This is a genomic window from Tamlana flava (assembly GCF_041287255.1).
Lineage (GTDB): Bacteria > Bacteroidota > Bacteroidia > Flavobacteriales > Flavobacteriaceae > Tamlana > Tamlana flava.
Map to the genome: position 1 here is coordinate 461,372 of NZ_JBGGTX010000003.1, position 57,671 is coordinate 519,042.

Below are 57,671 nucleotides of genomic sequence, written 5' to 3' on the forward strand. Positions count from 1 at the left end.
AAGAAATGTATTTTAGCGGCAAAGAAGTCATTTGAGTTTAATTTACAACATAGGTATTCATTTTTTAACTTTTGCCTTAAAAGTTGCAGCACTTTTTAATGATAAAATTAAAAGTGGCGTTTCAGGAAGGAAGAATAGCTATGAAACATTATCCTCTAATATTAAAGATTCCGATAAAACGCTTTGGTTCCATTGTTCCTCTTTGGGTGAATATGAACAAGGGCTTCCGGTTTTTCAAGCACTACGAAAACATTACAATTCGCATAAAATCGTTCTCACTTTTTTTTCTCCTTCGGGTTATGAAATCCGTAAAAACAGTCCTATAGCGGATGTTGTGGTTTACCTTCCTCTTGATACCAAAATGAACGCAAACCAATTTTTAAATATAGTAAACCCTGAACTCACGGTCTTCGTTAAATATGATATTTGGCCGAACTATTTAAAACAAATTAAGAAGCAAAAATTAAAGGCTATTCTAATTTCGGCGGCATTTAAAAAAGATCATGTTTACTTTAAGCCTTATGGCAAACCCCTAAGAGATGCACTTTTTGCATTTGACCATATTTTTACACAAAATGAAGCTTCAAAAGACTTGCTTAGGTCCATTAATTACGACCATGTAACCATAAGCGGCGATACCCGTTTTGATCGTGTTTACAGTCAGTTGGCTCAAGATAATTCTTTGCCATTTATTGAAACTTTTAAAGACAATAAACTCTGTGTTGTAATTGGAAGCTCATGGCCAGAAGACGAAGCTTTGTTGTTGGAATATATCAACAACGAGGCGCCCAAACACGTGAAATTCATTATTGCACCCCACAATATAAAGCCTGCACAAATAAATGGAATTACCCAAAAGCTGGAAGCGCCTTATGTTCTATTCTCCCAAAAAGACGGTGCCCTATTAAAAGAAGCAACCGTTTTTGTAATAGACACTATTGGCATACTCACCAAAATTTACAGTTATGCCGACATCGCATACGTAGGAGGTGCCATGGGCAACACAGGGCTGCATAATACCTTAGAGCCTGCCGTTTTTGGTGTGCCCATAATTATTGGTAAAAACCATAAGGATTTCGCTGAAGCGCAAGCTTTAATGGATAACGGCGGCTTGTTTTCTATTTCCAATCAAAGTGAACTGAAAACTGTTTTAAATGAACTCATTCAAAATACTGAAAAAAGGTTAAAAATGGGCTCGGCAAACTCAAACTTTGTAAACAGAAACAAAGGCGCTGTAATCCAAATACTTAATTACCTACGTATATAATTGTAAAGTTGAAAAGGATTTTTCGGAAATTCTATTTAGTTTGACGTCTAAATTCTTAAAATCTATGACCAACTTCATTAATTAACACTAAAAACAAAAACCGATGAAAAAATTATCCTTAAGTGCCGTTTTAGTTGCACTAACATTAAGTTTCACATCTTGTAGAGACACCAAAAAAGCTGAATCTGTAGAGGACGCCATTGAAAATGCCGGTGACGCTATGGAAGAAGCGGCTGACGATGCAGCCGAAGCAACAGAAGGTGCCTTGGAGGAAGCTGGCAAAGCCATGGATGAAGCTGTTGATGCTACGGACGAAGCCATTAAGGAAACTGGCGATGCAATGAAAGAGGCAGGTGATGCCATTAAAAATAAAGCCGAAGAACTAGAAAACTAGTACTCGTTGATAGCAAAAAATGAAAGCCGCCTAATAGGCGGTTTTTTTATTTCTACTCTTTAAAATCATTGCTCGATTTTATAAAATGTTTACCTTGATTTTTTTCCAAACCCGAGTTAACAATACTCCAGAAACAATTGCAATAATGGATATAATAAAAGCATTTTTGTAGTTCCCATAAATAAAATGCCCAGTTGCAAACATACAGCTATAAATTAATATGCAGCCCAATAAAATAGCGACAATACCTGCTGGTACACTCCATGGTTCATCAACTTTTTGCAATATAACGTCATCCGCCTTTGCTTCATCAATAACCTTTTTCCAACCTGGTCCACCTGGCTGGGTTTTCAGGTAAAAACTTCTTAATATATCTTTACTTTCCGGTTGCGTGATAAAAGTTGCACCGAGCCATATACTGGTGGTTACAAGAACAACAAAAGGATATTCCAAATAACTGTCAAACACACCTGTATCTTTCCCAAACAAATATTTGCCCAATGGCGTTAACTTTAATAGTATTGAAATAATTCCTGATGCAAACATGGCGGCTATCTCACTCCAAGCATTAATGCGCCACCAAAACCAACGTAAAATAAAGATGAGTCCTGTTCCAGCTCCAAATACCAACAACAATTCAAAAAGTTGAAGTGCATTTTGAAGCAATAAAGCCAAAATTGCACTAAAAACCATTAAAATGACGGTTGACAACCTTCCAACAGCCACTAATCTTTTTTCTGAAGCTTCAGGGTTAATCTGTTGTTTGTAAAAATCATATACGATATAAGACGAGCCCCAATTCAACTGGGTAGATATGGTACTCATGTAAGCCGCTATTAATGACGCTAACACCAAACCAAGTAAGCCCGTTGGCAGTTTGGTAAGCATGGCTGAATATGCCAAATCATGACCCAGCTTGTCGTCAGCAACTACAGGAAAAGCTTCTTGAATACTTGCTAAATCAGGAAACACCACCAACGAGGCCAAAGCTACCAAAATCCATGGCCACGGACGCAATGCATAGTGCATGATATTAAAGAAAAAGGTTGCTCCAATGGCATGATTTTCATCTTTGGCAGCCAACATTCTTTGGGCTATATAGCCTCCTCCTCCAGGTTCCGCTCCAGGATACCACGAACTCCACCACTGCACCGCCAAGGGAATGACCAACAAAGTAATTATGGCATTTTTATCATTGAAATCAGGCAAAATAGATAGTTTATCCATTACATTTTCGTTGGCTAAAATGGCTTCTATGCCACCTACTTCGGGTAAGTTCACCAAATAATAAGCCGCACCAATAGCACCAACCATCGCAACAAAAAACAGAATAAAATCTGTATACACAACGCCTTTAAACCCTCCCAAAGCACTAAACACAACCGTTATAAGTCCAGCGCTAATAACCGTTTGCCAAGGCTCCAGCCCTAACATAATGCCCCCAATTTTAATAGCGGCCAATGTAACTGCCGACATGGTAATCACATTAAAAATAACCCCAAGATAAACCGCCCTAAACTTTCTTAAAAACGCCGCAGGTTTTCCGCCATAGCGCAATTCATAAAATTCTAAATCTGTCTTCACTTCCGATTTACGCCACAGCTTGGCATAGACGAACACCGTGAGCAATCCAGTTATTAAAAAGGCCCACCAAACCCAATTACCCGAAACACCATTTGTTCTAACAATATCGGTTACCAGATTGGGAGTGTCTGTTGAAAAGGTAGTTGCTACCATGGAAACCCCCAAAAGCCACCAGGGCATGGTTCTTCCAGATAAAAAATACTCCGATGCATCCTTTCCCGACTTTTTTGAAACAAAAATCCCTATAGATAAAGTGATTGCAAAAAATAGTATAATCAATATGTAATCTAGTGTGTCTAAGGATATCATTTTGTTTTATTTGGTTGTCTTTTTTGCTAGTAATTTAAATATTCAATAAAGAAACACAATTTATTGATAAGCTTCAACTAAAATCTTGGCAACCTATTTTATTTAGACAAAGTTTTTTAAAGGCAAATGGATTGATTAGAAAGCATAAAAAAACCTCCAATGTCATTAAACAAAGGAGGTTTGAGTACTGAAGGCGGGACTTGAACCCGCACGGCCATAATGGCCATTGGATTTTAAGTCCAACGTGTCTACCAATTCCACCACTTCAGCAACTTAATTGGTATTTTCGAAATTTTCTGAGCGAAAGACGGGATTTGAACCCGCGACCCTCACCTTGGCAAGGTGATGCTCTACCCCTGAGCTACTTTCGCAATTTGTATAAGAACCTACAATCTGCCGATTGCGGATGCAAATTTAAAATATTTCTAGGAAATGCAAAGCCTTTTACTAAAATAAATAAAATTTATTTCAAGCCTGTTTTTTCTTGACCAACATACGCTTAATCTCATTCAATTTCATAAGTGCTTCGACTGGAGTCAGCGTGTCAATATCGGTGTGCAGTATCTCGTCCTTTATATTTTCCAGTAGAGGATCATCCAAATTAAAAAAGCTTAATTGCAAATCATGGTTTATGGATTTCACCTTATCGGTGAGCTCCTCACTTGAATGCGACTTCTCTAATTTTTTCAGAATTTTATTGGCACGATGTAAAACCTGTTGCGGCATACCCGCCATTTTTGCCACGTGAATACCAAAACTATGTTGACTGCCCCCTTCAACTAATTTTCTCAAGAAAAGCACATTGTCCTTTAACTCTTTTACCGAAACATTAAAGTTTTTAATGCGCTCGAACGTTTCGGTCATTTCATTAAGTTCATGGTAATGCGTTGCAAAAAGCGTTTTTGGTTTTGAAGGATGTTCGTGCAAATATTCACTGATTGCCCAAGCAATGGAAATACCATCATATGTGCTAGTTCCGCGACCAATTTCATCCAACAACACCAAACTTCTATTTGAAATATTATTTAGAATGGATGCCGTTTCATTCATTTCAACCATAAAGGTAGATTCACCCATCGAGATATTATCGCTGGCACCTACTCGAGTGAAAATCTTATCTACCAAACCAATTCGTGCGGATTCGGCTGGCACAAAACTTCCTATTTGAGCCAACAATACGATTAGAGCAGTTTGACGTAAAATAGCCGATTTACCAGACATGTTAGGCCCTGTAATCATAATGATTTGCTGAGCAGTTCTATCTAAAAACAAATCATTGGCAATGTAGGCTTCACCTAAGGGTAATTGCTTTTCAATAACAGGATGGCGTCCATCCTTAATATCCAAATCGTAGGATTCATCAATGGTTGGGTAAACATAATGGTTGTCTTTTGCCAATTGCGCAAATCCACACAAACAATCCAATTGCCCAATTAAATATGCATTTTGCTGAACTGCTTTGATGTACTGGTTCATCCAAGAAACTAAATCGGCAAATAATTGTTGTTCAATAGCTAAAATACGTTCTTCGGCTCCTAAAATTTTAGCTTCGTATTCTTTGAGTTCTTCGGTAATATATCGCTCGGCACTTACCAAAGTTTGCTTACGAATCCAATCTGCAGGAACTTTATCTTTATGCGTATTTCTAACTTCAATATAATACCCAAAAACGTTGTTTGATGCTATTTTTAAGGATGTGATTCCGGTACGTTCCGTTTCACGCTCCAACATATTATCCAGATAATTCTTTCCTGATTTCGAAAGATTTCTGAGTTCATCCAACTCGGAAGAAAAACCAGTAGCAATCGTGTTTCCTTTTAAAACATTCACTGGAGCATCTTCATTTAAGGTCTGTTTTATTTTTTCACGAAGTACTTCACAACTTTGCAGCGTATCACCAACAATTTTTAACGATTCGTTATCGCAATTGGATGCTAATGATTTTATGGGAGCAATGGCCTCCAACGAATTTTTAAGCTGAATAACCTCCCGCGGATTGACCTTACCTGTTGCAGTTTTTGAAATCAACCGCTCTAAATCGCCAATATGCTTAATGTGGTTCTGAATTTTTTGAAGCACCGTATTTTCCTTGGTCAAAAAACTCACGACCTCATGGCGCTGTTTAATTTTATCGATACTTTTTAAAGGCAATGCCAACCAACGTTTCAACAACCTTCCACCCATAGGTGAAATGGTTTTATCTATAATATTTAAAAGTGTTACCGCATTATTGTTAGTGGAGTTGTAAAGCTCTAAATTTCTAATAGTGAACTTGTCCATCCACACATAATCGTCTTCTGCAATTCTTGAAATGGATGTGATGTGTTGCAGTTTATGATGCTGCGTTTCACCCAAATAATGCAAAATAGAACCTGAAGCAATAATGCCTTCATACAAATCTTCAATACCAAAGCCTTTTAACGTTTTTGTGTTGAAATGCTTTGTTAAGGTTTCGTAAGCATAATCGGTTTGATACACCCAATCTTCCAAATAAAAAGTATGGAAATCGTCGCCAAAAGTATCTTTAAATTGGCTTCGCCTTTGTTTGGAAACCAGCACCTCACTCGGGTTAAAATTTTGAAGCAGCTTATCTATGTACTCCGCATTGCCTTGCGAGGTTAAAAACTCGCCCGTCGAAATATCCAAAAATGAAATGCCAATATATTTTTTGTCAAAATACACCGAACATAAAAAGTTATTTGATTTCGAAACCAAAACCTCATCATTTAATGCCACCCCAGGCGTCACCAATTCAGTGACCCCACGTTTTACAATGGTTTTGGTTTGCTTTGGGTCTTCCAGTTGGTCGCAAATGGCAACACGCTCGCCCGCTTTCACCAACTTGGGCAAATAGGTGTTTAACGAATGGTGTGGAAATCCAGCCAACTCGGTTTCACTCTCACTTCCTGCACCACGCTTAGTTAAAATAATCCCTAAAATACCGGCAGCCCGTACGGCATCTTCACCAAAGGTTTCATAAAAATCGCCCACCCGAAACAACAACAAAGCATCAGGATACTTAGCCTTTATAGCGTTGTATTGTTTCATCAACGGCGTTTCTTTTTTTGCTTTTTTAGCCAATGGTAAAGTGGTTTTTAAATGTTATTTTTGACAAAATTGTAGCATGCAATGTACTATTAATTTCATGTTTTTTGAAGTTGGCCAACCACAAGTTATCTACAATTAAAACAAGATTTCAACAATAAAACCATGCGAAAATTAAAAAACAGCGAACTGGACCGATTGAGTGTTGATGATTTTAAAGAAGCCGAAAAAAAGCCGATAATTATCATACTTGATAACATTAGAAGTTTAAACAATATCGGTTCTGTGTTTAGGACGAGTGATGCGTTTTTAATTGAAAAAATTTATCTCTGCGGTATAACGGCAACTCCCCCACATAAAGACATCCATAAAACAGCTTTGGGAAGCACCGATACCGTTGACTGGGAATATGTTGAAAACACGCTAGAACTTGTTGAGAAATTAAAAACTACAGGAGTAAAAGTATGTTCTATCGAGCAGGCAGAAAATGCAGTAATGCTTAACGATTTTAACGTTGAACCTGAAACCAAATATGCCTTGGTATTTGGCAACGAGGTAAAAGGCGTGGCGCAAAATGTGGTTTCTGCGAGTGACTTCGTGATTGAAATACCACAATTTGGCACCAAGCACTCTTTAAATATTTCGGTAAGTTGCGGTGTTGTGGTTTGGGATGTTTTTAGTAAGTTGAAAAAGCCCATTTAAATCTTCCCGAAGGGAGGACTTCCCCATTATTCCTCAAAATTAATCTATATTAATAAAAATCTTTCTTTATAAAATGCCCAAAAAAGTAAAAATACCCTGGCCTACTAAAGCAGTCATGGAACAGATTTATGAGAAGCATCTTTGGGGTGGTTATAACTTAGGTTTTTATTCTGGGACAGGGTCACATGACCCAAAAATTGCACAACCTTATTTAGACGCGGTAACCGAATTTTTAAAATCGTTCATTACACCGTTAACGGTTTGCGATTTAGGTTGTGGCGATTTTAATATCGGCAAGCGCTTAACCCAATACACCACAAAATATATTGCCGCAGACATTGTTGAAAAGCTCATCAATCGAAACAAAACTTTATTTAAAGAACACAACTTAGAGTTTCTTTGTTTGGATATTGCGAAAGACCAGCTTCCAAAAGCCGATTGCGTTATTCTGCGCCAGGTGTTGCAGCATTTATCCAACACAGAAATACAAAACATAACCCAAAAACTTTCAGATTACAAATACCTCATCCTTACGGAACACATACCAATAGGCGATTTTATCCCCAATAAAGACATTATTTCTGGTCAAGGCAATAGAACAAAAATAAATAGCGGTGTTGATATGTTACAGGCACCGTTCAATTTAAAAATCAAAGAAGAAAAACATTTATGCGAATACATTTTGGATAACAACAAAGGGCAAATCGTTACCACATTATATCGTCTTCTATAATTATTTTTTACTGAGTTAACTTACAGCTTTATAAAATAAAACACCGAACAAAACTTAGACCTTCCTCAACATAAAACGCCTATTTTTACCTACTATGCTAAACCATATGAAAATATTCACCACCCTTATTTTAGCCTTATGTTTATACGGCTGCAGGCAAAACATACAAATCGGCCCCGATTTTAGCCAATTGGAAACCATTCCAACAAAAGAACAAGTGGGTCATTTGGTATTGCCCGATACCATTGCTAAAGTTTCTACGCCTTTTAACATGCCGGTTTTTGAAAAGCCTAAATTCCCAGAAAGACAAATCAATATTTCGGATGAAATAGAGACTCCCTCTGAAATGGTTACCGAAGTCATTCAAAACTCTATTGACCAACTTTCATCTGTTGGCGGTGGCACGGTAATTATCCCAAAAGGTGACTGGAAAATAGGGCGCATCATTTTAAAAAGCAACATAGACTTACATATTGAAGAGGGTGCCGTTGTGCATTTCAGTACCGATGTAAAAGATTATCAACCTGCTGTTTTTAATCGTGTGGAAAGTATTGAAATGATGTCGTTGGGCGCATGTATTTATGCCAACAATCAAGAAAATATTGCCATAACTGGGAAAGGAAAACTCATCGGCCCGTTTGGTGGCGAAATTAAAGAACGGGCGTACATGCAGCCCATTGAAAGTTTGGTTGATTTGTCCAAACCTGCTGAGGAACGGATTCACGATGGCTCACAAGAAGATTGGATTTTTCCACCAAAATTCATTTCACCCATCAATTGTAAAAATGTGTACATAGAAGGTGTTTCATTGGAAAATACGGCCTTTTGGAACATCGTACCAACCTACTGCGACAATGTAATTATCCGTGGGGTTTATGTGAACTCTTATGGCATTCCGCGTGGTGATGGCATAGACGTTGAATCCTCAAAAAACGTGTTGATTGAATATTGCACCCTTAACACAGGTGACGATTGTTTTACCATGAAATCTGGCCGCGGCGAAGACGGGTTAAAAGTAAACAAACCTACCGAAAATGTTGTGGTGCGCTACTGTTTGGCACAAAAAGGACATGGTGGCATTACCTGCGGAAGTGAAACTGCTGGCGTAATCCGAAATCTATATGTTCACGATTGCGTCTTTGAAGGTACCGTGGTAGGTATTCGATTTAAAACACGCAGACCAAGAGGTGGCGGCGGAGAGCATTTATATTACGACAGAATACGCATGAACCTTGAAGCTACCTGCATAAAATGGGATATGTTAGGCACACCAGCCTATGTTGGCGAATTGGCCGAACGTTTACCCGCCAGAGAGGTTAATGCACTCACACCTTTTTACCGTAATATCTCCATGAGCAATCTCATTATTGAAAACGGCACACACTTTTTAAAGGTTTATGGCATCCCCGAATCGCCATTGACCAATTTAACTATTGATAATGTAAATGCTACATGCGCTAACTTATTAATAATACATGATGCCGAAAACGTTAACATTAAAAACGCCAATATAAAAACACCTGATTCAATTATCGAACTTCTAGGCGCTAAAAACATTTCTTTCAATAAGGTGGTTTTTTATTTAAACAAGGCAGCCTTACAAAAACCCGATGACGTTTTATTTGAGGATTGCAGCTTCAAATAAAAACGGATTGTCCATTAACAAAGCATGTTGAAAGTCACCAATGTTACTTTCAAATTAACTGTTTTACAAGATATTTGTGGTTTAATCTATTTGACCATGAAAAAGCTTCTATGTATTGTTCTAGCCATCTTGTTTGTTAGCTGCAATAACAAAGAAAAATCGGGAAGTAAAACTACGGCTCAAGACAACAGTCAGCTTCAAACGAAACACCCCGGAAAAAAACTTATGGAAACCTATTGCAATGTTTGCCATAACGCCCAAGCACCAGAAGGCAACGGAAGAATTGCGCCTCCAATGATTGCGATAAAAGCACGTTATTTAGATTATTATGACAATAAAGAAAATTTTGTTAATGCCGTAACAAGTTTCACAAACAATCCTTCCAAAGAAAACGCAAAACTTTTTGGAGCCGTAAGAAGGTTTGGCGTCATGCCAAAACAGATGTTTCCGGAAGGCACTGTTGAAAAAATTGCCGAATACTTGTACGATTACCAAATTGAAGAACCTACGTGGTTTAAAGACCACATTAAAGGGAAAGGGTTTAAAAATTACAACCAAGGCAAAGTGAGTTTGACGCAAACTGAAACCGAAAAAACTTTGGAAGACATCGGTTTGGAATACGCCCTGTCAACCCAAAAAGTCTTGGGCAAAAACTTAATGGGTACCATACAAAATAAAGGAATACTTGAAGCCTTGGAGTTTTGCAATGTTAAAGCTACGTCCTTGACCGATAGCATGTCTAAATTACATCATGCCACGATTGAACGGGTGTCTGAAAAAAACAGAAACCCATACAACAAAGCCAATAATGAAGAACTGAAATACATTAAGCAATTTAAACTTGAAGTGGCCCAAAATGTTGATGTAAAACCCGTTGTAGTTAAAACCGATGGAAAAGTAAATTTCTATTACCCTATTCTTACCAAGGTCATGTGCTTACAATGCCATGGAACTGTAAATGACATTCAACCAGAAGTTGCTGAAAAAATTCTAAAACTTTACCCTAAAGATTTGGCAAAAGGCTATACCGAAAAACAAGTTCGAGGGATTTGGAGCATTGAATTTAATGACCCGAATTCTGTTAATTAACATAAGCTCTAATGAATTAATCCACTTCATTTTAAATCCACAAACCATCTTCCGTTTGTATTTCAAATTTTAAAAATGTACATTTAATCACCTCGAAATCCTGCCGTGCTATCTTGACCCATAAAACGATTAGCATGAAAAAAATTTTAAAGATTTTAGGTATTGGCATTGCCGTTATAGTAGGATTCATTGGCATTTTTCTCCTTTACATTGGTTTAACAGATATTCCTTCATACGAAGTCAAACAAGTTAATTTTCATGCGGAAAGCACACCCGAATCTATTGAACGGGGAAAGAAATTAGCCATGATGCTCTGTGCCAATTGCCATATGAATACCGAAACCAGAAAACTAACGGGCAAAAGAATGCTTGATGCCCCACCAGAGTTTGGCGAAATATATTCACAAAACATAACACAAGACAAACAATATGGTATTGGTGAATGGACAGATGGTGAATTGGTTTACCTGTTGCGAACAGGCATTAAAAAAAACGGACAGTACAGTCCGCCATACATGGCTAAATTGCCGACAATGGCCGATGAGGATATTAATGCCATCATTTCGTTTTTAAAGTCGGACGATCCTATGGTTGCCGCTACCGCCGTTCCAGATACCCCAACACAACCCTCACTTTTAACAAAACTACTTTGCCGTGTAGCGTTTAAACCTTTCCCGATGCCAGACAAAGCAATTGAAATGCCAGACGCTAATAATGCTGTTGAATTGGGAAAATATTTGGCACACAATCTCGATTGCTTTTCTTGTCATTCCTCAGATTTTAAAACCAACAATTATATGGACCCCACTTTAAGCGAAGGTTATTTTGGTGGAGGTAACAAGCCTTTGGATGAGCAAGGTCGAGTGATGCTGACCCAAAACCTGACGTCCGATAAAGAAACCGGTATTGGAAATTGGGCAAAGGAGGACTTTATAAATGCCGTAAAATATGGATTAAAAAAAGGTGAAAACGTGCTACGTTACCCTATGGCTCCCTATACGCAACTAACAGATGAAGAGGCAGGTGCCATCTATGAATATCTTCAAACCATACCTCCAATTAAAAATGACGTAGAGCGGTCTGTTTACAATTAAAATATTTGATTATGAAAAGTTTTATTTTAAATCTGATTTTAGCTTTCACGTTATGTTCCACACTTTCGGCTCAAGAAAAAACAACAGCTGAAAACCCTGAAAAAAAGTATACCATTGAAAATTGTGTTTCAGAATTTTCCATGGACAAAACCATTGAAACCGAAGTGGGCTACCAATTTTGGTTTGCCGACAAGGAATTTCTTGATGGACGTACACTAAAAATGAGTGTTGTGGCACCGCATAAAGCTACCCACCCACCGCATAAGCATGTTGAGGATGAATTCTTTTTTGTTTTGGAAGGCACTGCCGAATTTTATTTGGATGGCAAAACGAAGACAGCCGGACCCTACAGCAGTTTTTATTGCCCCTCTTGGTCGGAACATGGTATACGCAATGTGGGTGACACCGAATTGAAATATTTGGTAATCAAAAAATATCAGTTGAAATAACCCATTTTTACGGCTGCCCCTTCTAAGCTGACCAATATCATTGGATTGTTCTTCATTCCTCAATATCTTTTTGGATTCTTTTAAAAGATTGTTCCAATGGCTTCTGGTGTTACCACAAACAAAACGGGCCCAAAAGATGGCAGGAAGGTTTTTCGGAAATTAGGCACATGCTCCCGAACCCTGTTCTTTATGTTGAATAGAGAATTCGGCCATCTTAAGGATCTTGAAGAACGTGCCTCTGATGCTTTAGCAGGTGGCATTATGCAAAAAGGCCATCAGTGCGGTATGCTTTGGGGAGCTTCGTTGGCTGTTGGCGCCGAAGCTCATCGAAAATGCAAAAATGAAAATGAAGCCATTTATGTTGCCGTTAAGGCAACGCAAAAAATAATGGCGTCTTTTTCAAAAAGAGAGCACACGATAAACTGTAGGGATATTACCCATTGCGACTTTTCCAGCAAATTAAGTATGGCCAAGTACTTTTTTTCTGGCCGGTTTTTACACTGTTTTAACTTAGCGCAACAATGGGCTCCAGAAGCTGTCCAATCTGCCGTTGAAGGACTTTCAAATGACAACCACCCACCAAAAGCATGTATAAGTTGTGCCACCGAAGTGGCCAAAAAAATGGGTGTGAGCCACGAAGAAACCATCATGGTAGCAGGGTTTGCTGGTGGTTTGGGCTTAAGTGGTGCTGCCTGTGGGGCATTGGGTGCTGCCATTTGGTTAAAGTCGTTAAAGTGGTGTAGAGAAGTTCCCAAAAAAACTTCAATGAGCAACCCGTATTCAAAAAAAACACTGGATGCCTTTTACAAAGCATTTGAAACTAAAGTTTTATGCTCTAAACTTACTGGCACAACGTTTAAAACCATGCAAGACCACACCAATTATATACAAAATGGTGGCTGCAATGCACTCATTGAGATTCTTGCAGAAACACAACCCATAAAACCATTGCAATGAAAAACCTAATATTCCTGATTTCAATATGTTTTCTAATAAGCTGTAACAATTGCCCTTCGGTCTATTCGTATCAAGCACCTGAATTTGAAAACCACGGGTTAAACGTTGGCACCTTAAATCAGGCTGGGATAGATTCTCTTAAAATAGCAAACTTGGTTGATTGCATTTATGCTGAAAAGTACGGCCAAATTCATTCCGTTTTAATATACAAAGACAGTCTATTGGTACTTGAAAAATATTTTGAAGGACATAAGTTTAAATGGGACGGCCCCAATTATTATGGCGAATGGGTTAAATGGAACAAAACCACGCCACACCAAATCATGTCGTGCACCAAAAGTTTTGTTTCTGCCTGCATAGGCATTGCCATAGACAAAGGGTACATTAAGAGTGTTCATCAATCCATTTTTGATTTTCTTCCGGAGCATCAGCAATACCGCTCCAATGGCAGAGAAAACATTACCATTGAACATTTACTTACCATGACATCTGGTTTACAATGGGATGAATGGCATGCGTCACATGCTACATCAGCTAATGATATTGACCGGCTTTATATTGAATGTTGGGAGAACCCGTTAAACTGTGTTTTTGAACGTCCGTTAGTTGCAAAACCTGGCGAGGAATTCACTTATAATGGTGGCGGTCTGATTGCTTTAGGTGAAATATTAAAAAATGCCACAGGAATGAATTTAATCGAATTTGGCAAAGCACATCTATTCGAACCTATCGGTATAAACAATATGCAATGGGATACTTTTCCAAAAGGCGAAGTTGAAGCTGGTGGAGGGCTGCACTTAACGCCACGCGATATGTTAAAGTTTGGCGTGCTGTACCTGAATAACGGGGTGTGGAATGGAGAACAAATAATAAACGAAAATTGGGTCGAAAAAAGTGCAACAGTATATCTCAACAATTCAGGAATTAAAATACCCATAGAAGACTCTGGCAAAAATGGCTATGGCTATACTTGGTGGATTAGCGAAGTGGATGACGGAAACCAAAAAACCCAAATGTATCGGGCAAATGGTTGGGGCGGACAGGTCATCATGGTGCTTCCTGAAAAAAAAGCTGTTGTGATTTTTACAAGCGGCAATTACAGTTCCAAATCGCGATTATTTAAAATGCTAGAACGGTATATTTTACCGGCGATGCATTGAAGAAAAGTGTATAACAATAATTCCAGATGAACGATGAAAAATTATATCGCTAAAAACCTTCTAAGATTTGTCTTGTCCCTTATGGGGTTTATCATCCTTAATTCCTGTGGACAAAAAACAATTGATGAACATATTTTAGGAACATGGCACTCTAAAAAGCACAGAATTACGGTGCGCATAAAACCCGATAAATTTAAATTTTATTCCGACTCCACATTTACAACTTTAACAATCAATGAAGATAAAACTGTTAGCGGACATATTGGTTTGTCTGAAATTAAAAGCGGGAAAATTGGCGCAAATTGGTTGCTGTCTCCTGAGACGACAGGCGTTGCGTACACCATAAAATGTAAACTCCATGGAAAAATTTTCGAAAACGACCCTTTAGAAACCAAGGATGTTCAATTTTGGATAGGCCCAGACTTCTCTGAAAGCGACTGGGAACTGAGATATACCACAAATGGCGCACAATTCCCCATGGCCTTTATCTTTTTCGACAAAAAGGAATCTGATACAGATTAAACAGGCCATGACATCATAATTACTTGCTGTTTGTCTTGTCTCTAAATGTTTAAAAATCTAACTTAGCTAATCGACTGATATAAGTCAACTGTTGTGTTCATAGCTATAGGAATTGTTTCAATATTCAAATGACGTATATTGCCATGGTATTCTTCATTATAACCATAAAATAAACCATGATAAAATTCTTTAGAAAAATTCGTCAAAATCTCGTTTCGGAAGGAAAAACCATAAAATACCTGAAATATGCTATTGGTGAAATTATTCTAGTTGTTGTCGGAATACTAATTGCTATTCAGTTAAATACCTGGAAAGAGAACAAAAAGCTCAACGAAATAAGACATCAGTATTATGTACAACTTCTGGATGAACTTAATGATAATAAAAACTATATAAATGAAATCATAGAGAAATATAGCCAAAACATCTCTATGTATGATAGTCTTATTCAAAGTCAGAATTCACCCAATTTAACAACAGAGCAAATCCTTAAAACTTATTACTTAGTAAATTATCGTTATTATAATATTCTTTTTCAAACGGGCACCATTGAATCCCTTCAAAATACAGGTGAAATTAAATTGATCCCTCTTTCAATTCGTTACAAATTATTAAATTTAAAGCGTACCATGGACAGACGTGTTGTTGTAAATCAAGAGCTTAATCAGGAATTTAAGGATAGATCTAGAGCAGCAAATCTAATGGGCGCTTCTGGCCTTAGCCAACTTAACGACAATAAGATTTATTCAAACAAAACAATTTCTGAATATATGAAGGAATCTGAAGTGGAAATGATTTTATCATTAAATACTGCCCTATTAATTAAAAGAGAGAATGAAGAAATTACTGTTGTTGCTTGTAATGACTTATTAAAAGAAATTGGAAACATTGAAAATCTAATTCATTCCGAACTAAATAAATGAAATCAATTAAATCTGATACAGATTAAACCAATTAAAAAACAAAGTAATTACTTACAGTTTAGTTTGATTCTTAACTCATTTAAATCTAATTAAAATCTAACTTCGCTTACTTGTGCTGAACTTGTTTCAGTATCGACTGCTATAAGTCATTAAAACGACGCATATCATAACGTTGGCAATAATTTGTTCTATTATTTTTCCTAAATTGAAATTCCTAATCACAATTCATTTTCTAATGAAAAAACTCATGCTGCTTTTGCTAATATTCCCTTTTCTATTAAATAGCCAAACAGACCAAGTATTGGATACTATAAGCTTTGATGAAGTTGAATGGACAGAAAATTATACGGCACACAAAAAGGGGTTCGAAGAAGCCTTCACAGGAGTAGTAACATTTGCAGGGGAATTAGATTATCGTAGAGGGATTAGTTGGAGATTGCTGGATAACGGTTACTTTTCTACTGCAAATTTTGTCAATGGAAAATTTAATGGTCCCTACACTATATGGTATAAAAAGGGTGGTCAGAAAAAATCAGAAATCTCACTTTTAAATGAGCAGCGAGCAGAGATTACATTAGATGGGCCTAGAACTGAATGGTATGAAAATGGGCAGCTAAAGAGTAAGGGGGCAAATTATTATGGAGATATCCATGGTCTAAACTTCTCTTGGTATGAAGATGGACAGATGCAGAGTAAAAGAACTTTTGAGCGTGGTAACCCCATTGGTATTCATACATTTTGGCATCAAAATGGACATAAGGGATATGAAGTAACATACATAGATAAAGGTGAAATAAAAAAAATTGAATGGGATACTAATGGAATTATAATAAATGAATGGCCTAATCCAGACCAAGACAGTTATAGATTAAAAGGGTTTTTAGATGAGTTTGTTACCATTTTAAAATCTAGAGATTTTAATAGCCTTGAAAATTTATTTATATCTAAAGAAAAGTTCTTGATTTATATGGAAACAATGGCCGAATTTTATGAGGATTATGACTATAAAAATGATAAACAACTCAAACAGTTTAAAGAGATTAATAATGAGCAATGGAAGGAGGAGCTTGTGAATAATTATTTCAAAAGATTGGGTGTAAAAGAATTACTTGACAACGATGTTTTATTTGATGAGTATATTGAAAATGCAGCTATAAGGGGAATGAAATATGATTATTCCTTAATGTCGGACAACAAGAAAACCATAAAAATTAAATGGCCAGAAACAATTAATTATGATATATCAAACAACGTCGTTATTTATGCGGATGTAAATATTTTAATTGTATCTAATGAAAAACAATACGAAATGAAATTTTCACCGAGCTACTTTAATGGTAAATGGTATTTTACACCTCTAGGAAATTGAGAAACATGAAAAAACTACAACCAACATTCTATAACCGCAATTACGTCGAATTCGACTAAGTCCGAATCCACTCGGAATTGCTAACGCCAGTGCCAAACCGAAAAGCTTGCATACTTTAACCCGTAACTGACGGTTATACGAGACCGATAAGCGTGACTTCTAAACTAAACCCCACAAACCTCACCCAAAACCCATAAATAATCCTCGCGGTTTTCTACAAAATCGCGCTCGGAAACATCAATAACCTTTACGTTAAAATCTGTTTGGGTTTTTAAAAACTCCAAATAACCAGCGTTTATTTTTTCCAAGTATTCATCGGCTATGTTTTGTTCAAAATGCCGTCCGCGCTTTTTAATGTTTTGTTGCAAGCGCTCGGTATTTTGGTATAAGTAAACATACAAATCGGGTTTTTTTAAATCTTTGTACATCAGGTTAAAAAGCTTTCGGTACAATTGAAACTCGTCTTCAGGCAAAGTAATTTTTGAGAATATTAGCGATTTAAACACATCGTAATCACTTACAATAAAATCCTTAAACAAATCGAGTTGTGCCAAATCATCGCTTATTTGTTGGTAACGGTCTGCCAGAAAAGACATTTCCAAAGTAAAGGCATAGCGGTTGGCATCTTCGTAAAACTTGGGCAAAAACGGGTTGTCTGCAAAACGCTCCAAAATAAGCTTCGCATTAAAGTCGTGCGCTATTTGGGTGGCCAAACTGGTTTTACCTGCACCAATATTTCCTTCAATGGCCATATAATTGTATTGATAAAAACCGTAGGCCTTGCTCGGGTTTTTTAGCCAAATGTTAACCGGTTCCAGAACGGACTTATCAGTGGAATCATCCAACAAAGTGGCAACCGTTTTATCCAATTTCGGGTGCTTTATTTTTGAGGCAATATCATTAAGTGGTTGCAAAACAAACTTACGGTTTTGCATTTCAGGGTGCGGCACTTGCAAGGTTTTGGTGTTGATGATTTGGTCTTCGGCAAATACAATATCCAAATCTATGGTTCGGGCTTCGTAGGTGTTTTTCTTGGTTCGTTTTCGGCCTAAATTGGTTTCAATATTCAACAGGGCTTTAATTACCTTTTTGGGTTCCAAATGGCTTTCTAAAACCAGACAACAATTTAAAAAATCGTCACCCTTAAAACCAATAGCAGGCGTTTTGTACACTTTTGAAATCAACCTAATATGCCCGATCCGCTTATACATGGCATCAACGGCATTTTGCAAATTTTTAAACTTATCGCCCTTATTACTCCCCAGTGCGATATAAAAAATTGTAGGTTTCATCATAAAGCAAATTAATAAAAAGTAAATGGTTTCCTTTATATTTACAGGGCGTAATTTATTCACAACATACAACCATTTTACTATGCCAATAATAAAACCAGTAAACGGAAAATCACCACAAATACCAACCGATTGCTTTATAGCCGAAAACGCTACCATTGTTGGCGATGTTACTATGGGCAACCAGTGCAGTATTTGGTTTAGTGCCGTGGTACGCGGCGATGTTAACTACATAAAAATGGGCAATAAGGTAAACGTACAAGATGGTGCCGTAATACATTGTACCTACCAAAAACACGCTACCAACATTGGCAATAATGTATCTATTGGGCACAATGCCTTGGTACACGGCTGCACCATAAAAGACAATGTTTTGGTGGGTATGGGTAGTATTATTATGGATGGCTGTGTGGTAGAAAGCAACAGCATAATTGCCGCCGGTGCGGTGGTTACCCAAAATACCCAAGTGGAAGCAGGAAGTATTTATGCTGGTGTACCCGCCAAAAAAGTGAAAGATATTAGCCAAGAATTGATCTCTGGTGAAATAGACCGCATTGCCAACAATTACATTAAATATTCCAGTTGGTTTAAAGAATAGTGGGAAATCTTTGAAGTTTATCACTTGGGCGTTACCCGATTGGGTCTGGCTTTTCTTTACAATCTTTTTGTTCGTGCTTCACAAAAAGGATTTTCAATACAATCCCTAACGCAATCCTTTCAACAGAAATCAAAAGTTTAAAGCATCAAATTGTTCGTTTTTTACTCGAAAACCTTAAAAAATAGTTAATTTTTGAGATTTTTCGGCTATTTTTTGAAGAAAATCACCCATTTATTAGGATTTTAAATATAATCGTTTATGTTGTAGGAAACGTTTAATTTAAAATTTCAGACAAATAATATATGAGGCAATTAAAAATTACGAAACAAGTTACCAACCGCGAATCAAAATCTCTAGACAAGTACTTACAAGACATTAGTAAAATACCCTTAATAACCGCCGAAGAGGAGGTTGAATTGGCACAACGCATAAAAAAAGGCGACCAACAAGCTCTAGATAAACTCACAACTGCTAACTTACGTTTTGTTGTTTCAGTCTCAAAACAATATCAAAATCAAGGTTTAAAATTGCCCGATTTAATAAACGAGGGTAATGCGGGCTTGGTTAAAGCTGCAAAACGCTTTGACGAAACCCGAGGGTTTAAGTTCATTTCCTATGCTGTTTGGTGGATTCGTCAAGCTATTCTTCAAGCTTTAGCCGAACAATCTCGAATAGTTAGGTTACCTTTGAACAAAATTGGGGCCATCAATAAAATCAACAAGGCCTATTCACATTTGGAGCAAACACATGAGAGACCACCAAGTGCACACGAAATAGCCAACAGCTTGGAACTTACCGAAAGCAATGTGAAGCAATCCATGAAAATTGCTGGCAGGCATGTATCGATGGATGCTCCCTTAAAAGAAGGCGAGGACTTTAGTTTATACGATGTTGTTAAAACAGATGAAACACCAAGACCTGATGCTGATTTAATAAAAGACTCATTGAATACAGAAGTTAACCGTGCTTTGGACTCGCTATCCGAAAAGGAAGCAGAAGTCATCAGGCATTATTACGGCATTAACAAAAAACACCCCATGAGCCTTCAAGAAATTGGCGACGCTTTTGGGTTAACCAGAGAACGCGTAAGACAAATAAGAGAAAAAGGTATCCGCAGATTGCGACATACTTCAAAAAGTAAAGTATTAAGAACGTATTTGGGATAGTCCTAAATCATAAATCAATTTAAAATACATCTATGTTAAAAATTATTGTAAAAGATGGCGAAAATATAGAGCGCGCCCTAAAACGCTACAAACGCAAACACCGAAACATTAAGGTGATGCAAAACCTAAGAGATAATCAGTTTTTCACAAAACCTTCTGTTAAAAGACGCCGTGAAATACAAAAAGCATCTTATATACAGAGTCTAAGAGACCTAGAAGATATATAAAATAAAAATGGTCCCGTCTTTATTTCAATAAATCGGACGGGGCTGTTATTCCTTTTTGTAATTAATGGGTCTGTCTTTATAGAAATTTTCGAAGGTTTTATCTGGGGTGTATTTATCTTTTAAAACCTTGTACACCATAACCAAAACAAACAACTGCCCAATGCACATGGTATAAAATATAATACTAAAACTAGTATTCATACCAACCATTATGGGCAACATCACAAGCAAAAATGTGGTAAGCCCCACATAAAATAATACTGGAATTTTCATTCGTTATTCTTTATTGATTTACTAAAAAGATAATAAAAATCAGTGATTTAAAAACACTTCATCCAGTTAAAATTTCCTAAAATTACAGGATTGCAATTTGAAGAACCAAACCCTCATTGGCACGGACATTAAAAACAGTGTCGTCTTCAAAAATGAGGTACTGCCCTTTTATACCGACCAACTTCCCTATATACTGTTCTTTTTTTAAAATGTTCAAACTTTTGGGTTTTTCAGGGTAATGGTTTACAGGAAATTCCAAATTGGTTTCATTATTGCTTGCAATAAAATAATCCTTGGCTTCATCTGGTATAAATGGCTTCAATTTTTCGCGCCATTCTACCAAATCTTCATCTTTAATGTCATTTTTAAGCATGGTACGCCAATTGGTTTTGTCGCTTACATGGTCTTTTAAAGCCACTTCGGTAACACCAGCCAAATACCTGTTGGGCACCTCAACAATTTCAATAGCCTCGTGGGCACCTTGGTCAATCCAACGCGTAGGCACTTGGCTTTTTCTTGTTACACCAACTTTCACATTACTGGAATTAGCCAAATAAACAATATGCGGTTGTAACTGTACTTTTTTTTCATATTCCAAATCACGGTCTTCCTTACCTAAATGTGCAGTGCTCAACTCAGGGCGCATAACCCAATCTGCAGCTTGTGGCACATCATAAAAACAGCTTTTACAAAACCCCTGCCTGTAAATGGGTTTATCCAATCCGCAATTTAAACATTGGTACTTAATGAATTGCAAACTAATTTTTTTATCCAATAATTGGTTCATGTTTATAAAATCATGTTCAAACACCAAGTAGTATTGAATTGGGCTTGAAAATTCCGTTTCCATTTTTGTTAAAACACCTTGGTAGGTCATAAAAAAAAACATTATTTTTAAAAACTTAAAGATAGCTGAAAAATGCCAATACCCATAGTAAATTCAATTGCTTCTTGGTTTTTGAAAAAACGGTTCCATCAAATTGAACTGTTTTTAAAATACCCGAACGAAGTACAGAACGAATTGCTTTTGCATCTTATTGACACTGCAAAAAATACCGAGTTTGGCAAAAAATACGACTTTGCTTCAATAAAGAATTACAAAACCTTTGCTGAGCGTATTCCCATCAATAACTATGATGCGTGGCAGGATGACATTGAACGAAGCCGAAAGGGAGAAAACAATGTTTTTTGGCCTACTCCTATAAAATGGTTTGCAAAATCTAGTGGCACAACACGTTCCCGAAGCAAATTTATACCGGTAAGCGAAGAATCTTTAGAGGATTGCCATTATGCAGCAAGTAAAGATTTGCTTTGCATGTACTTAAATAACAACGAAAACTCCCAACTGTTTACTGGCAAGAGCCTGCGTTTGGGAGGCAGCAAAGAATTGTACAAAGAAAACGGAACGATATTCGGCGACCTTTCAGCCATTTTAATTGATAATATGCCGTTTTGGGCTGAGTTTAGCAGTACACCTAGCAATAAAGTTTCGTTAATGAGCGATTGGGAACATAAAATGCAGGCCATTGTTAACGAAACCATTAACGAAAAGGTTACCAGTCTTGCCGGCGTTCCTTCCTGGATGTTAGTTTTGCTTAATAATGTTTTAGAAACTACCGGAAAAGAACATTTACTTGAGGTTTGGCCCAATCTGGAAGTCTATTTTCACGGCGGGGTAAGTTTTACACCTTATGTAAACCAATACAAAAAAATACTTCCAAAAAAAGATTTTAAATATTACGAAACATATAATGCTTCGGAAGGTTTCTTTGCGATACAGGATCAAAACGATTCAAACGAACTGCTGCTTATGTTGGACTATGGCATTTTTTATGAATTCATTCCCATGAATGTTTATGATACTAATGATGAAAGAGCAATTCCGTTGAGCCAAGTGAAACTTGGGCAAAACTATGCTATGATTATAACCACCAATGCAGGTTTATGGCGTTATAAAATTGGAGACACCATAAGGTTTACTTCATTAAACCCATACCGAATTAAAATTTCTGGACGAACAAAACACCATATTAATGTTTTTGGGGAAGAGTTGATTATTGAAAACGCCGAAAACGCACTTAAAAAAGTATGCAAGCGTACAAAATCCGAAATAGTTGATTTTACTGCTGCACCAATTTTCATGCAGGGTAAAGAAAAAGGAGCTCACGAATGGCTCATAGAGTTTAAAACCCCACCAAAAGATATTGACTATTTTAATGAACTGTTTGATAATGCTTTAAAAGCCCTAAACTCAGATTATGAAGCCAAACGTTACAACAACATAACCCTAAATAAACCAAAAATAAATATAGCCAGAAAAAATTTGTTCTACGACTGGCTGAAGGAAAACAATAAACTAGGCGGACAACATAAAATACCCAGACTGTCTAACTCTAGAAATTACATGGAGGAGCTTTTACGTTTAAATTCCCTATAATAGTCTTTCCGAAAACCCCGATAAAATAAGTACTTAACGAATTATAATATGCTTAGTCTAAGATTTTTTTGCTCTGAGATACTGGATTATATTTATTGTCTCATTAATCCTAATCCCTTGTAAAAATGGAATAATAAAAATAGATTACAGTCGCAAGGATTTGGAGAATCCAAGCCTTTGGTTGATTGCAAAACAATTGCTCTGATGATGACTAACAGGCCAACAGACATGTAGAGTTTTTAATTTTAGATTAACAAAAATCGATTAAGTGTAAACCCTATAGTTTTTTAACGAGTATTTCGTCTAATAATCTAAAAGAAATTTAAAAGCTTTGCGAGTTCTACAAATAGGAATACTTTTAACAAAAATAAAACACAGACATAAAGAATTATAGTGCGAATATCCATTATTAATTAATATCCATAAATAAAAAACCACGCTTTTCGGCGTGGTTTTTTATTCACTATAATATATTTTATTCCAAAGCTATGATACGGCTTTGAGTTTCTTTAAAGTTGTTTTTGTTAACTTATCTTCAGCATAAGCTTTTGTAACGTTCAAGTTTTTTTCATCACTACTAGGCATCTCGAACATAGCATCAGTTAGGATTTCTTCACATAACGAACGCAAACCTCTTGCCCCTAATTTATACTCGATAGCTTTATCCACTATAAATCCAAGAGCTCCATCTGTAATAGAAAAATCAATTTCATCCATTTCAAACAACTTTTTATATTGTTTTATGATGGCATTTTTAGGCTCTGTGAGTATAGCCCTTAAGGTTTCAGCATCCAATGGATCCATATATGTCAACACAGGCAAACGACCAATAATTTCAGGAATTAAACCAAAATCCTTTAAATCCTTCGGAATAATATACTGTAACAAATTATCCTGATCAACGATATCATCAGACATGGAAGCGCTATAGCCAACAGCTTGCATATTTAGTCTTTTTGAAATAACGCGCTCTATGCCATCAAATGCGCCACCAGCAATAAATAATATGTTTTCGGTATTTACCTCAATGAATTTTTGATCAGGATGTTTACGGCCACCTTTGGGCGGAACGTTTACCACGGTACCTTCCAATAGCTTCAATAAAGCTTGTTGAACGCCTTCACCCGAAACATCTCGAGTAATAGAGGGATTATCACTTTTACGAGCAATCTTATCAATTTCATCAATAAAAACAATGCCCTTTTCTGCTTTTTCCAAGTTGTAATCTGCCGCTTGCAACAAACGTGTTAGAATGCTCTCAACATCTTCACCAACGTATCCAGCCTCTGTTAGCACAGTAGCATCAACAATAGCCAATGGCACATTTAACATTTTTGCAATGGTTTTGGCCATCAAGGTTTTACCGGTACCTGTTTGACCAACCATGATGATATTACTTTTTTGAATATCTATATCGTCTTTTGAAGCTGGTTGAAGCAATCTTTTGTAATGATTATAAACGGCAACGGACATAACTTTTTTTGTCATGCTCTGCCCTATAATATACTCGTCAAGAAATGCTTTAATTTGTTGTGGTTTGCGAAGTTTTAGCTCTGCAGATAGGTCGCTGCTATCGTTCTGTTTTGATTCCTCAATAACAATACCATGAGCTTGCTCAATACACCTATCGCATATGTGGGCATCCAATCCTGCTATTAATAAGTTTGTTTCTGGCTTTTTACGACCACAAAACGAACATTCCAATTCTTCTTTTGCCATTAATCTAATTTATTTTTGGGAATGAATTGTAATAATCCCCTCTGAAACAAGTTAATAAAATTACGTATTTTTATTTAATTACGAAACAGTATCTCATCAATCATGCCATATTCCTTGGCTTTATCGGCTTTCATCCAGTAATCTCTATCACTGTCTTCATATACTTTATCATAAGTTTGACCGGAATGCTTACTGATAATTTTATACAGTTCCTCCTTTAAAATTAAAATCTCCCTGGCCGTAATTTCAATGTCACTAGCCTGTCCTTGTGCACCGCCAAGAGGCTGATGTATCATAACTCGGGAATGCGTCAATCCACTGCGTTTACCTTTAGCACCCGCACATAATAATACGGCTCCCATAGATGCAGCCATACCTGTACAAATAGTAGCTACATCAGGTTTTATAAACTGCATAGTATCGTAAATACCTAAACCAGCATAAACACTTCCGCCCGGTGAATTGATATAAATTTGAATATCCTTCGAAGCATCGGTACTTTCTAAAAACAACAGTTGAGCCTGAACAATGTTGGCCACCTGATCGTTAATTCCAGTTCCCAAGAAAATAATCCTATCCATCATTAAACGAGAGAACACATCGAAAACAGCGATGTTCATTTGACGTTCCTCAATAATATTTGGCGTTAGATTGGTGGGATACATACTACTGATGATTTTATTGTAATATGTGCTGCTAATGCCTTGATCTTTTATCGCGAATTTTTCAAATTCCTTTGCGTAATCCATAATTTATTTTGTAATTAATCTTTTAAACTCCTGACTTACATCAAGATGGAATAAAAAGCATTTTGAATTAATGATTTATTTTGAATAAAAAGGCGCTTAAATCTGTTGATTTAAGCGCCTAAAGATAAGCATTTATTATTACCTATTTGTCACCGTAAACTTCTTTTACAAAGTTTTCGTAGCTCAACTCTTTAACTTTTAAGTTTACTTTTTCTTTGTAGACAGATAGTAATTTTTGACTGATTAACTGTTCTGAAATTCTGCGTGCCTCATCTTGGTTTGAAAGTACACGCGCTGCAATATCATCCAATTCTTTATCAGAAGGATTCATTTGTCCGAACTGGGCCATTTGGGCCTTAATCATTTGTCTGGCATGATTTCTAATATCATCCATAGTTATTTGGATGTTATTATCTTCAATCAATTTACCTTCAATTAATTGGTAACGCAAACTTTTTTCAGACTTCTCATATTCTTCTCTGGCTTGATCTGCATCCATTTCTTTTTCGCCAGCAGTTTGCATCCATTTTGTTAGGAACTCAGCTGGCAAATCGAATTCGGTATTTTCAACCAAGTACTCTGTAACGTCATTCAAAAGTTTTTGATCGGCTTGCTGCACAAATTGTTTTTCAGCATCTTCTTTAATCTTCGCTTTTAATTCGGTTACAGAAGTAACTGTTCCTTTTGGAAAAAGTTTATCGAACAATTCCTGATCCAAATCTGCCAATTCACGTTTGTTGATTTCCTTAATTTCAAAAGTAACTTCAATATCCAAGCCGTGTACATCATCATGACCTAATTTTAAAGCATGCATCAATTCGTGCTCATCATCATAAAGTCCTTTGGTTTTTAAAGTAACCATATCGCCAACTTTAGCACCGATAAATTGTTTTTCAGTAGATTTTCCCTTGAATTTATCCAAAGTCAAAGTTACCTTATTTTCAATCTCTCTTTCTTCGTTTTTGAATGTTCCTGTTATTTCGCTTTCCTTTTCAACAACCTCTTGAGAAACCAATTTTCCGTATTGCTTTTGAATACGTTCAACCTGCTCGTCAATCATTTTATTGTCGGCCACAATATTGTATTGCGTGATAGCCTTTTTACTTTTAAGCTCTACTTGAAATTCTGGAGCCAAGCCCAATTCAAATTCAAAAGAAAATTTATCGGCATCCCAATCAATGTTATCTTGAGTCTTTGGTAATGGCTGTCCCAAAACATCCAACTTTTCTTCAGTTAAATATTTATTTAAGGCATCTTGCAGTAGCTTATTAACCTCATCAACCAAAACGGCTTTTCCGTATTGTTTCTTAACCATGCCCATAGGCACATGTCCTTTTCTAAATCCTGGAATGTTTGCTGTTTTGCGGTAATCTGATAAGATTTTTTCCACTTTATCGCTATAATCTTCTTTCGCGATATCTACTTTAACTACAGCATTTAATGCATCAACGTTTTCTCTTGTAATATTCATTTTAAAAATCGATTCTTTGTATAACCAAAATTGGGTTGCAAAAATAGTATATTTTTACATCCCACCAAAGTTTTTAAATGCCTGATTCTAAGTTCTTTTTTTATCCTCTTTTAAAAGCGAATGCAGAATAGATTGAAGCACCGAAAGCAGTATACTGAACAACAGAGCAATCCAAATGCTACTTACTGAAAAACCTTCAATTAATTTGTCGGCCAACAAGATAATAAGTGCATTAATAATGAGTAAAAATAGCCCTAGTGTTACTATAGTGATTGGCAAGGTTAAAATGACCAAAATAGGCTTTACAAAAAGATTTAAAACAGATAATACAATAGCCACAATTATGGCAGTTACATATGAATCTAACATAACCCCGTTGTTTCTAAGCAAATAGGAAATGATAAATACCGCTAAGGCGTTTAATAGAAGTTTTATTATGAGTTTCATGATTATTTATCTTTGAAGGAAAGATACAAAATTAATCAAGAAACAAACTGCAACACGACTTCAAAAAAGTCCTCAGGGCTTTCTGCATGCAGCCAATGCCCAGAATTTGAGATGGTAACAATTTTGGCTTTTGGAAAATGGCTTTTTATAATACGCTCATCGCCGACGCCAATATATTCAGAGCGGTCGCCACGAAGAAACAACGTGTCCTTATCAAAAGTAGCGTGCGATGGCAAAGGCTCTCCTATTTCCGATACTTCATTTTTTAACACTTCCAAATTAATACGCAGGCCCAATTTACCTTTTTCAACCCAATACAAATTTTTGAGCAAAAACTGACGTATGCCAACTTCAGAAATATATTCGCTCAATACTTTATCTGCTTCACCGCGGCTTTTTACTTGGTCATAATCAATGGCACTCAATCCGTTTAAAATAACATCATGGTGAACGGGATAAAAACGAGGGGAAATATCGGCCACTATCAATTTGGAGACCAGTTCAGGATATTGCGTTGCGAATAACATTGCTGTTTTACCTCCCATGGAATGCCCCAAAAGAATAATATCTTTTAGGTTGTATGCCTCACAATAACTTTTTAAATCTTCTGCTAGAATTTCGTAACTAAAATCATCATCATGAAAACTTCTCCCATGATTTCGCTGGTCAACCAAATGGACTTGAAACCCTTGCTCACTAAACTGTCCGCCCAAGGTTTTCCAGTTATCTCCCATGCCCAAAAACCCATGCAGAATAACAAACGGTTTTCCTTCTCCAATTATGTTTGAATATAAAAGCATTTTTTATTTACGAATTACAATTTTAGATTTTGATTACCATCAAATGACTAACAACCAACAACTATTATTTAAGCCTATGAAGGTACATTTGAATAACATTTTCAACACCCAAATACAGACTTTCGGCAATCAAAGCATGCCCAATGGACACCTCTAATAAACCAGGTATATTTTCTTTAAAAAACTTAATATTATTTAAAGACAAATCATGACCGGCATTAATGCCAAGCTCTAGTTGATTAGCTAATTTGGCACTTTCTGTATATGGCTTTATGCCTTCTTTATTCCCTAAACTATATTGGTATGCAAAACCTTCGGTGTATAATTCAATTCTGTCCGTCCCAGTTTCCTTGGCACCTTCAATTTGCTTTAAAACCGGATCTACAAAAATTGATGTTCTTATACCATTATTTTGAAATTCCTTAATCACATCAACTAAAAAATATTTGTGCTTTATGGCGTCCCATCCAGCATTACTTGTTATGGCATCTTCAGCATCTGGAACAAGCGTAACCTGAGTGGGTTTTACCTCTAAAACCAAATCCATAAACGACTTAATTGGGTTGCCTTCAATATTATATTCTGTATAAACAACTGGCTTTAAATCACGCGCATCTTGGTATCGAATATGGCGCTCATCCGGCCTAGGGTGTATCGTGACCCCTTCAGCCCCAAAACGCTGTATATCTTTGGCAAATTGAACAACATTTGGCACATCACCACCCCTAGAATTTCTCAATGTTGCAATCTTATTAATATTAACGCTTAACTTGGTCATAAATCTGTTTTATTCAGCAAAAATACAAAGTAGAACAAGCATACATAGCATTTTTTTGATTAATTTGCAGTCCTATTCATAATGACAAGATGCGACTTTCAGAATACATAATTAATGACGTAAAACCGTTAAGCATTAGTAGCAAGGTCAGTGATATGCAACTACTATTTAACCAGTTAACGTTTTCACACATTCCTGTAAAAGATGCCCATGGTAATTTTTTAGGATGCTTTTCTGAGGCGGATGCCCATTGCTTTGACAGTGCCCAACCACTTAGTGAATTCCTGTATGCTTTGGAAGATTTTTATGTTAGGGATAACACGCCTTGGCTTGATATTCTTGAAGAATTTGCAGTAAACTCTGCTAATGTCATGCCCGTTTTAAATAGTATAAATGAGTATTTGGGCTATTATGAACTTAAAGATGTGATTAGCCTGTTTGGGCATTCACCATTTTTTACGGAAGCTGGAGGCATTTTGGTTGTGGAAAAAGGTATAAATGATTACTCGTTTAGTGAAATAAGCCAAATTGTAGAATCAAATGGAGGAAAGATTTTAGGGGCTTTTATTTCAAAAATGAATTCAGACTTGGTGCAGGTAACACTTAAAATAGGTAATACAGGACTTAACGAAATTATTCAAACGTTTAGAAGATACAGCTACAATATTATTTCTGGGCACGAAGAAGACGGCTATTTGGAAAGCCTAAAAGAACGTTCTGACTATTTAAAGAGATATTTAAATATATAGCGCATGAAGGTTGCCATTTTTGGACGATTTTATAACAAAACCACCTCGGCTTCGGTAATAACACTTTTTAATTATCTGGTAAAAAAGGATGCCGATGCTTATATAGAAACCGAATTTTATAATCTCATAAAAAGCAAGTCGTCCATTATCAAAGATTTTGAATCTTTTAAAACTTTTGACACGCTGGACCCTTCTTTTGACCTGTTGGTAAGTGTTGGTGGCGATGGCACCATTTTAAGGGCCATAACCTTTGTAAAAGATATCGATATTCCCATAATTGGAGTTAACACTGGAAGGCTGGGTTTTTTGGCCACCATTCAAGTTGATGATATTGAAAGGGCTATTCAAAATATTATTGACGGTAAATACAAAATTTCCGAACGCAGCCTTTTATCCGTTGAAACTTCACCCGAAAATAGCGATATCAAATCGCTCAATTTTGCATTGAATGAAATTGCGGTTAGTAGAAAGAATACCACATCCATGATTACGGTTGAAACGCATTTAGATGGCGAATATTTGACTTCTTATTGGAGTGACGGCTTAATTGTATCCACGCCCACTGGTTCAACGGGATACTCTTTAAGCTGTGGTGGTCCTGTTATAACACCCAGCACCAACAGCTTTGTTTTAACGCCTATTGCGCCTCACAACCTTAGCGCACGACCGTTAATCATACCAGACTCAACTGAAATACAGCTAAAAGTTGACGGACGTGAAGAGCAACATCTCGTTTCTTTGGATTCCAGAATTGCTACCTTAAATAACGGCACAACCATCAAAATAAAAAAGGCCGATTTTAAAATTAAAATGATTGACCTTTTAGACGAAAGCTTTTTGGATACTTTGCGCAAAAAACTTCTTTGGGGTGAAGATAAGCGGAATTAAACTCGCTTTCCCCCTACGTTAGAAACAATAATTCAAAAGAAAATCTGTTTTACACTAATACTATTGGGCTCAAATTATTCTAGGCTCATCTTATTTATTATATTTGCAAACTTTTGAATATTTATGAGGCATTTAACCATATTAATATTTAGTGTTTTAAGCATAAATTTTAGTCACTCTCAAATCAACGAAATAGGTGTGTTTGTCGGCGGAAGTAATTTTATAGGCGATGTGGGCGCTACAGATTACATTTCTCCAAATCAACTGGCCATAGGCGGAATTTACAAATGGAACCGCAGCAAAAGGCATTCATACCGAGCCTCAGTTATTTTTACAGAGTTGGAAGGCATTGATAACAACTCTGACGACCTGCGCCGCATTCAAAGAGGATATGAATTTAATACCAAAATAACTGAAATCTCAGCTGGAATGGAATTCACCTTTATGGATTTCAATCTGCATTCTGGCGAAAAACTTTGGACACCTTATCTTTATTCAGGGATTAGTTTGGCTCACCACGACAATTATTATTTTTTAAATGGCTTGCAAACCCCAGAGAATTCATCCAGTTGGGCATATGGCGTACCAATAACCTTGGGCTTTAAAACCAATTTTTTAGGCAATATTATTTTAGGTATAGAAGTCAGTGCTCGATACACTTTTTCAGATGAAATAGACGGAAGTATACCAGACGACCAATGGAGGCAACAGTACCGTTTTGGAAACATAAACAATAACGATTGGTACGTTTTTTCAGGGATTACCTTAACATATACCTTTGGCGAGAACCCTTGCTTCTGCGTAGAATAAAATGGATTTAAAAAACAGCATACATACTGACAGATTGCCCGAACACATTGCCATAATTATGGATGGCAACGGCAGATGGGCAAAACAAAAAGGTATGGTGCGCGCTTTTGGCCACGAAAATGGAACAAAAGCCGTTAGAGAAACCGTTGAAGCTGCTGCAGAACTAGGTATAAAAAACCTAACACTTTATGCGTTTTCCACAGAAAACTGGAACAGGCCAAAATTGGAAGTGCAAACACTAATGAAACTGTTGGTGTCTTCTTTAAAAAAGGAAATTAGAACACTACAGGAAAACAACATCAAACTTAATGCTATAGGAGCACTGAACACGCTGCCCAAAACGGTTCATAACGAACTTTTTGAGGTAATGGAAAGCACCAGCAAGAACACAAGAATGACTTTAACATTGGCTTTAAGCTATGGTTCACGAGAAGAATTGCTAAACACTGTTAAAGAAATTAGCATTAAAGTTAAAAATAATATAATTTCGCCCGAAAATATCGGTGAATCGATTATTAATGAGCATCTTTACACGCATAATTTACCAGATGTTGATTTGCTCATTAGAACAAGTGGAGAACAACGAATAAGTAACTTTTTACTATGGCAAATAGCTTATGCAGAATTATATTTTACAAGTGTTTTATGGCCAGATTTTAAAAAGCAGCATTTGCATGAAGCTATTATTGAATATCAAAAAAGAGAACGAAGATTTGGGAAAACAAGTGAACAACTTAGCTAAGTTGCCTGCATTAACTTATATAAAGCACTTTCTTACTGTAATCATTTTTGCTGGATGTGTTGCAGTTCAAGCACAGGATGTCAATTACGAAAAAGGCAAAAAATACACCTTAGGGGAAATTTCGGTTTCTGGAAATTCCTCTTTTGAAGAACAAACCATAATCACATATTCTGGCCTTAGAAAGGGAAAGGAAATAACCATTCCAGGTGAAGACATTGCCAATGCCATCAAGAAACTTTGGAATTCTAAACTTTTTAGCGACATAGAAGTTTATGTTACCAAAATAGAAGGAGATGTTGCCTATTTACAAATTCAGCTTTCAGACCTGCCTCAGCTTAACGAGCTTAAGATAAATGGTGTAAGGAAAAGCAAAGTTGAAGGCATTATAAATGATAACAAACTTAAAAAAGGCGTCAAAGTTACCGAAAACTTGATAACTACAACCAAAAATTTCCTGATAAAAAAATATAAAAAAGAAGGCTACTACAACACCAAAGTTCATATCAACATCATAGATGTAAAAGATGATTCGCTCAAAACAGCCCGAGTGAATATGGTTTTAAATATTGACAAGGGTGAAAAAGTCAAGATATCGGATATCGTATTCAATGGCAATGATGTGCTAAGTGACAAAAGGCTTAGGAAAGCTATGAAAAGCACGAAAAAAATTAACAGACTCAGAATCTTAAAGCGGTCAAAGTTTATTGATTCGACATACCAAGCTGATTTAGGTCATGTTGTAGATGCCTATAAAGAAAATGGTTATCGCGATGCCAGAATATTGTCAGACAGTCTTGTGGTAAACAGTGATAAAACCATTTCCCTTTACCTTGATGTTAATGAAGGTGAAAAATACACTTTTGGAGATATTAATTTCATTGGCAACACGGTATATTCCAATGAATACTTAAACCGTTTGTTACGTATCAACAAAGGGGATACATATAATGGGGTTTTGTTGGAAAAGCGAATTGCAGACCCATCAAAACCTGATGCCTTTGATATCACGAACCAATACCAAAACAATGGATATTTATTCTCAAGCATAAACCCTGTTGAAGTAAGTGCTGATAATAATATTATAGATTTGGAAATTCGAATTTCTGAAGGAAAACCGGCTTATTTCAATAGTGTATCGGTAGTAGGAAACGACAAAACTAACGACCATGTTATTTATCGGGAGCTCCGAACGCGCCCAGGGCAGCTTTACAGTAAAGCCAATGTAGTGCGTACCGTAAGGGAGTTGGGGCAATTAGGCTTCTTTGATGCCCAAGAAATATCACCAAACTTCAATAACCCCAATCCCGTTGAAGGCACCATAGACATGGAATACTCTGTTAAAGAAACAGGATCCAGTCAAATTGAGCTGCAAGGTGGTTATGGCGGTGGTGGTTTTATTGGCACTTTAGGTCTATCGTTTAACAATTTTGCCATAAAAGACATATTAAAAAAGGAAGCCTATAAACCAATCCCGATGGGTGATGGACAAAGATTAGCGCTTCGTTTACAGGCTAGTCGCTTTTTTCAAACTTATAGTTTTTCATTTTCCGAGCCTTGGCTTGGAGGCAAGCGCCCTGTACAGTTTTCAACATCCGTATCGCATACCAAACAATTTTTGTACAATTATTTAACCAGAAATGCCGATAAAAGCAGAAGTTTTAACATAACAGGTATCACTTTTGGTTTAGCAAAACGGTTATCGGTTCCAGACGATTTCTTTACATTATCGCAAGCCATAAGCTTTCAACGTTATGATTTGAATAACTACAATACAGGCTTATTTACTTTTGGCAACGGTTACTCAAACAACTTATCATACACCATTGGTTTGAGCAGAAACAATACCAGTGTTGATCCTATTTTCCCTACGGGAGGTTCGAAATTTTCAACTACAGTTAAATTTTCTTTACCATATTCTTTATTTAATGGTGTCGATTACGATGAACTATCTGAAGAGTATAACGATGCGCTTCAAAGAAGAGCCAATGCTTCAAGTACTGCTGATTTAGCCTATATCAAAGCAAACAAGGAAATTACTGATATTGACCAAGAACGCTATAAATGGCTTGAATTTTATAAAATAAATTTCAAGGGCGAGTGGTATACCGAAGTAACAAAAAATTTAGTTTTAAGACCTTTGGTAGAATTTGGGTTTTTGGGTGCGTATAACCAAGCTCGCGGTGTTATTCCATTTGAGCGCTATTTTGTTGGCGGAGATGGTCTGGGTAATTATAGCTTGGACGGCCGTGAAGCTATTCAGTTACGTGGTTACCCTAACCAATCGCTGTCAGATCAGGATGGTGGTACCATTTATAATAAATACTCTTTGGAACTTCGTTACCCAGTTACCCTAAAAGCTTCAGCTAAAATCTATGCTCTTGCCTTTTTAGAGGGCGGTGGATCTTATAATAATTTTAGGGATTTCAATCCGTTTAATGTTTATCGCTCCGCAGGATTAGGTATCCGTATTTTCATGCCGGCCTTTGGTTTATTGGGTATTGATTTTGGTCACGGATTTGACCCATTACCGGGCGAAACTGGCAAACATGGTTGGGAAACTCACTTTATAATTGGGCAACAATTTTAAACAAATAAATTATTTTGGCACGATATTTTCTATTAACTCTCCGATGATTTGCATAAGAATAAAATTTTTAAGATTAAAATTCGTTAATTTTGAAGACATGATTCAAAAAGGCAGAAAAAATCATCTGTCGTTTTAGAATTTTTAATCCATAAATTATAAAATATTAAACCGATGCGAAATAACGTTCTTTTTTTACTGACATTAGTTTTTATGTTAAGCCTATCTTCTCTGTATGCACAACGTGGTGTAAGGATTGCTTACATAGACACTGAATATATTTTAGAGAATGTTCCTGAATATCAAGACGCCACCCAGCAGCTCAATACAAAAGCACAACAATGGAAAAATGAGATTGAGGAAAAGTTAGCTGCCATTGAGCAAAAACGCATTGATTTAAGTAATGAAAAAGCGCTTTTAACCAATGAACTTATTGAAGAACGCCAAGAAGATATTGATTTTGAGGAAAATGAAATATTAGACTATCAACAAAAACGTTTTGGCCCTAATGGTGATTTGTTCATTCAGAAAAAACAGTTAATGCAACCCATACAGGATCAAATATTTGCTGCAGTTCAGGATTTAGCTGAAGGAAGAAAATACGATTTTATTTTCGATAAATCATCTGACGCCGTGATGTTGTTCTCAGCAAAACAATTTGATTTGAGTGAGCAGATTTTAAGAAGTATTACAAGATCCGCAAAACGTAAACAAGCGCAATCTAAAGTAGAGAAAAAAGCTGCCGAAGAGGAAGAATTGATTCCCGAAATAAATGAAGAATTGGAAGCTAGGGAAAAAGCCTTAGAAGAAAAGAGGGCTGAAAGAGAAAGTGCTGTTGAGAAACGTAGACAAGAAATTTTGGCCGCAAGGGAAGCCAAGAAAAAAGAGGTCGAAGAAAGACGCCAAAAGATTTTAGAAGAAAGAGAAAAAGCCAGACAGGCTAAATTGGATGCCAGAAGCCAAACAAGTTCTTCAGCTAAAGTAGAGGAAAGCAATGAAACTAAAGGAGAAGAAACTGATGAAACAAAAACGGAAGAGGAAGCAAAACCAGAAGCTGAAACTAAAACACAGGCCGAACTCATAGAAGAAAACAGACAAAAGAAACTAGCTGAAAGAGAAGCCCGAATAAAAGAACTGGAAGAAAGAAAACAGAGAATTTTAGAAGAACGTCAAAGAAGGAAAGACAGTATAAATGCTGCGAGAAATAATAATTAGACAAAAATAAATTTATAACACACACTTAATACTATTTAAAAATGAAACAATTAAAAACTCTCTTATTTGCTACTGCACTATGTATTGGAACAGTTAGTTTTACACAAGCCCAAAGCAAAGTTGCACATATAAATACGCAAGATTTAATTGCAGCAATGCCAGAAGCAAAAGCAGCGCAAACAGAGATAGAAACTTTAGGAAAAACCTACCAAACAGATATTCAAGCTTCTATCACAGAATACCAAAATACTGTAAAACAATACGAGGCCGAAGCTGCTACAAAAACAGATGAGGAAAATCAAAAGAGAGGTTTAGAACTTCAAGAAAAACAACAACGCATCCAACAATTTAGAGCTGATGCCCAAAAAGATTTGGCTCAAAAAGAAGCCGAATTGTTTAAACCTATTCAAGATAAAGCCATGAAAGCTATCAACGAAGTAGCTAAAGAGCAAGGTTACCAATATGTTTTGGATAGAGCCACATTGATTGTTGCTGACGGAAAAGATATTTTGGAAGATGTAAAAAAGAAATTAGGCATCTAATAAATTAATCTTTATTTAAATATATTTAAGCTGTCTTTTAAAGGCAGCTTTTTTATTTTTGCTATACTATGAACGAGCAACCGATCGGCATTTTTGATTCTGGAGTTGGTGGCACTTCCATTTGGAAGGAAATCCATGCGCTTTTACCTCATGAAAACACCATTTATTTAGCCGATAGCGCCAATGCTCCATACGGTCCAAAGGGTAAACAGGCCATTATAGAACTCAGCAAAAAAAACACTGAATATTTATTGAACAAAGGCTGTAAGATTATTGTGGTAGCTTGCAATACCGCCACAACCAATGCCATTGATTATTTACGGGCCAATTACAATGTTCCTTTTATTGGAATTGAGCCCGCTATAAAACCTGCCGCACTACAGACAAAAACAAGCACTGTTGGCATTTTGGCCACCAAAGGCACTTTGAGCAGTGAACTGTTTTCTAAAACATCAAATCTATTTGCAAAAGACATTAAAGTTATCGAACAAATAGGAAATGGCATTGTAGAACTTATTGAAGACGGCAAACTATATTCAGAAGAAATGAAAGCACTTCTAAAAGTTTATTTAGAACCTATGATTGACGCCAACATTGACTATTTGGTTTTGGGTTGTACCCACTACCCCTATTTAATTCCAATCCTGGTTGAGCTTTTACCTAATGATGTGAAAATCATTGATTCTGGCGAAGCTGTTGCAAGACAAACAAAAGCAATTCTAGAAAAGAATCAACTGACAAATACAAGTATATTAAAACCTAAAAATGATTTTTTTACAAATGGCAATCCAGAAATAGTAAAATCGCTTTTATCAGATAAATACAAAGTCGAATACTTGGCTTTTTAATATTGAATTCACAATATCCAACTATTATTTCACCGTATCCTTTTTCTTTGCTGTACCAAATAAATTGCCCAGTGCGGCTTTAACATTATTTACCGTTGTACCAGTTTTAGTGCTATCTGCATCTTTTTTTGTGGCAGTGCCTTTTACAATATCATCCAAAACATCCTTAACAACATCGGTCTGCTTCTGTTTAACAGAATCTGTTTTTGTTTTGTTAGTTCCAATAACACCGCTTATCAAGTCTTTTACTTTGTCCTTACCTTGATTAAGCAATTTTTGCTTTTCAATCTCAATAAGTTGTTGGGTAAGGTTTTTTACACCACCTGTCAAATCAGTTTTAACATTTGGCGAAGTAAGGTTTCCTGTAATATTCGCAGTAACAGGTATGGTGATATTATTCACCTCAGCATCGTTTATTTTACCGATTAACCTATTGACTTCACTTCCCAAATATTTAGCCGGCACGTTAAAAACAGCATTATAATCTACCGTTTTGTCAAAACCATGGGAGCCAGAAACGGTTATGCCAATGTCTTTATATTTTAAATCGAATGGCTTTACACTTACCTTTCCGTTGGCAAATGAAAGATGGGTTTTCACATCTTTTAAATCTAATTCATCAAAATCAACAAAACTTAGGGCTCCTTCAAGTTTACTCAAAATTTGACTTTGGTCGGCACTTATTTTTGTAGTTAACAATTGTGCCAAGGCATCTCCAGAAATACTTTTTAAATCGGGTGAAAACTCATTGTCCAAATTCCCTGAAAGCTTAAGATTTGTATTTATTTTACCTTGGATTAATTTTGCAATTGGCGCAATGTTTTGAAGCAATTCCATCTCTTTAAAAGATTTACCAATATCAAATCCGTCGGCACCTAAATTTAAGTTGAAAGTAGGCACTTCATTTTTTGTTGAAACATCTCCCGAAATAGACAAAGCACCATCAAAAATACTTGATTTCATGTTTTCAAGCCATACCTGTTGGTCCTTTATGTAAAGTTTCCCGGTTACATCTTTTAAACTTAAATTGTCATAAACAACAGTATTGGCACTGGCAGTTATCATGCATTCTAAAAAAGCGGGGATTTTCAAAGATTCCGCATCGCTAATGGTTTTATTGTCCGCCGATTTTTCCTTATCCTCAGACATAAAATCACTAACTATAAATAAATTGGATGTTATATTAAAATTACCCTTTAAGGTATTATCGCTTAACAAAAGGCCAAATAAATTTTTAATGGTACCCGTAGCGTTCAAATCGCTATCACCAGTTCTGGCCTTAAAATTATTCAAGGTCACCGTGCCCGGATTAAAGGTCATATCCGCTTGTGAAATATGAATGGGGTTCGCAATATCCTCTGATGAAAACACAAAATCGGTAACACTAACAGCACCATTGTTCTTAATACGCTCGTAAGCGTTGGTTTCAATAGCATTCATGTCAAAAGCCGTGTTTAATTTCCCTTTTAAAATACCACTCAATTGATTCTCCAATTCAACAGGATACACCTTTGTAATGTTCGCCAAATTGATAATTCCATCAAGATTGGCGTTTACCTGCATATTTTTGGTAATGTTTTTTAAAGTAGCTGATGATTTAAACACATCGTTATCTATCTTAAAATTCAGTGCGTTAATATCTACATAAGTGTCATCAACATTACCTGAGGTATTTTTGATGCTGGTATCAATAGTAATATTTTCAACCCGTTTCGGCAAATCCGGATATTTAAACGAGGCATTATTTGAGGTGATGCTAATGTCTAAAGTCGGGATGGTTTCATCGGTCACCATACCTTTTATAATGCCCTTTACTTTAAAGTCGCCCGTAGTTTCAACATTCTCGATGTCTTTGGAATAGGTTTTTGGAATAACTGCCAAAAAGTTTTTAAAATCCGATTCTGGGTTTTCAAAAGTAATGTCTATATCTTGACCGTTTTCAAGAAGTTGCACATAACCTTGAAATTCAAGAGGCAAATCATTTATAAAGCCTTTGTTTTCCTGAAAAGTGTATTTGCTGTTATTTAAATCCATGTCAATCAAAGCATCGAGTTTCACTGGGTTGTTGGACAAATAATTGGTGCTATCCATTGAAAAGCTAACGTTGGCCTCACTTTTTGTATCCAATTCTGAAGCATCAGCAGAAAATATCCCATGCCCAGAATGATTTAACTCTGTAATATAAATGGTCATATTTGACGCTTCATCAAGATAGGTAAATGCACTTTTATTGATGGCATAATCTTCAACATCAAAAGCAAAACCACTACTTTCTGTGGCCGAATCTTCACCTGTTTCTTTTACAATATCATAGTTTTCATTGCCAAACTTGTCCGTTTTTAAGGTGAGCATGGCCTGATCAACCGTAATTGAATTTACTACAATAGGGCCATCACTTGCTTTTTTAAAAAGCTCCTTAACAGACATGGTGAATGAAATATTTTTTACTGAAGCTAAGGTTTCGTCATTAAACGGCTGAAAATTGGTAATGACCAAATCTGAAACACCAACATGCGCCTTGGGAAAGCTTCGAATAAAACTCAAACTAACATCGCTGAACTCTACCTGTGCGCTTAGGTTTTGGTTAATAAACCGCTTCACCATTTCCTTTATCTGACCTTGAAATGCAAAGGGTATGGCAACCAACAGTGCCAATATAATCAATATGGTTAATCCTATAATTTTTAAAGCTTTCTTCATGGGGTAGTGTTTGCAGAAATATACGTTATAAAAGGATTTCGAGACGAAGTAACTAAAAAGTTTAATAAAAATTTAACCAATGCGGATATTTATTTCTGATTGAAGATTTTAAAGCAAATCAATCTCTTCGTTATCCTTTAAATTAAATCGTTTCTTGAATAAATATACACCCAAATACATAAAAGGTGTATCACAAAGGGCAACAAAAACCTTAAATAAAAACCCACTGATTAAAAGTCCCGTAAAAAGATTCCACGGCAAAACCTTAAAAAGGCACAGAAGTAGCACAACAGATAAAGTATCAACAAACTGGGACAACCAAGTAGAAAAATTATTACGTAGCCAAAGATGTTTGCCCTTGGTAACCCGTTTCCAGAAATGGTAAATTTGAATATCTACAAACTGGGCGCACAAATAAGCTGTCATGCTTGCTCCAACAGCCAAAATAGTTCTGCCAAAAACGTTTGAAAAAAGGGCATCATCTATGGGTGAATCTGGAACTGCCGGAACGATATCGGCTACAAAAACTATTAAAACCGAAAAAAGGGATGCAAAAATACCCGTAACAACAACTTGATTGGCCCGTTTTTTACCATAAATTTCACTGATTAAATCTGTGATTAAAAACGTAATTGGGTAGGGCAAAATACCAACTGAAACAACAAAAAGCTTACTTCCAAAAACCTCAACATCAAATGGATGCCAATAAAAAAACTTCTGGAAAATCAAATTTGAAACCACCAAGGACGTTATAAATAAAGCTCCTAAGAGCATGTAAATACGTTGGGCAGCAAGTTTGTCTTTTATGGACATATTAAAATTGAGGTTGACTATTTAGTCACTTAAAATACGATAATAAATCTGATTTTTTTGAGGCAGAAACCATAATTTCCTTGCCATTGCTCAGTACAACGCTTCCACCCTTTCCTTTTATGTACTTTACCACTTCGTTAACATTCACCAAATAGGATTTGTGTACCCGAGCAAAACTAACATCGCTTAGAACTTCCTCAAAATATTTGAGCGTTTTGCTGACCAACTTTTTCTTGTTGTTATTAAGGTAAATTTCTGTGTAATTATCATCGGCCTTGCAGTATAAAATATCTGCTGTGTTTAAAACTTCAAAACCATCAAGTTGGGGAATAGTGATTTTGCCATTTACGGCATTGGTTTTAGGCACTAGTACTTGGTCTTGAAGCGCTTTTTCTTTAATCTTGATTTCGGTTACATAATCCACTGCTTTGATGAGCTCATCTATTGAAATGGGTTTCATCAAATAATAGGAGGCATGGGCATTAAGGGCATCTATGGCATAATGGTTATAGGCCGTTACAAAAATGGTTTCGAAATCAACATCACCAACTTTATCCAACAAGTCAAATGCGTTCCCATAGGGCATTTCCACATCCAGAAAAACTAAATCCAAATCGTTATTCCGTATTAAAACCAAGGCTTCCTCAACATCGGCCGCCTCACCCAAAACTACAACATTAGGACAGTATTCTTTAAGATAGTTTTTTAGAATATCTCTACTTGTTTCTTCGTCCTCTACTATTATGGAAGTTAGCTTCATTTAATCCTTTTTAAGCGTTACAATGACTTGAGTACCCGTGTCTTCTTCATCTTGAAAATCGTCAATAAACACATCTACTTTATCTTTATACATATCGTTGAGAATGGATACGCGCTTTTTAATATTGCCCATCCCTTTGGAATTTTGCTTTTGCTGATTTTCTGTTTTTAAAGCTTTTGATTTTTCCCGGCCGATACCATCATCTGAAATCTTGATTTTAATTTCATTAAGTTCAATTTGCACAATGGATATTTCTAGATGGCCTTTGGATTTTTTGTAGCGCAACCCGTGCCAAACGGCATTTTCTATATATGGTTGCAACAGCATGGGCGGAATGACAAAATCCTGCAAATTGATGTTTTCATCAACTTCAATCGAATAGTCAAATTTATCCTTAAACCTAAAATGCTCCAACTTGGTGTACAGCTTTAATAGCTCGATTTCTTTTCCCAACGGAATAAAATCTTCCTCGCTGTTCTCCAAAACAGCTCGCATCAATAATGAAAAATCGGTTAAATATTTGTTTGCCGTTCGTTCGTCATTTGAAGCAATAAAACTATTTACCGAGTTTAAGGCATTAAAAATAAAATGCGGATTCATTTGGCTACGCAAACTTTTTAAAGCCAACAAATTGTTTGCCAAACGCTGTTCCTTGATATATTTAAACATTAAAAAAGCAGCGATTAGCAACAATAAAACACCTCCAATTAAGGAGTAAATAATAAGTTTTTGACGTTTTGACTGCTCTATGGAAAGCTCATATTTACTTTCGGAAAGTTCGCGTTCGCCCTCCAAACTTGAAATTCTGTTCTGCTTACTTACTATGTCCTTGCTAAATCTGGCGGCTTGCGACAATTCTTGTTCCTTCAACACAACCAGTTCATCCACTAAATCAACATAATTTTGATAGGCTATTAATGCCTTATCGAATTGTCCGGCATCACGATATACTTCAGACAATTTCCTAGTCGCATCCTTTTGAACAATCAAATCCTTTTTAACATCGGCTTCCTCAATACTTTTTTCAAGATATGAAATGGCATTGCCAAAATCGTTTTGCGAGGCATAGGCATTCCCTATTTTGTAGTTTTGTTGTTGAGGCGTTAAGGCACTTTCATTGCTTAATTCAGATTCACTTTCTATCTCATTAATAGCGTTTAACGCTTCTTTTCTCAGCTCAATTTCATCTGAAAAATCATTTATTTCTCCCTTAAAATCCGCCACTTTTAGCTTTTCCTCAACAGCCCTTTTTTTGCTTTCGGTATTTGCCAGTTTCATCGATTTATTGAAAAAGGATTCCGCTTTATCTAATTCACCTTTAGCTTTATAGGCTTGTGCAATCTTGGAATTGAAATCGGTAATTTTGGGTGTGATTAAATGTTTTTGGGCCACGGCTAAACCAGCTTCATAGGCATCAATGGCCTGTTGGTAGGTTTTGGTTAAAAGGTGTACATCCCCCAATCCCTCATACAATTCTGTAAGTTGCCAATTGGACAAATTATTTTTATTGATACCGTTGAAAACTTCAAGACTTTCTTGATAGTTCTTATTGAGTTTGTAAGCATTGGCCAATTTGAGGCTGACCACATTTGCATTTCTATTTTGAAGACTTATCCGGAAGTTAGAAACGGCCAAATCATACTGCTTCCAGTACATATATATGTCACCCAAAACCTCATAGGCTTCTCCATTTTCTTTGGTAGACGAACTTTCCACCAAAGCATCAGCAATAAACTGAATACTTTTTTTGGCATCTTTTTTTAAATAGGCTTCCGCGGAATCAATCAACGCATTGAAGCTTTCTGTTTTTGAATATCTAGATGTTTTTTTGAATTTTGAGTATTGTTCTTCTTCCCGATTGGGCTGCACTTCAACCCGAATACGCTCATCACTTTTTATGATATAAACCACCGTTTCAAAATCTTTGTGCTTGATGGTCAGTTCGTCCCCAACCCTTGCTTGTATTCTAAAATCACCCAGAAAATCGGTGGTTGTGTATGCTCCTCCATTCACTTCAATATTTACATTGGGTATGGGTTTTCTCGTATCACTTTCAACCACAGAACCACGAACCGTAAAACTCGGGGCTTCATTGGAGCGCATTAACCCATTCTGTCCAAACAACGAAACACTGTAAAACGACAGGCATAAAACACATAAATATTTAACAAATCGCTGCATGAGGCTCTTTATAATAGCTAAACATACGCACTTTACTTGATTTATTAAAATCAAGATTTTACTACTCGATGTGTTTTTGGTTCATAAAAATAGGCTTAACACATTTATTGGGCTTATTGGCTCATCGAAATTGTTGTTTCACTCATTACGCTTTTTTTAAGAACTAAGTTGATTTTAGTTTTATGATGTCAATACTTAAATAGTAACAACACACAAAGTTTACATCAATTTAAAAAACGTGAAAATCATGAAAACACAAATTAAAACCCTATTGTTGTGCACCGCCTTAATTGGATTTATGTCCTGCAATGCCAATAACAAAACACAAGACATTACCCAAAATGAAATAGCAACCCTGCATCCAGAACCCAGCAAACAGTGCATTAAGGTTGCCCTTTTATTAGATACAAGCAACAGCATGGATGGTTTAATAGACCAAGCCAAGGCACAGCTTTGGGACATTGTAAACGAACTGTCCTACGCCAAATGTGGAAACCAAAAACCAAATTTACAAATAGCTTTATATGAATACGGAAATGATAATTTGAGTAGTCGTGAAGGTTACATCAGACAAGTTTTAGCATTTAGCGATGATTTGGATGACATCTCTAAAGAGTTATTTTCACTGACAACCAATGGGGGTGAGGAATACTGCGGACAGGTTATTCAAACATCATTAAACCAATTGGACTGGGGCAAAAATCCTGATGATTTAAAACTTATTTTCATTGCAGGAAACGAACCTTTCACCCAAGGAAAAACAAACTATAAAGATGCCTCTACAAACGCAAATGAAAAAGATGTCACCATCAATACCATTTTTTGTGGTGACTACAACCAAGGTGTTTCAACATATTGGAGGGACGGAGCACGATTGACAAATGGCGACTATATGGCCATAAACCAAAATCGTGCGACTGTTCATATCGCATCACCTTATGACGATGAAATCTTGATTTTAAACAAAAAATTAAATAAAACCTATGTGGCCTATGGTCAAAAAGGAAGGGAGAAAATGGAAATGCAAGCAGAACAAGATATGAACGCTGGTACTTACAGTAAAGCCAATGCCGTAAAGAGAACGGTGAGCAAAAGTTCACACCTTTATAAAAACACAACTTGGGATTTAGTTGATGCCGTAGCACTGGAAGAAGTGGTTATTGAAGACATCAAGGAAGAAGCACTTCCATCAGAATTAAAGGGCAAAACAAAAGAGGAAATTAAAAATTACGTTGCCGAAAAAAGTAAAGAACGCGAAGCTATTCAAAAGCAAATAAATGAATTAAACGCCAAGCGCAAAGAGTATGTTTTAAAACAACAAAAAGAAAACAATAATGGACTTGAAAATGCCATGATTAAAGCCATAAAGGAACAGGCCAAGAATAAAAAATACAGTTTTCAGTAATAGCTAATAACAAAAAAAGCTTCTCAATTTCTGAGAAGCTTTTTTTTTGCTTTTATACCAAAAGGTTTTATTTATTCCCTTTTTTGTAGTCTTCCAAAAACTTAGCTAAACCAATATCCGTTAAAGGATGTTTCAACAATCCTGTAATTGATGATAATGGCCCAGTCATAACATCACTACCAATTTTTGCACAATCTATAACGTGCATAGTGTGACGGATAGAAGCCGCTAAAATCTGTGTTTGGTAACCATAGTTGTCATAAATCTGTCTGATTTCTGCAATAAGGTTTAGACCATCTGTACAGATATCATCCAATCTTCCCAAAAATGGAGAAACATAAGTTGCACCCGCTTTGGCCGCCAATAAAGCTTGACCAGGAGAGAATACCAAAGTTACATTGGTTCTAATACCTTTATCTGTAAAATATTTACATGCTTTAATACCGTCTGCAATCAATGGCAATTTAACCACAATTTGTGGGTGAAGGGCAGCCAATTCTGTACCTTCCTTTACCATACCCTCAAAATCTGTTGCAATTACCTCAGCGCTAACGTCTCCATCTACAATTTCGCAAATTTTCTTGTAGTGTGCCAAAATGTTTTCAGCACCAGTGATCCCTTCTTTCGCCATTAATGATGGGTTGGTTGTAACACCATCTAATACGCCTAAAGCCTGTGCTTCTGCAATCTCGTTTAGGTTGGCCGTGTCAATAAAAAATTTCATAATATCTTAGTTTTGTTGTGTTTTTAAATATGCTAATACTTCTTTGCTTACTTTTTCACCCGTAAATCCGAATTTCTCGTCCAATACGCTTGCAGGAGCCGAATAACCAAAATGGTCTAAGCCAAATACTTTTCCATTATCGCCAACCAAACCTTCTAAGTTTACTGGCAATCCAGCGGTTAAACCAAATAATGGCTTATTTTTAGGAATAACGCCGTCTTGATAATTTTTAGGTTGAAGTCTGAACAAACCTTCAGAAATTACTGAAGCGATACTAACTTTCAATCCGTTTTCAGCTTCCAAAATTTCAGCAGCTGCTACCAAAGTTGAAACTTCAGATCCGTTTGCAATAAGAACCACATCCGGGTTTTTAACTTCCTTAACTAAATAGCCTCCTTTTTCAGCAGCCAATGCTTCGTTATATCTAGAACCTTTTGCAGGAATATCTTTAATGTTCTGTCTGGAAAGAATTAAACCGGAAGGTGTATTACTGTTTTCTAAAGCCATTTTCCAAGCAACACTAGTTTCGGCCGAATCTGCTGGACGTAATGCCAAGAAACTCTGTTTGCCACTGTGGTTTTTTAATTTCTCCAACAAACGAATTTGGGCTTCTTGCTCAATAGGTTGATGTGTTGGCCCGTCTTCCCCAACGCGGAAAGCATCGTGCGTCCATACAAATTTAACAGGCAATTCTTGAATGGCACTTAAACGAATGGCTGGTTTCATATAATCTGAAAACACAAAGAACGTAGCCACCACAGGAATAACACCACCATGTAAAGCCAACCCGTTTGCTATAGCTGCCATAGTTAACTCGGCAACACCAGCTTGCAAGAATGAACCACTAAAATCACCCTTTTGAAGTGAATGGGTTTTCTTCAAGAATCCATCTGTTTTATCACTATTGGATAAATCTGCAGAAGAAACAATCATGTTTTCTACGTTTTCAGCCAAATAGGCCAAAACCCCAGAAGATGCGGCTCTAGATGCCAAACCTGCCTTATGCTCGATAGAACCAAAATCTAAATTTGGTAATTTTCCTGAAAGGAAGAAATCTAATTTATCTGAAAGTGCTTTATTCGCAGATCTCCAAGCTGCTATTTCAGCCTTTTTCTCAGCTGCTTTTGCTTCCTTTTTCTTTAATAAGTCTGTGTAAAATGCTTGAACATCATCAAAAATATCAAAAGGACTCTCGGGATTTGCGCCTAAGTTTTCCAATGTTTTTGCGTAATCAGCACCAGTATGTCCAATTGGCTGTCCGTGCAATTCGCAATGCCCTTCAAACATACTACCATCAGCAGCAACCGCGCCTTTACCCATTATAGTTTTACCAATAATCAAAGTTGGTTTTTCAGTTTCATTGTTGGCATCGGTCAATGCTTTTCTAATTTCATCGTGATTATGCCCATCAATGGTCACTACGTTCCATCCCCATGCTTTGTATTTCATGGCGGTATCTTCCGTAGTTACTTCATCTGTAGAAGTTGATAATTGAATATCGTTAGAATCGAAGAACATAATAAAATTACTCAAACCTAAATGCCCAGCAATTCTACCTGCACCTTGTGAAATTTCCTCTTGAACACCCCCATCAGAAATGAAACCATAAATTTTATGGTTCATCCAATCTCCAAACCTAGCTTGTAAAAATTTAGCAGCAATGGCTGCACCAATACCCATGGTGTGGCCTTGTCCCAATGGCCCTGAAGTATTTTCAACACCGCGTTTTACATCAACTTCTGGATGGCCTGGCGTAATAGAACCCCATTGCCTAAAGTTTGCAACGTCATCTTTTTTGTAATTCCCCAACAAGTAATACTGCGCATACATTAAGGTTGATAAATGGCCCGCATCCATAAAAAAGCGGTCTCTAAATGGCCACTCCATATCTGATGGATCATAATTAAAGAACTCAGAATATAAAATATGCATAAAATCTGCACCGCCCATCGGGCCTCCAGGATGCCCCGAATTTGCTTTCTCTACCATGGCCACAGCTAATGCTCTGATATTATCTGCTGCTTGTTGATCTACTTTTTTGTTCATTTTTTTAGTTACGATTAGTCTATTTTAACTTATATACTTCCCAGCTTTAAAATAGCTGAAAATTGAAAGGTTAGCAAAACTAAAACATTTTGTTCAAACCCTTTTCCAAATTACAAATTATATGATCGTTAAACCGTAGTAACTTGTAATCGGCCGCAAATATACGATATTTTTTTATAAGTGTAAAAAAAACACTTGTTATTTATGTTGCATTTAATATCAATTGCGAAATTCTTAAAAATTAAGCTTTTACAGTATTATTTTGAAATGAATTTGCCTATCTATTGAAAAAGTTATGGTTACTTCATACTCGGATATTGCATTTGATAGATGCTTTGAAACGAAATCTAATTTTTTGCAAGTGAAACTTGCCCTTTATATGCCATTATTTATGACATCATATTCCAAACAAAAATAGGTTGCAATGGCATAAAATATTACCGTTGCAACCTATTGGTTTATTTTAATAACTGATTATTAATCAGTCATTTTTTTTCTCTTACTTTAATTTAAAACTCAATCTGGCGAACAAGAAACGGCCATTGTTACCAAATTGAGATACGCGTCTTGAGTATACAAATTGGTTGCTTGATGTTAAACTAGCGGGCAATTCATCTGGGTAGATATCAAATAAATTGTTTGCCCCTAGAGTAAATTTCAAAGCATCACTAAAGCTATAACCAACTGTTAAGTCAGTAACAACTACAGATCCAATTTCGGGATGACCTCCACCGGTTAAATTACCAGTATCTTCAACACTTCCAAAAAAGGCATTTCTTAAAAAGAAAGTCCAGTTATCTAATTCCAAATTATTCGTTAAGTTAGCTTTTACTCTTGGCACAGCCAACTCTAAATACACTCTAGAGCTCTCATCAAAATAAGTATTTAATAAACCAGCATTTGACAAAATTTCACTGCCCTTTGTAGGCCCTACTTTAGTTGTTTTAGCAAATGTTCCAGCTAAATTATTTGTTAGTTTTCCTTTACCCAGACTAGCTTTGTGTGTTATCACCACATCTACTCCTTTAGTTTCAGTGTCTATGGCATTTGCAAAAAAGGCAGCTGCGCCGATATCAAGGTTATCAAAAACATCACTTAAGGCACTACCATCATTAGGGTTTGAGAAATTTCCGGTATAAGTAATTCTGTCATCTATACCAATAAAGAATCCATCTACTGTGAAGGTTAAGTTAGCACTAGGTATTTTTGATGTAAATCCTACACTAGCATTAAAGGAAGTCTCTTCTTTTAATTTAGGAATACCAAACAATTTAGCCGCTCTGGAATTATTTGTGAATGTTCCAACTTCTTGCGATATCCCCTGATCATTGAATAAGGTATTCGATTTACTATAAAATTGCTGATGTAAAGAAGGAGCTCTAAAGCCTGTGCTTATTGCACCTCTTAAATTTGTGTTTTCACCCAATTTGTACCGCAAGGCCAATTTGCCATTCAATGTGCTTCCAAAATCGCTAAAATCCTCAAATCTACCAGCAATACTTAATAGAAATTCTTCGGTTACATCAGCCTCAAGATCTAAGTATAATGCCATGCTATTTCTTTTAGCATCCACTGCATTTTCAGGGGTAAACCCTTTAAAAACTTGTGCTCCTTCTGCAGCCTGATCCCCATAAAAATCAGTAACTTTTAAAGATGGGTCATTAATGATTGCCACTCCATTTGCAACATCTCCATTAATATCATATCTTTCATAAGATGATTCTTCTCCTGCCTCAATAAAGAAATTTTCAACCCTGTATTCTGCACCAAACGCCACATTCAGCCCAGACATTATATCTTCGTAAAATTTGGAAGCATCTAAATTCACGGTACTTTGTTGAAATCCATTTAAACCTGCATCAAATTCTGTTGGTGAGGCTGCTTGCAAGTAGAAGTTAGTTGTATTAGTTATAATATAAGCAAAGGTGTTTTGACCCCAAGTGTGTGACAAATCGACATGCCAATCATTAATTTTTCCACTAATTCCAAAACCCAAAGATTTATCGATAATATCCGATTCAATATTTGGTAGAAATCCATTAACATAAGCCAAAGTATTTCCTCTTCCCGAGCCTGTTCCGGGCGCTCTGTAAAACCCAGAAGCATCACCGTGCCTATAAGATAATCCTCCAAAGGCATAAATCTTTGCGTCATTTTCTTCATCACCGAAAGGAATTTCAAGATTCCCCATAAACTGCCCTTGGTCTAATCCAGATTGTCCAACGCTCATATTATAATCACTCCTAGTTTGGCCTCTTTCTAAAAGTTCTTGATCAGTGAAATCGCCAACACCTTTTAGAATACCATCAGATTGTGTTCCTGTAGCAATATTATATCCAGATAATTCTTCAATACTATTCGCTCCAGCAATTTGAGCTTGCAGAGCCGCATCAAAATATGGTACCTGGGCAGCATAAGTTTTTATGGCATCCAAATCATTTCGCAATTCGGACAAATTAAAACCATCGGAGTAAGCCTGCCATTCAATAGCATTATATTCACTGAAAATTCTACCGCTGTATGGCCTTGCTCTTGAAGTTCGTTCACGTGAAGTCAAAGAGCCTGTTAGATTTACAAAACCTCCGCTATTCCCTAAGGGAATACCATAATTTAAATCAATTTGGTATTTTTCTCCATCCACTCCACCATCATGGTCATTTGCATTTTGAGAGAAATTGGCACCAGAAGTCACAACGGCCGTTAGTTCATTTACATTATCTTTAAGAACAATATTTATAACACCAGCAATAGCATCAGAACCATATTGTGCAGCAGCACCATCTCTTAACACCTCAATTCTTTTTATGGAGGCTGCAGGGATGGCGTTTAAATCTGTACCAACGGAACCACGGCCAGGGGTTCCATTTACATTAACTAGGGATGATGTATGCCTTCTTTTGCCATTAACTAAAACTAATACCTGATCGGGTCCTAAACCTCTTAGTTGTGCTGGATCGATATGATCTGTTCCATCAGCTACCGTTTGAGTGTTTGATGCAAACGAGGGAGCCACGTAGTTCAAAATTTGTGTAACTGATACTTGAGGTCCTGCAGTAGTAAGTTCTGCCATATCAATTACATCGACCGGCACGGGTGTGTCAACGGCCGTTCTACTTGGATTTCTAGATCCAACAAGTACAACAGTTTCTAGGGCAACCCCAGACTGTAAGGTAACATTCAATGTGCTTCCCGATACGGTAATGGACTGTGTATCAAATCCAACGTACGAGAAAATCAAAACATCACCATTGTTTGCTTCAATAGAATAATTACCATCAAAATCAGTAGTAGTTCCTTGGGTTGTCCCTTTAAGCACAACGGTAACACCTGGTAAGGGCTCCGAATTGTCATCTTTTACTGTTCCGGATACCTCTTGCGCCAAAACAAAATTTGATGTTCCAAAAAACATCAAAAGCATAATAACCTTTACTGTTAAATGTTTAATCATAATACAAATATTTAGAGTTAGTATTACAATATATGCATATAAATTAGCATTTTATCTAAAATCATCGATTTTTTAACTATAAAACTGCAAATCTCGTAGTTTTAAACACTAAGATTTTTAAAGAATCCTCAAAAGAAGTTACACACAAAACACCAGTAAAAAAAGACAGTAAAAAATTTAATCTCAATTGTAAATCCTTAAATTTGCACATCAAAATTTTATTATGTACCGAAGTCATAATTGCGGCGAATTAAGAGCGTCACATATAAAAACAAAAGTTACTTTAGCAGGTTGGGTTCAAAAATCAAGAGATAAAGGTTTTATTGTTTGGGTAGATTTACGCGACCGTTACGGTATTACACAATTAGTTTTTGATGAAGAGCGTACTTGTAAAAGTTTAATTGAACAAGCCCAAAACTTAGGCCGCGAATATGTTATTCAAGTAACAGGAATGGTTATCGAGCGTGCTTCCAAAAATCCAAATATCCCAACAGGAGATATTGAAATATTAGTTTCAGAATTGAATATTTTGAACGAAGCTAAATTGCCACCATTCACCATTGAGGACAAAACAGACGGTGGTGAAGATATCCGAATGAAATATCGTTATTTGGATATTCGCCGCAACCCTGTAAAAAATAGTTTAATTTTTAGGCATAAGGTAACCCAAGAGGTTAGAAATTATCTTTCAAAAGAAGGGTTTATTGAAGTTGAAACGCCTTATTTAATTAAATCCACTCCTGAAGGTGCGCGTGATTTTGTGGTGCCATCCAGAATGAACGAAGGTCAATTTTATGCCCTTCCGCAATCGCCACAAACCTTTAAACAGCTTTTGATGGTTGGTGGCATGGACAAATATTTCCAAATTGTTAAGTGTTTTAGGGACGAAGATTTACGTGCCGACAGACAACCGGAATTCACACAGATAGACTGCGAAATGTCCTTTATCGAACAAGAAGATATTTTAAATGCCTTTGAAGGTTTAACGCGCCATTTGTTGAAAGAAATCAATGGTTTTGACATTGAGAAATTCCCAAGAATGCTTTATGACGATGCCATGAGATTATACGGAAACGATAAGCCCGACATTCGTTTTGGCATGCAGTTTGGCGAACTAAATGAAGTGGCACAACATAAGGATTTTGCCGTTTTTAATTCAGCTGAATTGGTAGTTGGTATTGCCGTTCCTGGCGGCAATGCATATACCAGAAAAGATATAGATAAATTAATTGATTGGGTTAAACGTCCTCAAATTGGGGCATTGGGCATGGTTTATTGTCGCTGCAATGAAGATGGTTCATATAAATCGTCCGTTGATAAGTTTTATGATGAAGCCGATTTGGCCAAATGGGCAGATATAACAGGGGCAAAAGCTGGTGATTTAATCTGCATTCTTTCAGGTGACACCAATAAAGTACGTACGCAACTTAGTTCCTTAAGGATGGAACTGGCAGAGCGTTTAGGCTTACGCAAGTCTGACGAATTCGCTCCATTATGGGTTATGGATTTCCCGCTTTTGGAATGGGATGAGGAAACTGAGCGCTATCACGCCATGCACCACCCATTCACCTCGCCTAAACCAGGGCAATTGGAATTATTAAAAACCGCCCCAAGTGCTGTAAAGGCCAATGCATACGATTTGGTATTGAACGGAAACGAAATTGGCGGTGGTTCCATAAGAATCCACGATAAGGAAACACAATCTTTAATGTTCGATTATTTAGGGTTCACACCCGAAGAAGCTAAAGCTCAATTTGGGTTTTTAATGGACGCTTTTCAATATGGCGCACCACCCCACGGAGGATTGGCTTTTGGGTTAGACCGATTGGTAGCTATTTTAGGTGGACAAGAAACCATTCGTGATTTTATTGCATTCCCAAAAAACAATGCAGGTCGTGATGTAATGATTGATGCACCAGCACCAATAGATGATGAACAATTGGAGGAGTTAAGTTTAAAACTCAACTTAAAACCATAGAGCTTTAAGTCCCGCATTGGCGGGATTTTTTAGTACTTTTAGTTAATGAAAAAAAATCTTCTTTTAATATTTATTCTGTATGCCCCTCTATTATTTAGTCAAGAGCTTACAGGAACTCAATTATTAAAAAAAGCTATACAATATCACGACCCCATTGGGAAATGGAAAACTTTTAACGGAGAGTTGTTCATTACCATGGAAATTCCTGAAAAACAGAACAGAGATAGCCACATCATTATAAACTTACCCAAACAATACTTTTCAATTAAATCAACTGTTGAAGATAAAGTTACTCGGTACATCATTGAAAAGGATAGTGTCTCAATCATTTTTAATGAGGAGAGCAAGCTTTCAAATAAAACTTTGGAAGAAAATCGTTTAAGCAAATCTCGTGCAAAACTCCTTCAAAACTATTATACCTACCTATATGGCTTGCCCATGAAATTAAATGACCCTGGCACGATTATTCAAGAAAAGATTGAAAGCAAATCGTTTAGAGGGAAAAACTATTGGGTATTGAAAGCTTCATATAAAAAAGAAATTGGCAATGATACTTGGTATTTTTATTTCAATAAGGATAATTACGCCATGGAAGTGTACCAGTTTTTTCACGATGAATCCAAAAATGATGGTGAATATATTTTGCTATCTGATGAAGAATTGGTTAATAGTATAAAAATGCCAAAAATAAGGGCATGGTATAAAAATAGCGACGATACTTATTTGGGTACCGATATTCTAAAATCATCAAAACAATAAATGAGTTTTAAAAGTCCATTGCGGAAGTTTTTAATTTGGAAGTACAAACACCTTTCCGAACTACAATTTATTTACGTTCTCAGCATCTTGGTGGATTTTATTATCAGATCAAACTAAAATCTAACCTACTTAAAAACTGTAATGACTTGGAAACTAAAATTCATAAAAAACTAAATGAACTAGAATCCACGGCTATTTGCGGTAACGATATTAGCTCATCCGTTCTTTACGTATCTGCATTGGCCATAGCATACGCAGGTCAATACGCCTGGATAACACTACTCATTGTTTCTGGGGTGTTGTTTTTATTTAGAAGAATTTATGGTGAAGTAGTTGGTGCATTACCACTTAATGGAGGGGCTTATAATGCATTGCTCAACACGACAAGCAAATTCATGGCGTCATTTGCGGCAACGCTTACTATTTTATCTTACATGGCAACAGCTGTTATTTCTGCAAACGAAGCCATCCATTATCTTCACCACCTTTTTCCAATCATGCCAATTATTATAGCAACTATTTGTCTTTTAAGCGTTTTTGCTATATTGACCATTGCTGGAATAACCGAGTCTGCAAGAGTAGCCATTGGCATATTTTTATTTCATTTAACGTCTCTATTGATTTTAACTGGTTTTATAATTTTCACTTTGCTAAATAATGGTGTTGACATTTTTTTCAGCAATTGGAATTTACCCACCAAAGAAGGCGGAATCATGATTGCAATATTTTTAGGGTTTTCGGCATCTATGCTTGGTGTTTCCGGTTTTGAGAGTTCGGCAAACTTTGTTGAAGAACAACAACGAGGTGTATTCCCCAAAACATTGAGAAACATGTGGGCCATCGTAAGTGTTATAAACCCATTAATGGCTGTGTTTGCCTTGGCTTTGTTTGCTCTTCCTGTTTTACAAAGTGATGCCTACCAAAACACCCTTTTGATTGAAATGGCATCATATGTTGGTGGAAATTGGGTTGCCATCCTCATATCAATTGATGCATTTTTGGTACTTAGCGGTGCTGTATTAACGAGCTTTGTTGGTGTTTCTGGACTTTTAGAACGCATGACATTAGATAGAATTATGCCACAATTCTTTTTGATAAAGAATAAAAGAGGAAGTTCTTACCGCATCATAATCATGTTTTTTATTCTATCGGTTTCGGCACTGCTCATAACCCAAGGAGAAGTGACCCTATTAGCAGGGGTTTATACCATTTCTTTCCTATCGGTTATGGCGCTTTTTGGCATAGGCAATATTTTACTTAAAGTAAAACGAGGCACTTTGCCACGGCCTGAACGAGCCCGATGGATATCTGTTTTTATTGCAATTACAGGGGTTATAATTGCCTTATTGGGCAACATTACCATGGAACCCAAAGATGGGCAACCCAGTAACTTAACGGTATTTTTGGATTACTTTATTCCGTTCTTGCTCTTTATTATTTTTATGCTAAACCGTACCGCTGTTCTAAAACTTTTATTGCGGTTTATTCATTATATATTTGACCCTCTCCGAAAACTTGTTTTAAACTTCGATAGAAAAGTCATTTCACTAATTAATGAAATTAACGACCAAGAATTTGTTTACTTTACTAAAGGAGACAACATTGCGGCTTTAAATAAGGTTATGCTTTACGTAAAAAAGAATGAGCATACCAAAAAAATAAAGATTGTCCATATTCTTGAGAAAGGGAAAGAAGTGCCAAAAAACCTAGAAACCGAGGTGGATTTTTTAGATCGGGAATACCCCGAAATTAAATTGGAGCTCATAATTCAGGAAGGTGAGTTTAATCCTGAACTGATAAGAACCCTGTCGGAAAAATGGAGAATCCCAATTAACTTTATGTTTATCGGTTCGCCCGGAGACAAATTCAGCTATAAAGTTGAGGAGCTAGGCGGCGTAAGGCTTGTTATTTAAATATGAATTGGAGACCACTTTTAAAAAAATTCCTGATTTGGCGGGCTAAGCACATTTCCAACAGGCAATTCGTTTATATACTCAGCATTGTAATAGGTTTTACCTCGGGTATCGGTGCTGTGGTATTAAAAAACCTCACACACTTTATTCAACATTTATTGGAAAATAAACTCATAACCTATTACCACCATGCCTTTTACTTTTTATTCCCAATTTTAGGACTTACCATAGTTTATCTCATCATGAAATATGTGATAAAACAAAAAGTCAGTCATGGTATTCCTTCAACGCTATACGCCATTTCCAAACGAAAAGGCATTATGAAACGATTCCAAATGTACGGTTCTATTCTAACGGCGCCTATTACTGTTGGGTTTGGGGGTTCAGTAGGGCTGGAAGGTCCCACTGTTGCTACCGGAGCAGCATTGGGATCCAATATTTCCAGAATGTTTCATATGAACCAAACTAACCGCAACCTGCTTATCGGTTGTGCCGCGGCTGGAGCTATGAGTTCCATTTTTAAAGCACCTATTGCAGCACTGATTTTTGCAATTGAGGTTTTTAGTTTGGATTTGACTGTCGCCTCACTCCTTCCATTACTATTTGCCTCATTATCTGCTATATTGACTTCTTATTTCTTTTTTGGAGATGACATTATACTACCTTTTAGGATAGAAGATAAATTCTACATTAACGATGCCCCTTTTTATATTTTGCTGGGTGTTATTGCGGCATTTGTTTCCATATACTTTACTGAAGTTTATGATAGAATTCACTCCTTTTTTGATAAAATTAAATCCCCAATAAAAAAGTTGATTATTGGTGGGATTGGTATAGGTATTTTGGTGTTTTTTGTACCTCCGCTCTATGGTGAAGGTTTTGATGTAATAAATAATTTGATTGTTGGCAATCCAGAAGTTGCACTGAAAAATAATCTGTTCCATTTGGATTTAAACAACGTCTGGATGGTGATTTTACTGCTTGCAGGACTCATGTTTTTTAAAATAATTGCCAGTTGCCTAACCTTTGGCGCCGGAGGTGTTGGTGGTATTTTTGCTCCTGTGCTTTTCATGGGAAGTATTATGGGCAATTGCTTGTCTAAGATTATCAACAACTGTGGCTTGTTTAGCTCTCCTATTTCCGAAAGCAATTTCACACTTGTAGGCATGGCAGGACTGTTGGCAGGCGTTTTGCACGCTCCATTAACAGCTATTTTCCTCATTGCAGAACTTACTGGTGGATACGAACTTTTCATTCCATTAATGCTCACGGCTACCATTTCATTTTCCATCACAAAATACTATAAACACCACTCGGTTTACAGCATGGAATTGGGAAGAAAAGGTGAGCTTATAACCCATGATAAA

Annotated in this window: 48 protein-coding genes and 2 tRNA genes (1 of these 50 cut by a window edge); 30 read left to right on the forward strand and 20 right to left on the reverse strand. The window is 36.4% G+C overall.

Going from position 1 to position 57,671, the window contains the following annotated elements; translation table 11 throughout:
• Nucleotides 1-31: 31 nt before the first annotated feature.
• Together ACB104_RS11145 and ACB104_RS11150 are read left to right on the forward strand one after the other, a co-directional pair.
• Nucleotides 32-1,267, forward strand: a complete 1,236-nt coding sequence (locus tag ACB104_RS11145) for a 3-deoxy-D-manno-octulosonic acid transferase (protein ID WP_370478741.1) — start codon at nt 32-34, stop codon at nt 1,265-1,267.
• Between the two features lie 103 nt (nt 1,268-1,370).
• Nucleotides 1,371-1,661 (forward strand): hypothetical protein, encoded by a 291-nt coding sequence (locus tag ACB104_RS11150; protein WP_370478743.1) that lies wholly within the window; start codon nt 1,371-1,373, stop codon nt 1,659-1,661.
• 78 nt (nt 1,662-1,739) lie between these two features.
• Here the strand turns inward: ACB104_RS11150 and ACB104_RS11155 are convergent, their stop codons facing one another.
• From ACB104_RS11155 to mutS, 4 genes are all read right to left on the reverse strand, one after another.
• The gene (locus ACB104_RS11155; protein WP_370478744.1) at nt 1,740-3,554 is read right to left on the reverse strand and encodes a sodium:solute symporter family protein; all 1,815 of its coding nucleotides are present in this window, start codon (nt 3,552-3,554) and stop codon (nt 1,740-1,742) included.
• Between the two features lie 185 nt (nt 3,555-3,739).
• Nucleotides 3,740-3,824, reverse strand: a tRNA-Leu gene (locus ACB104_RS11160).
• Nucleotides 3,825-3,853: 29 nt separating this feature from the next.
• A tRNA-Gly gene (locus tag ACB104_RS11165) sits at nt 3,854-3,925 on the reverse strand.
• A gap of 97 nt (nt 3,926-4,022) precedes the next feature.
• Nucleotides 4,023-6,635, reverse strand: coding sequence for a DNA mismatch repair protein MutS (gene mutS, locus ACB104_RS11170; RefSeq protein ID WP_370478745.1), 2,613 nt, complete (start codon nt 6,633-6,635; stop codon nt 4,023-4,025).
• A 129-nt stretch (nt 6,636-6,764) separates the two neighbouring features.
• Here mutS and ACB104_RS11175 point away from each other — a divergent pair, with 129 nt between their 5' ends.
• The 11 genes from ACB104_RS11175 (at nt 6,765) to ACB104_RS11225 (ending at nt 17,242) form a co-directional block, all read left to right on the forward strand.
• A complete protein-coding gene (locus ACB104_RS11175; RefSeq protein WP_370478747.1) occupies nt 6,765-7,301 on the forward strand; it encodes an RNA methyltransferase in 537 nt (178 codons plus the stop codon).
• Between the two features lie 73 nt (nt 7,302-7,374).
• Nucleotides 7,375-8,034 (forward strand): class I SAM-dependent methyltransferase, encoded by a 660-nt coding sequence (locus tag ACB104_RS11180; RefSeq protein WP_370478749.1) that lies wholly within the window; start codon nt 7,375-7,377, stop codon nt 8,032-8,034.
• 106 nt (nt 8,035-8,140) lie between these two features.
• Nucleotides 8,141-9,679: a glycoside hydrolase family 28 protein gene (locus ACB104_RS11185; RefSeq protein WP_370478750.1), complete on the forward strand. Its 1,539-nt coding sequence runs from the start codon at nt 8,141-8,143 to the stop codon at nt 9,677-9,679.
• 96 nt (nt 9,680-9,775) lie between these two features.
• The gene (locus ACB104_RS11190) at nt 9,776-10,768 is read left to right on the forward strand and encodes a Tll0287-like domain-containing protein (RefSeq protein WP_370478752.1); all 993 of its coding nucleotides are present in this window, start codon (nt 9,776-9,778) and stop codon (nt 10,766-10,768) included.
• A gap of 134 nt (nt 10,769-10,902) precedes the next feature.
• Entirely contained in the window at nt 10,903-11,862 is a 960-nt protein-coding gene (locus ACB104_RS11195) for a c-type cytochrome (RefSeq protein WP_370478754.1), read from the forward strand.
• 11 nt (nt 11,863-11,873) lie between these two features.
• Nucleotides 11,874-12,311, forward strand: coding sequence for a cupin domain-containing protein (locus ACB104_RS11200; protein ID WP_370478756.1), 438 nt, complete (start codon nt 11,874-11,876; stop codon nt 12,309-12,311).
• A gap of 96 nt (nt 12,312-12,407) precedes the next feature.
• Nucleotides 12,408-13,268, forward strand: coding sequence for a C-GCAxxG-C-C family (seleno)protein (locus ACB104_RS11205; RefSeq protein ID WP_370478758.1), 861 nt, complete (start codon nt 12,408-12,410; stop codon nt 13,266-13,268).
• Nucleotides 13,265-14,428, forward strand: a complete 1,164-nt coding sequence (locus tag ACB104_RS11210) for a serine hydrolase domain-containing protein (RefSeq protein WP_370478759.1) — start codon at nt 13,265-13,267, stop codon at nt 14,426-14,428. Before ACB104_RS11205 ends, ACB104_RS11210 begins: the two co-directional genes overlap by 4 nt.
• 33 nt (nt 14,429-14,461) lie before the next feature.
• Nucleotides 14,462-14,950, forward strand: coding sequence for a hypothetical protein (locus ACB104_RS11215; protein ID WP_370478761.1), 489 nt, complete (start codon nt 14,462-14,464; stop codon nt 14,948-14,950).
• Nucleotides 14,951-15,126: 176 nt separating this feature from the next.
• Nucleotides 15,127-15,873: a hypothetical protein gene (locus ACB104_RS11220; protein ID WP_370478763.1), complete on the forward strand. Its 747-nt coding sequence runs from the start codon at nt 15,127-15,129 to the stop codon at nt 15,871-15,873.
• Between the two features lie 235 nt (nt 15,874-16,108).
• Nucleotides 16,109-17,242 carry a toxin-antitoxin system YwqK family antitoxin gene (locus ACB104_RS11225; protein ID WP_370478764.1) on the forward strand — a complete coding sequence of 378 codons (1,134 nt, stop codon included), beginning with the start codon at nt 16,109-16,111 and terminating at the stop codon, nt 17,240-17,242.
• Between the two features lie 164 nt (nt 17,243-17,406).
• Here the strand turns inward: ACB104_RS11225 and folK are convergent, their stop codons facing one another.
• Nucleotides 17,407-18,537, reverse strand: a complete 1,131-nt coding sequence (folK, locus tag ACB104_RS11230) for a 2-amino-4-hydroxy-6-hydroxymethyldihydropteridine diphosphokinase (protein ID WP_370479098.1) — start codon at nt 18,535-18,537, stop codon at nt 17,407-17,409.
• Nucleotides 18,538-18,616: 79 nt separating this feature from the next.
• On the opposite strand from folK, the gene ACB104_RS11235 reads away from it, so the two are divergent.
• From ACB104_RS11235 to rpsU, 3 genes are all read left to right on the forward strand, one after another.
• On the forward strand, nt 18,617-19,132 hold the full coding sequence (locus ACB104_RS11235; RefSeq protein ID WP_370478766.1) for a gamma carbonic anhydrase family protein: 516 nt from the start codon (nt 18,617-18,619) through the stop codon (nt 19,130-19,132).
• A gap of 302 nt (nt 19,133-19,434) precedes the next feature.
• Nucleotides 19,435-20,298, forward strand: coding sequence for a sigma-70 family RNA polymerase sigma factor (locus ACB104_RS11240; RefSeq protein ID WP_370478768.1), 864 nt, complete (start codon nt 19,435-19,437; stop codon nt 20,296-20,298).
• A gap of 32 nt (nt 20,299-20,330) precedes the next feature.
• Nucleotides 20,331-20,525: a 30S ribosomal protein S21 gene (gene rpsU / locus ACB104_RS11245; RefSeq protein ID WP_370478769.1), complete on the forward strand. Its 195-nt coding sequence runs from the start codon at nt 20,331-20,333 to the stop codon at nt 20,523-20,525.
• Nucleotides 20,526-20,570: 45 nt separating this feature from the next.
• Here rpsU and ACB104_RS11250 read toward each other — a convergent pair whose 3' ends face one another.
• Nucleotides 20,571-20,798, reverse strand: coding sequence for a hypothetical protein (locus ACB104_RS11250; protein WP_370478771.1), 228 nt, complete (start codon nt 20,796-20,798; stop codon nt 20,571-20,573).
• 82 nt (nt 20,799-20,880) lie between these two features.
• A complete protein-coding gene (locus ACB104_RS11255; protein ID WP_370479099.1) occupies nt 20,881-21,675 on the reverse strand; it encodes a DUF2797 domain-containing protein in 795 nt (264 codons plus the stop codon).
• 42 nt (nt 21,676-21,717) lie between these two features.
• On the opposite strand from ACB104_RS11255, the gene ACB104_RS11260 reads away from it, so the two are divergent.
• Nucleotides 21,718-23,235 carry a GH3 auxin-responsive promoter family protein gene (locus tag ACB104_RS11260; RefSeq protein ID WP_370478773.1) on the forward strand — a complete coding sequence of 506 codons (1,518 nt, stop codon included), beginning with the start codon at nt 21,718-21,720 and terminating at the stop codon, nt 23,233-23,235.
• Nucleotides 23,236-23,721: 486 nt separating this feature from the next.
• Here ACB104_RS11260 and clpX read toward each other — a convergent pair whose 3' ends face one another.
• From clpX to ACB104_RS11290, 6 genes are all read right to left on the reverse strand, one after another.
• Nucleotides 23,722-24,954, reverse strand: coding sequence for an ATP-dependent Clp protease ATP-binding subunit ClpX (clpX, locus tag ACB104_RS11265; RefSeq protein WP_370478774.1), 1,233 nt, complete (start codon nt 24,952-24,954; stop codon nt 23,722-23,724).
• A 74-nt stretch (nt 24,955-25,028) separates the two neighbouring features.
• Nucleotides 25,029-25,703 carry an ATP-dependent Clp endopeptidase proteolytic subunit ClpP gene (gene clpP, locus ACB104_RS11270; protein WP_370478776.1) on the reverse strand — a complete coding sequence of 225 codons (675 nt, stop codon included), beginning with the start codon at nt 25,701-25,703 and terminating at the stop codon, nt 25,029-25,031.
• Between the two features lie 142 nt (nt 25,704-25,845).
• Nucleotides 25,846-27,174 (reverse strand): trigger factor, encoded by a 1,329-nt coding sequence (tig, locus tag ACB104_RS11275; RefSeq protein ID WP_370478778.1) that lies wholly within the window; start codon nt 27,172-27,174, stop codon nt 25,846-25,848.
• Nucleotides 27,175-27,261: 87 nt separating this feature from the next.
• On the reverse strand, nt 27,262-27,621 hold the full coding sequence (locus ACB104_RS11280) for a phage holin family protein (RefSeq protein WP_370478779.1): 360 nt from the start codon (nt 27,619-27,621) through the stop codon (nt 27,262-27,264).
• A gap of 35 nt (nt 27,622-27,656) precedes the next feature.
• Nucleotides 27,657-28,421 (reverse strand): alpha/beta fold hydrolase, encoded by a 765-nt coding sequence (locus ACB104_RS11285; protein ID WP_370478781.1) that lies wholly within the window; start codon nt 28,419-28,421, stop codon nt 27,657-27,659.
• 64 nt (nt 28,422-28,485) lie between these two features.
• On the reverse strand, nt 28,486-29,199 hold the full coding sequence (locus ACB104_RS11290; protein WP_370478783.1) for a pyridoxine 5'-phosphate synthase: 714 nt from the start codon (nt 29,197-29,199) through the stop codon (nt 28,486-28,488).
• Nucleotides 29,200-29,288: 89 nt separating this feature from the next.
• Between ACB104_RS11290 and ACB104_RS11295 the strand changes: the two genes are divergently transcribed.
• The 8 genes from ACB104_RS11295 (at nt 29,289) to murI (ending at nt 37,577) form a co-directional block, all read left to right on the forward strand.
• The gene (locus tag ACB104_RS11295; RefSeq protein ID WP_370478785.1) at nt 29,289-29,948 is read left to right on the forward strand and encodes a CBS domain-containing protein; all 660 of its coding nucleotides are present in this window, start codon (nt 29,289-29,291) and stop codon (nt 29,946-29,948) included.
• Between the two features lie 3 nt (nt 29,949-29,951).
• A complete protein-coding gene (locus ACB104_RS11300) occupies nt 29,952-30,836 on the forward strand; it encodes an NAD kinase (RefSeq protein WP_370478786.1) in 885 nt (294 codons plus the stop codon).
• Between the two features lie 123 nt (nt 30,837-30,959).
• Nucleotides 30,960-31,646, forward strand: a complete 687-nt coding sequence (gene porG, locus ACB104_RS11305) for a type IX secretion system protein PorG (protein WP_370478788.1) — start codon at nt 30,960-30,962, stop codon at nt 31,644-31,646.
• 1 nt (nt 31,647) lies between these two features.
• Nucleotides 31,648-32,388, forward strand: a complete 741-nt coding sequence (gene uppS, locus ACB104_RS11310) for an undecaprenyl pyrophosphate synthase (RefSeq protein ID WP_370478790.1) — start codon at nt 31,648-31,650, stop codon at nt 32,386-32,388.
• A complete protein-coding gene (gene bamA / locus ACB104_RS11315) occupies nt 32,321-34,975 on the forward strand; it encodes an outer membrane protein assembly factor BamA (protein WP_370478791.1) in 2,655 nt (884 codons plus the stop codon). Before uppS ends, bamA begins: the two co-directional genes overlap by 68 nt.
• A 210-nt stretch (nt 34,976-35,185) precedes the next feature.
• Nucleotides 35,186-36,187 (forward strand): OmpH/Skp family outer membrane protein, encoded by a 1,002-nt coding sequence (locus tag ACB104_RS11320; RefSeq protein ID WP_370478793.1) that lies wholly within the window; start codon nt 35,186-35,188, stop codon nt 36,185-36,187.
• Nucleotides 36,188-36,228: 41 nt separating this feature from the next.
• Complete coding sequence (locus tag ACB104_RS11325) at nt 36,229-36,729, forward strand: OmpH/Skp family outer membrane protein (protein ID WP_370478795.1); 501 nt, start codon at nt 36,229-36,231, stop codon at nt 36,727-36,729.
• A gap of 68 nt (nt 36,730-36,797) precedes the next feature.
• A complete protein-coding gene (gene murI / locus ACB104_RS11330) occupies nt 36,798-37,577 on the forward strand; it encodes a glutamate racemase (protein WP_370478797.1) in 780 nt (259 codons plus the stop codon).
• 24 nt (nt 37,578-37,601) lie between these two features.
• On the opposite strand, the gene ACB104_RS11335 is transcribed toward murI, so the two are convergent.
• From ACB104_RS11335 to ACB104_RS11350, 4 genes are all read right to left on the reverse strand, one after another.
• On the reverse strand, nt 37,602-40,277 hold the full coding sequence (locus ACB104_RS11335) for an AsmA-like C-terminal region-containing protein (protein ID WP_370478799.1): 2,676 nt from the start codon (nt 40,275-40,277) through the stop codon (nt 37,602-37,604).
• Nucleotides 40,278-40,385: 108 nt separating this feature from the next.
• A complete protein-coding gene (locus tag ACB104_RS11340) occupies nt 40,386-41,090 on the reverse strand; it encodes a queuosine precursor transporter (RefSeq protein WP_370478800.1) in 705 nt (234 codons plus the stop codon).
• Between the two features lie 25 nt (nt 41,091-41,115).
• Nucleotides 41,116-41,850 (reverse strand): LytR/AlgR family response regulator transcription factor, encoded by a 735-nt coding sequence (locus ACB104_RS11345; RefSeq protein WP_370478802.1) that lies wholly within the window; start codon nt 41,848-41,850, stop codon nt 41,116-41,118.
• On the reverse strand, nt 41,851-44,031 hold the full coding sequence (locus tag ACB104_RS11350; RefSeq protein WP_370478803.1) for a histidine kinase: 2,181 nt from the start codon (nt 44,029-44,031) through the stop codon (nt 41,851-41,853).
• A gap of 247 nt (nt 44,032-44,278) precedes the next feature.
• Here ACB104_RS11350 and ACB104_RS11355 point away from each other — a divergent pair, with 247 nt between their 5' ends.
• Complete coding sequence (locus ACB104_RS11355; RefSeq protein ID WP_370478805.1) at nt 44,279-45,436, forward strand: VWA domain-containing protein; 1,158 nt, start codon at nt 44,279-44,281, stop codon at nt 45,434-45,436.
• 67 nt (nt 45,437-45,503) lie between these two features.
• Here the strand turns inward: ACB104_RS11355 and fsa are convergent, their stop codons facing one another.
• The 3 genes from fsa to ACB104_RS11370 all read right to left on the reverse strand — a co-directional run bounded on the left by fsa (nt 45,504) and on the right by ACB104_RS11370 (nt 51,654).
• On the reverse strand, nt 45,504-46,160 hold the full coding sequence (gene fsa / locus ACB104_RS11360; RefSeq protein WP_370478807.1) for a fructose-6-phosphate aldolase: 657 nt from the start codon (nt 46,158-46,160) through the stop codon (nt 45,504-45,506).
• A gap of 6 nt (nt 46,161-46,166) precedes the next feature.
• Complete coding sequence (locus ACB104_RS11365) at nt 46,167-48,206, reverse strand: transketolase family protein (protein ID WP_370478809.1); 2,040 nt, start codon at nt 48,204-48,206, stop codon at nt 46,167-46,169.
• A 499-nt stretch (nt 48,207-48,705) separates the two neighbouring features.
• Complete coding sequence (locus ACB104_RS11370) at nt 48,706-51,654, reverse strand: TonB-dependent receptor (protein ID WP_370478810.1); 2,949 nt, start codon at nt 51,652-51,654, stop codon at nt 48,706-48,708.
• Nucleotides 51,655-51,877: 223 nt separating this feature from the next.
• Here ACB104_RS11370 and aspS point away from each other — a divergent pair, with 223 nt between their 5' ends.
• From aspS to ACB104_RS11390, 4 genes are all read left to right on the forward strand, one after another.
• The gene (gene aspS / locus ACB104_RS11375) at nt 51,878-53,632 is read left to right on the forward strand and encodes an aspartate--tRNA ligase (protein ID WP_370478812.1); all 1,755 of its coding nucleotides are present in this window, start codon (nt 51,878-51,880) and stop codon (nt 53,630-53,632) included.
• A 45-nt stretch (nt 53,633-53,677) separates the two neighbouring features.
• A complete protein-coding gene (locus ACB104_RS11380) occupies nt 53,678-54,391 on the forward strand; it encodes a DUF6503 family protein (RefSeq protein WP_370478813.1) in 714 nt (237 codons plus the stop codon).
• A 146-nt stretch (nt 54,392-54,537) separates the two neighbouring features.
• The gene (locus ACB104_RS11385) at nt 54,538-56,304 is read left to right on the forward strand and encodes an APC family permease (protein ID WP_370478815.1); all 1,767 of its coding nucleotides are present in this window, start codon (nt 54,538-54,540) and stop codon (nt 56,302-56,304) included.
• 2 nt (nt 56,305-56,306) lie between these two features.
• Nucleotides 56,307-57,671: the 5' portion of a chloride channel protein gene (locus tag ACB104_RS11390; protein ID WP_370478817.1), read on the forward strand. The gene runs 429 nt beyond the window's last position; 1,365 of the gene's 1,794 nt are visible here — the first part of the coding sequence; the start codon lies at nt 56,307-56,309; its stop codon lies beyond the right edge, outside the window.

Coding starts and splice junctions, on each gene's coding strand:
- ACB104_RS11150 (WP_370478743.1), top strand. CDS start 1,371: ATGAAAAAATTATCCTTAAGTGCCGTTTTAGTTGCACTAACATTAAGT.
- ACB104_RS11155 (WP_370478744.1), bottom strand. CDS start 3,554: ATGATATCCTTAGACACACTAGATTACATATTGATTATACTATTTTTT.
- ACB104_RS11175 (WP_370478747.1), top strand. CDS start 6,765: ATGCGAAAATTAAAAAACAGCGAACTGGACCGATTGAGTGTTGATGAT.
- ACB104_RS11180 (WP_370478749.1), top strand. CDS start 7,375: ATGCCCAAAAAAGTAAAAATACCCTGGCCTACTAAAGCAGTCATGGAA.
- ACB104_RS11185 (WP_370478750.1), top strand. CDS start 8,141: ATGAAAATATTCACCACCCTTATTTTAGCCTTATGTTTATACGGCTGC.
- ACB104_RS11190 (WP_370478752.1), top strand. CDS start 9,776: ATGAAAAAGCTTCTATGTATTGTTCTAGCCATCTTGTTTGTTAGCTGC.
- ACB104_RS11195 (WP_370478754.1), top strand. CDS start 10,903: ATGAAAAAAATTTTAAAGATTTTAGGTATTGGCATTGCCGTTATAGTA.
- ACB104_RS11200 (WP_370478756.1), top strand. CDS start 11,874: ATGAAAAGTTTTATTTTAAATCTGATTTTAGCTTTCACGTTATGTTCC.
- ACB104_RS11205 (WP_370478758.1), top strand. CDS start 12,408: ATGGCTTCTGGTGTTACCACAAACAAAACGGGCCCAAAAGATGGCAGG.
- ACB104_RS11210 (WP_370478759.1), top strand. CDS start 13,265: ATGAAAAACCTAATATTCCTGATTTCAATATGTTTTCTAATAAGCTGT.
- ACB104_RS11215 (WP_370478761.1), top strand. CDS start 14,462: ATGAAAAATTATATCGCTAAAAACCTTCTAAGATTTGTCTTGTCCCTT.
- ACB104_RS11220 (WP_370478763.1), top strand. CDS start 15,127: ATGATAAAATTCTTTAGAAAAATTCGTCAAAATCTCGTTTCGGAAGGA.
- ACB104_RS11225 (WP_370478764.1), top strand. CDS start 16,109: ATGAAAAAACTCATGCTGCTTTTGCTAATATTCCCTTTTCTATTAAAT.
- folK (WP_370479098.1), bottom strand. CDS start 18,537: ATGATGAAACCTACAATTTTTTATATCGCACTGGGGAGTAATAAGGGC.
- ACB104_RS11235 (WP_370478766.1), top strand. CDS start 18,617: ATGCCAATAATAAAACCAGTAAACGGAAAATCACCACAAATACCAACC.
- ACB104_RS11240 (WP_370478768.1), top strand. CDS start 19,435: ATGAGGCAATTAAAAATTACGAAACAAGTTACCAACCGCGAATCAAAA.
- rpsU (WP_370478769.1), top strand. CDS start 20,331: ATGTTAAAAATTATTGTAAAAGATGGCGAAAATATAGAGCGCGCCCTA.
- ACB104_RS11250 (WP_370478771.1), bottom strand. CDS start 20,798: ATGAAAATTCCAGTATTATTTTATGTGGGGCTTACCACATTTTTGCTT.
- ACB104_RS11255 (WP_370479099.1), bottom strand. CDS start 21,675: ATGACCTACCAAGGTGTTTTAACAAAAATGGAAACGGAATTTTCAAGC.
- ACB104_RS11260 (WP_370478773.1), top strand. CDS start 21,718: ATGCCAATACCCATAGTAAATTCAATTGCTTCTTGGTTTTTGAAAAAA.
- clpX (WP_370478774.1), bottom strand. CDS start 24,954: ATGGCAAAAGAAGAATTGGAATGTTCGTTTTGTGGTCGTAAAAAGCCA.
- clpP (WP_370478776.1), bottom strand. CDS start 25,703: ATGGATTACGCAAAGGAATTTGAAAAATTCGCGATAAAAGATCAAGGC.
- tig (WP_370478778.1), bottom strand. CDS start 27,174: ATGAATATTACAAGAGAAAACGTTGATGCATTAAATGCTGTAGTTAAA.
- ACB104_RS11280 (WP_370478779.1), bottom strand. CDS start 27,621: ATGAAACTCATAATAAAACTTCTATTAAACGCCTTAGCGGTATTTATC.
- ACB104_RS11285 (WP_370478781.1), bottom strand. CDS start 28,421: ATGCTTTTATATTCAAACATAATTGGAGAAGGAAAACCGTTTGTTATT.
- ACB104_RS11290 (WP_370478783.1), bottom strand. CDS start 29,199: ATGACCAAGTTAAGCGTTAATATTAATAAGATTGCAACATTGAGAAAT.
- ACB104_RS11295 (WP_370478785.1), top strand. CDS start 29,289: ATGCGACTTTCAGAATACATAATTAATGACGTAAAACCGTTAAGCATT.
- ACB104_RS11300 (WP_370478786.1), top strand. CDS start 29,952: ATGAAGGTTGCCATTTTTGGACGATTTTATAACAAAACCACCTCGGCT.
- porG (WP_370478788.1), top strand. CDS start 30,960: ATGAGGCATTTAACCATATTAATATTTAGTGTTTTAAGCATAAATTTT.
- uppS (WP_370478790.1), top strand. CDS start 31,648: ATGGATTTAAAAAACAGCATACATACTGACAGATTGCCCGAACACATT.
- bamA (WP_370478791.1), top strand. CDS start 32,321: ATGAAGCTATTATTGAATATCAAAAAAGAGAACGAAGATTTGGGAAAA.
- ACB104_RS11320 (WP_370478793.1), top strand. CDS start 35,186: ATGTTAAGCCTATCTTCTCTGTATGCACAACGTGGTGTAAGGATTGCT.
- ACB104_RS11325 (WP_370478795.1), top strand. CDS start 36,229: ATGAAACAATTAAAAACTCTCTTATTTGCTACTGCACTATGTATTGGA.
- murI (WP_370478797.1), top strand. CDS start 36,798: ATGAACGAGCAACCGATCGGCATTTTTGATTCTGGAGTTGGTGGCACT.
- ACB104_RS11335 (WP_370478799.1), bottom strand. CDS start 40,277: ATGAAGAAAGCTTTAAAAATTATAGGATTAACCATATTGATTATATTG.
- ACB104_RS11340 (WP_370478800.1), bottom strand. CDS start 41,090: ATGTCCATAAAAGACAAACTTGCTGCCCAACGTATTTACATGCTCTTA.
- ACB104_RS11345 (WP_370478802.1), bottom strand. CDS start 41,850: ATGAAGCTAACTTCCATAATAGTAGAGGACGAAGAAACAAGTAGAGAT.
- ACB104_RS11350 (WP_370478803.1), bottom strand. CDS start 44,031: ATGCAGCGATTTGTTAAATATTTATGTGTTTTATGCCTGTCGTTTTAC.
- ACB104_RS11355 (WP_370478805.1), top strand. CDS start 44,279: ATGAAAACACAAATTAAAACCCTATTGTTGTGCACCGCCTTAATTGGA.
- fsa (WP_370478807.1), bottom strand. CDS start 46,160: ATGAAATTTTTTATTGACACGGCCAACCTAAACGAGATTGCAGAAGCA.
- ACB104_RS11365 (WP_370478809.1), bottom strand. CDS start 48,206: ATGAACAAAAAAGTAGATCAACAAGCAGCAGATAATATCAGAGCATTA.
- ACB104_RS11370 (WP_370478810.1), bottom strand. CDS start 51,654: ATGATTAAACATTTAACAGTAAAGGTTATTATGCTTTTGATGTTTTTT.
- aspS (WP_370478812.1), top strand. CDS start 51,878: ATGTACCGAAGTCATAATTGCGGCGAATTAAGAGCGTCACATATAAAA.
- ACB104_RS11380 (WP_370478813.1), top strand. CDS start 53,678: ATGAAAAAAAATCTTCTTTTAATATTTATTCTGTATGCCCCTCTATTA.